Source organism: Pseudoalteromonas sp. NZS37 (assembly GCF_015864265.1).
Taxonomy (GTDB): domain Bacteria; phylum Pseudomonadota; class Gammaproteobacteria; order Enterobacterales; family Alteromonadaceae; genus Pseudoalteromonas; species Pseudoalteromonas arctica.
Genome location: NZ_JADYXL010000009.1, coordinates 1 through 57671 on the forward strand (window position 1 = coordinate 1; position 57671 = coordinate 57671).

53 protein-coding genes and 1 other RNA gene (1 of these 54 running past the window's edge) are annotated in these 57671 nt (G+C 40.7%); 37 read left to right on the forward strand and 17 right to left on the reverse strand.

Annotated features, from left to right (window positions below):
- Positions 1–669, forward strand: a 669-nt coding sequence (locus I6F47_RS15765; RefSeq protein ID WP_197184167.1) for an IS4 family transposase, incomplete at its 5' end; no start/stop codon positions are given.
- A gap of 52 nt (positions 670–721) precedes the next feature.
- On the opposite strand, the gene I6F47_RS15770 is transcribed toward I6F47_RS15765, so the two are convergent.
- The 7 genes from I6F47_RS15770 to pspF form a co-directional block, all read right to left on the reverse strand.
- Entirely contained in the window at positions 722–1213 is a 492-nt protein-coding gene (locus tag I6F47_RS15770; protein WP_197184168.1) for a VOC family protein, read from the reverse strand.
- Positions 1214–1298: 85 nt separating this feature from the next.
- A complete protein-coding gene (locus tag I6F47_RS15775; RefSeq protein WP_010553756.1) occupies positions 1299–2060 on the reverse strand; it encodes an ATP-binding cassette domain-containing protein in 762 nt (253 codons plus the stop codon).
- Positions 2060–3052, reverse strand: coding sequence for a peptide ABC transporter ATP-binding protein (locus I6F47_RS15780; protein ID WP_007580952.1), 993 nt, complete (start codon positions 3050–3052; stop codon positions 2060–2062). The genes I6F47_RS15775 and I6F47_RS15780 overlap by 1 nt, the downstream gene beginning before the upstream one ends.
- A complete protein-coding gene (locus I6F47_RS15785; protein WP_007580954.1) occupies positions 3053–3946 on the reverse strand; it encodes an ABC transporter permease subunit in 894 nt (297 codons plus the stop codon).
- Positions 3933–4967, reverse strand: coding sequence for an ABC transporter permease (locus I6F47_RS15790; protein ID WP_197184169.1), 1035 nt, complete (start codon positions 4965–4967; stop codon positions 3933–3935). Before I6F47_RS15790 ends, I6F47_RS15785 begins: the two co-directional genes overlap by 14 nt.
- Positions 4967–6574: an ABC transporter substrate-binding protein gene (locus I6F47_RS15795; RefSeq protein WP_024607851.1), complete on the reverse strand. Its 1608-nt coding sequence runs from the start codon at positions 6572–6574 to the stop codon at positions 4967–4969. The genes I6F47_RS15790 and I6F47_RS15795 overlap by 1 nt, the downstream gene beginning before the upstream one ends.
- Positions 6575–6589: 15 nt before the next feature.
- Entirely contained in the window at positions 6590–7654 is a 1065-nt protein-coding gene (gene pspF, locus I6F47_RS15800) for a phage shock protein operon transcriptional activator (protein WP_197184170.1), read from the reverse strand.
- Positions 7655–7840: 186 nt separating this feature from the next.
- Here pspF and pspA point away from each other — a divergent pair, with 186 nt between their 5' ends.
- The 9 genes from pspA to I6F47_RS15845 all read left to right on the forward strand — a co-directional run bounded on the left by pspA (position 7841) and on the right by I6F47_RS15845 (position 15696).
- A complete protein-coding gene (pspA, locus tag I6F47_RS15805) occupies positions 7841–8500 on the forward strand; it encodes a phage shock protein PspA (protein WP_197184171.1) in 660 nt (219 codons plus the stop codon).
- 67 nt (positions 8501–8567) lie between these two features.
- Complete coding sequence (gene pspB, locus I6F47_RS15810) at positions 8568–8801, forward strand: envelope stress response membrane protein PspB (RefSeq protein ID WP_002958332.1); 234 nt, start codon at positions 8568–8570, stop codon at positions 8799–8801.
- Entirely contained in the window at positions 8798–9199 is a 402-nt protein-coding gene (gene pspC, locus I6F47_RS15815; RefSeq protein ID WP_007580963.1) for an envelope stress response membrane protein PspC, read from the forward strand. Before pspB ends, pspC begins: the two co-directional genes overlap by 4 nt.
- Positions 9200–9262: 63 nt before the next feature.
- The gene (locus tag I6F47_RS15820; protein ID WP_197184172.1) at positions 9263–10681 is read left to right on the forward strand and encodes a YcjX family protein; all 1419 of its coding nucleotides are present in this window, start codon (positions 9263–9265) and stop codon (positions 10679–10681) included.
- On the forward strand, positions 10678–11703 hold the full coding sequence (locus I6F47_RS15825) for a TIGR01620 family protein (RefSeq protein ID WP_007580966.1): 1026 nt from the start codon (positions 10678–10680) through the stop codon (positions 11701–11703). Before I6F47_RS15820 ends, I6F47_RS15825 begins: the two co-directional genes overlap by 4 nt.
- A 149-nt stretch (positions 11704–11852) precedes the next feature.
- Positions 11853–13034 (forward strand): methionine gamma-lyase, encoded by a 1182-nt coding sequence (gene megL, locus I6F47_RS15830; protein ID WP_007580969.1) that lies wholly within the window; start codon positions 11853–11855, stop codon positions 13032–13034.
- Between the two features lie 237 nt (positions 13035–13271).
- Positions 13272–14069, forward strand: coding sequence for a phenylalanine 4-monooxygenase (gene phhA / locus I6F47_RS15835; protein WP_197102726.1), 798 nt, complete (start codon positions 13272–13274; stop codon positions 14067–14069).
- A gap of 37 nt (positions 14070–14106) precedes the next feature.
- Positions 14107–14451, forward strand: a complete 345-nt coding sequence (locus I6F47_RS15840) for a 4a-hydroxytetrahydrobiopterin dehydratase (RefSeq protein ID WP_197184173.1) — start codon at positions 14107–14109, stop codon at positions 14449–14451.
- Between the two features lie 225 nt (positions 14452–14676).
- Complete coding sequence (locus I6F47_RS15845; RefSeq protein WP_197102725.1) at positions 14677–15696, forward strand: DUF2971 domain-containing protein; 1020 nt, start codon at positions 14677–14679, stop codon at positions 15694–15696.
- Positions 15697–15808: 112 nt separating this feature from the next.
- Here I6F47_RS15845 and dapD read toward each other — a convergent pair whose 3' ends face one another.
- From dapD to map, 3 genes are all read right to left on the reverse strand, one after another.
- Positions 15809–16636 carry a 2,3,4,5-tetrahydropyridine-2,6-dicarboxylate N-succinyltransferase gene (gene dapD, locus I6F47_RS15850; RefSeq protein ID WP_165736407.1) on the reverse strand — a complete coding sequence of 276 codons (828 nt, stop codon included), beginning with the start codon at positions 16634–16636 and terminating at the stop codon, positions 15809–15811.
- 9 nt (positions 16637–16645) lie between these two features.
- Positions 16646–19264 (reverse strand): [protein-PII] uridylyltransferase, encoded by a 2619-nt coding sequence (gene glnD / locus I6F47_RS15855; protein WP_197184174.1) that lies wholly within the window; start codon positions 19262–19264, stop codon positions 16646–16648.
- A 66-nt stretch (positions 19265–19330) separates the two neighbouring features.
- Positions 19331–20116, reverse strand: a complete 786-nt coding sequence (map, locus tag I6F47_RS15860) for a type I methionyl aminopeptidase (protein WP_007580976.1) — start codon at positions 20114–20116, stop codon at positions 19331–19333.
- Positions 20117–20387: 271 nt separating this feature from the next.
- Here map and rpsB point away from each other — a divergent pair, with 271 nt between their 5' ends.
- From rpsB to I6F47_RS15930, 14 genes are all read left to right on the forward strand, one after another.
- The gene (gene rpsB / locus I6F47_RS15865) at positions 20388–21116 is read left to right on the forward strand and encodes a 30S ribosomal protein S2 (protein ID WP_007580978.1); all 729 of its coding nucleotides are present in this window, start codon (positions 20388–20390) and stop codon (positions 21114–21116) included.
- A 103-nt stretch (positions 21117–21219) separates the two neighbouring features.
- Positions 21220–22071 (forward strand): translation elongation factor Ts, encoded by an 852-nt coding sequence (gene tsf, locus I6F47_RS15870; RefSeq protein ID WP_007580981.1) that lies wholly within the window; start codon positions 21220–21222, stop codon positions 22069–22071.
- A gap of 157 nt (positions 22072–22228) precedes the next feature.
- The gene (gene pyrH, locus I6F47_RS15875; protein WP_007580982.1) at positions 22229–22978 is read left to right on the forward strand and encodes a UMP kinase; all 750 of its coding nucleotides are present in this window, start codon (positions 22229–22231) and stop codon (positions 22976–22978) included.
- A gap of 49 nt (positions 22979–23027) precedes the next feature.
- On the forward strand, positions 23028–23549 hold the full coding sequence (gene frr, locus I6F47_RS15880) for a ribosome recycling factor (protein WP_206008562.1): 522 nt from the start codon (positions 23028–23030) through the stop codon (positions 23547–23549).
- A gap of 58 nt (positions 23550–23607) precedes the next feature.
- On the forward strand, positions 23608–24387 hold the full coding sequence (locus tag I6F47_RS15885) for an isoprenyl transferase (protein ID WP_007580985.1): 780 nt from the start codon (positions 23608–23610) through the stop codon (positions 24385–24387).
- Between the two features lie 19 nt (positions 24388–24406).
- Entirely contained in the window at positions 24407–25273 is an 867-nt protein-coding gene (locus I6F47_RS15890; RefSeq protein ID WP_007580986.1) for a phosphatidate cytidylyltransferase, read from the forward strand.
- On the forward strand, positions 25270–26475 hold the full coding sequence (ispC, locus tag I6F47_RS15895; RefSeq protein ID WP_024590724.1) for a 1-deoxy-D-xylulose-5-phosphate reductoisomerase: 1206 nt from the start codon (positions 25270–25272) through the stop codon (positions 26473–26475). The genes I6F47_RS15890 and ispC overlap by 4 nt, the downstream gene beginning before the upstream one ends.
- 1 nt (position 26476) lies before the next feature.
- Entirely contained in the window at positions 26477–27829 is a 1353-nt protein-coding gene (gene rseP, locus I6F47_RS15900) for a sigma E protease regulator RseP (RefSeq protein ID WP_010553745.1), read from the forward strand.
- A 96-nt stretch (positions 27830–27925) separates the two neighbouring features.
- Positions 27926–30397 (forward strand): outer membrane protein assembly factor BamA, encoded by a 2472-nt coding sequence (gene bamA, locus I6F47_RS15905; protein WP_007580991.1) that lies wholly within the window; start codon positions 27926–27928, stop codon positions 30395–30397.
- A gap of 11 nt (positions 30398–30408) precedes the next feature.
- Positions 30409–30927: an OmpH family outer membrane protein gene (locus I6F47_RS15910; protein ID WP_007580993.1), complete on the forward strand. Its 519-nt coding sequence runs from the start codon at positions 30409–30411 to the stop codon at positions 30925–30927.
- A gap of 7 nt (positions 30928–30934) precedes the next feature.
- Positions 30935–31957: a UDP-3-O-(3-hydroxymyristoyl)glucosamine N-acyltransferase gene (lpxD, locus tag I6F47_RS15915; protein WP_007580995.1), complete on the forward strand. Its 1023-nt coding sequence runs from the start codon at positions 30935–30937 to the stop codon at positions 31955–31957.
- 26 nt (positions 31958–31983) lie between these two features.
- Entirely contained in the window at positions 31984–32436 is a 453-nt protein-coding gene (gene fabZ, locus I6F47_RS15920) for a 3-hydroxyacyl-ACP dehydratase FabZ (protein WP_007580997.1), read from the forward strand.
- A gap of 2 nt (positions 32437–32438) precedes the next feature.
- Positions 32439–33209: an acyl-ACP--UDP-N-acetylglucosamine O-acyltransferase gene (lpxA, locus tag I6F47_RS15925; protein ID WP_007580998.1), complete on the forward strand. Its 771-nt coding sequence runs from the start codon at positions 32439–32441 to the stop codon at positions 33207–33209.
- A 146-nt stretch (positions 33210–33355) separates the two neighbouring features.
- Positions 33356–33748 carry a septal ring lytic transglycosylase RlpA family protein gene (locus tag I6F47_RS15930; protein WP_197184175.1) on the forward strand — a complete coding sequence of 131 codons (393 nt, stop codon included), beginning with the start codon at positions 33356–33358 and terminating at the stop codon, positions 33746–33748.
- Here I6F47_RS15930 and cydC read toward each other — a convergent pair.
- Genes cydC through I6F47_RS15955 form a run of 5 tightly spaced genes read right to left on the reverse strand, consistent with a single transcriptional unit; the run spans position 33731 to position 40148 of the window.
- The gene (gene cydC / locus I6F47_RS15935; RefSeq protein ID WP_197184176.1) at positions 33731–35476 is read right to left on the reverse strand and encodes a thiol reductant ABC exporter subunit CydC; all 1746 of its coding nucleotides are present in this window, start codon (positions 35474–35476) and stop codon (positions 33731–33733) included. The two genes, I6F47_RS15930 and cydC, sit on opposite strands and share 18 nt — an antisense overlap.
- Complete coding sequence (gene cydD, locus I6F47_RS15940) at positions 35469–37262, reverse strand: thiol reductant ABC exporter subunit CydD (RefSeq protein WP_197184177.1); 1794 nt, start codon at positions 37260–37262, stop codon at positions 35469–35471. The genes cydC and cydD overlap by 8 nt, the downstream gene beginning before the upstream one ends.
- Positions 37252–37416: a cytochrome bd-I oxidase subunit CydX gene (cydX, locus tag I6F47_RS15945; RefSeq protein ID WP_002958303.1), complete on the reverse strand. Its 165-nt coding sequence runs from the start codon at positions 37414–37416 to the stop codon at positions 37252–37254. The genes cydD and cydX overlap by 11 nt, the downstream gene beginning before the upstream one ends.
- 12 nt (positions 37417–37428) lie before the next feature.
- A complete protein-coding gene (gene cydB, locus I6F47_RS15950) occupies positions 37429–38568 on the reverse strand; it encodes a cytochrome d ubiquinol oxidase subunit II (RefSeq protein ID WP_024592782.1) in 1140 nt (379 codons plus the stop codon).
- On the reverse strand, positions 38565–40148 hold the full coding sequence (locus I6F47_RS15955) for a cytochrome ubiquinol oxidase subunit I (RefSeq protein WP_010553739.1): 1584 nt from the start codon (positions 40146–40148) through the stop codon (positions 38565–38567). Before I6F47_RS15955 ends, cydB begins: the two co-directional genes overlap by 4 nt.
- Positions 40149–40449: 301 nt before the next feature.
- On the opposite strand from I6F47_RS15955, the gene lpxB reads away from it, so the two are divergent.
- From lpxB to I6F47_RS15985, 6 genes are all read left to right on the forward strand, one after another.
- Positions 40450–41607, forward strand: a complete 1158-nt coding sequence (lpxB, locus tag I6F47_RS15960; protein WP_165735657.1) for a lipid-A-disaccharide synthase — start codon at positions 40450–40452, stop codon at positions 41605–41607.
- Entirely contained in the window at positions 41597–42199 is a 603-nt protein-coding gene (gene rnhB / locus I6F47_RS15965) for a ribonuclease HII (protein WP_010553737.1), read from the forward strand. Before lpxB ends, rnhB begins: the two co-directional genes overlap by 11 nt.
- A 2-nt stretch (positions 42200–42201) precedes the next feature.
- The gene (dnaE, locus tag I6F47_RS15970; protein ID WP_007581014.1) at positions 42202–45693 is read left to right on the forward strand and encodes a DNA polymerase III subunit alpha; all 3492 of its coding nucleotides are present in this window, start codon (positions 42202–42204) and stop codon (positions 45691–45693) included.
- 16 nt (positions 45694–45709) lie between these two features.
- Positions 45710–46666, forward strand: a complete 957-nt coding sequence (gene accA, locus I6F47_RS15975) for an acetyl-CoA carboxylase carboxyl transferase subunit alpha (RefSeq protein WP_007581016.1) — start codon at positions 45710–45712, stop codon at positions 46664–46666.
- 82 nt (positions 46667–46748) lie between these two features.
- Positions 46749–48053: a tRNA lysidine(34) synthetase TilS gene (gene tilS / locus I6F47_RS15980; RefSeq protein ID WP_165735658.1), complete on the forward strand. Its 1305-nt coding sequence runs from the start codon at positions 46749–46751 to the stop codon at positions 48051–48053.
- The gene (locus I6F47_RS15985) at positions 48054–48407 is read left to right on the forward strand and encodes a hypothetical protein (protein ID WP_007581020.1); all 354 of its coding nucleotides are present in this window, start codon (positions 48054–48056) and stop codon (positions 48405–48407) included.
- A gap of 29 nt (positions 48408–48436) precedes the next feature.
- On the opposite strand, the gene I6F47_RS15990 is transcribed toward I6F47_RS15985, so the two are convergent.
- Positions 48437–49333, reverse strand: a complete 897-nt coding sequence (locus I6F47_RS15990; RefSeq protein ID WP_197184178.1) for a GGDEF domain-containing protein — start codon at positions 49331–49333, stop codon at positions 48437–48439.
- Positions 49334–49466: 133 nt separating this feature from the next.
- On the opposite strand from I6F47_RS15990, the gene I6F47_RS15995 reads away from it, so the two are divergent.
- Complete coding sequence (locus tag I6F47_RS15995; RefSeq protein ID WP_121954035.1) at positions 49467–51440, forward strand: monovalent cation:proton antiporter-2 (CPA2) family protein; 1974 nt, start codon at positions 49467–49469, stop codon at positions 51438–51440.
- 28 nt (positions 51441–51468) lie between these two features.
- On the opposite strand, the gene I6F47_RS16000 is transcribed toward I6F47_RS15995, so the two are convergent.
- Positions 51469–52614, reverse strand: coding sequence for a patatin-like phospholipase family protein (locus I6F47_RS16000; RefSeq protein WP_007584072.1), 1146 nt, complete (start codon positions 52612–52614; stop codon positions 51469–51471).
- Between the two features lie 239 nt (positions 52615–52853).
- On the opposite strand from I6F47_RS16000, the gene I6F47_RS16005 reads away from it, so the two are divergent.
- The 6 genes from I6F47_RS16005 to I6F47_RS16030 all read left to right on the forward strand — a co-directional run.
- Positions 52854–53729, forward strand: coding sequence for a DUF3014 domain-containing protein (locus I6F47_RS16005; RefSeq protein WP_101164364.1), 876 nt, complete (start codon positions 52854–52856; stop codon positions 53727–53729).
- Positions 53730–53868: 139 nt separating this feature from the next.
- Positions 53869–53965, forward strand: an RNA gene (gene ffs, locus I6F47_RS16010) — signal recognition particle sRNA small type.
- Positions 53966–54262: 297 nt separating this feature from the next.
- Positions 54263–55789, forward strand: coding sequence for an acetyl-CoA hydrolase/transferase family protein (locus I6F47_RS16015; RefSeq protein WP_197184179.1), 1527 nt, complete (start codon positions 54263–54265; stop codon positions 55787–55789).
- A gap of 237 nt (positions 55790–56026) precedes the next feature.
- Entirely contained in the window at positions 56027–56206 is a 180-nt protein-coding gene (locus tag I6F47_RS16020; RefSeq protein ID WP_231609242.1) for a hypothetical protein, read from the forward strand.
- A gap of 211 nt (positions 56207–56417) precedes the next feature.
- A complete protein-coding gene (locus tag I6F47_RS16025; RefSeq protein ID WP_007584064.1) occupies positions 56418–56729 on the forward strand; it encodes an EthD family reductase in 312 nt (103 codons plus the stop codon).
- 219 nt (positions 56730–56948) lie between these two features.
- A protein-coding gene (locus I6F47_RS16030; RefSeq protein ID WP_197184180.1) for a TonB-dependent siderophore receptor crosses the window boundary here: on the forward strand, positions 56949–57671 show its 5' portion. Its footprint extends 1413 nt past the window's final position; 723 of the gene's 2136 nt are visible here — the first part of the coding sequence; the start codon lies at positions 56949–56951; its stop codon lies beyond the right edge, outside the window.

Below are 57671 nucleotides of genomic sequence, written 5' to 3' on the forward strand. Positions count from 1 at the left end.
ATGAGTGCAGGCACCAAACACATCCACATTGCACAAAAAGGAGGAAGAAAAGCCCGAAGCGCAACACTGGATATCACCTATGCGCCAGTGACACTCAAAGCGCCTTACAATAAGAAAGGACGCTCCCTCCCAGTTTACTATGTCGGCTGTGCAGAGAGAGGAAACGCTGAGAACGGCTTAAGCTGGCACCTATTAACCAGTGAACCAGTCACCAGCAAAGAAGACGCCTTAGCTATCATCACCTACTATGAGCACCGTTGGCTTGTAGAGGAATACCATAAAGTCTGGAAAAGTGATGGCACGGATATCGAAAGTTTACGCCTTCAAAGCCAAGATAACATGGAAAGATTGGTGACGATTAATGGCTTTATTGCGACGCGAATATTGCAACTAAAGTTCACCAATGAGCAGCCTGATTCTCCAAGTTGTGAACAACTGTTATCTCCCAAAGCATGGAAGTTATTGTGGTTAAAGAGAATAAAAACACCATTGCCTGAAACTGCTCCAAATATGTCATGGGCGTATCAGGAACTGGCAAAGTTAGGAGGCTGGAAAGATACCAAGCGCACAGGGCGTGCATCTGTGAAAGTGTTATGGCAAGGATGGCTTAAGTTACAAGCCATCCTGGAAGGCTACGATTTAGCAAAATCTCTTGAGTCAAACTTGTGATCAAGAGACAGCTTTTAAAGCGCCTTTTTTATTGTCTTAAATAAAGTTGGTATTAATTACCTCTGGCAATAAACTCAATCCGATTGCCGCTAGGCTCTCTTATCATCATATGTTGGGTTGGGCCGCTACCTAAGTTTTCTGGTGCAAACTCTATAGTAATATTATTTTGCATTTTTAAGTGTGTATGTAGCTCGCTTAACTTTTTGATACTTTCAACACTGAGTGCTAAATGATGTAAGCCCACATTTTCTGCCCGATTAAACTCCACACGTTTTTCATCATTTTTTACGCGCCATAATGTAATGGTTATTTTATTGTTTGATAAAAAATAAGCGGGGTAGGTTGGATCACTTCCTAGCGTTTTAAAACCAAGTACATCAATAAAAAATGCTTTGGATGCATTTAAGTTTGATACAGTTAAACCTAAGTGGTCAACGCCACCAACCCAACTTTTAGAGGTAGAGTTTTCGTCAGCTATTGAGGTTGTTGATAGCAGTAGTAACGCTAATGATGAGATGCCTGTGAGTAATGTTTTTTTTAGCATAGATCCTCTTTATGGTTTTAGTTGTTAAATTGCGCATTTAACAAAGACCTTCATAAAGGAGATTACATTACACGCTAGGCTGCGTTTAGCAGCTAAGTAATCGCTGCGTTACTTTTGATTGGGGGTTTTGAAAAACATCTTCAGTAGGGCCGTATTCAACTACTTCGCCTTTATCGAGTACAACCACATAATCACTGATGTGGCGCACTAGACTTAAATGATGGGTGATCATCACATATGTAAGGCCTGTGTCACGCTGCAGCTTAAGTAATAAATTCACTATTTGCGCGCGTATAGAAGGGTCTAAAGACGAAACGGCTTCATCAAGCACAATCACCTTAGGATCTAAAATTAATGCACGAGCAAACGCAACACGCTGTAGTTGCCCCACACTAAACATATGCGGGTAGTAGTGTTTATGATCGATTAACAAACCCACCTTTGAAAGCGTTGCATCAATCTTTTCAGTGCGTTCACTAGCATCAAGTTCAGTATTATATTGCAGGCAATCATCAAGCATTTCGCCAATGGTTAACCCCGGGTTGAGCGATGCAGCTGAATCTTGAAAAATCATACGAATATGGCGACATTGATTATCGCGTACGCCATTATCTTCGATAATATTATTCTCGAGCAAAATTTGCCCGCTATCAGCAGTATCAGCTCCAGAAAGTAGTTTTGCTAATGTACTTTTACCTGCACCTGTTTCACCAATTATGGCAATACTTTCGCCTTTACCGACACAAAACGAAATATTTTTAAGTACTTCAAACTTTTTACGTGAAAAAAGCCCAGCTCGCACATTGAATGTTTTTGATAGTGCTTGTACTTTTAGTAGCGGCTGCATTATTTCATGTCCTTAATTAACGGAAAATGGCACGCATAACTATGACCATGATGCTTAGTAAGGGTGGGAGTTACCACGCAGGCTTTTTGTGCTTGCGGACAACGCGGCCCGAGGCGGCAGCCAATAGGCAAGTGTTGCAGGGTAGGGATAGTCCCTTTAAGTGCATAAAAAGGTTCTTTATGGGCTAAACCTTGTTCGTAGTCAGGCAAGCTTTTTAGTAATGCTTGCGTGTATGGATGGCGAGGCTGTTTAAATATTTCATGGGTTGGGCCTGCTTCAACCATTTGCCCGCAATATAAAACATGAATGCCATGCGACCAATGTGCAATCTCTTCAAGTTCATGAGAGATCATCAAAATAGACATGTTTTTAAGTTGGTTTAAGCTTTTTAGTAGTCTAAATACTTGTGCGCGAGTTGTGCTCTCAAGTGCTGTAGTTGGCTCATCAGCGATTAATAACTTAGGCGTGCGAGCAATGGCCATCGCAATCATTACTTTTTGACATACGCCCTCTGAGAGCTCATGTGGGTAACTACTTAGTACCGCTTCGTGGTTTTTAATGCCCACCTTATGAATAAGCGCTTTTACTCTGTCTTTTCTCTCGCGGTTGCGCTTTAAAAAGAAACCTTTAGTTGCGATCTCTGGGAGTGTTTCGGCAATTTGGTCAAATATTTTAGCAGTTGGGTCAAGGCAGCGACTTGGATCTTGGTAGATCATCGCTATATCTTGGCTTACTATTTTACGGCGTTTCTCTGGGCTTAAACGCATTAAGTCTACGCCGCGCCAATGAATACGGTCGGCAGTAATGTCCCAGCGTTCGTTCAATACACCAATAATCGCTTTTGCTATTAGGCTTTTACCAGAGCCAGACTCGCCCACAAGCGCATGTACTTCGCCCTCTTTTAAGCTAAAGCTCACTCTGTCTACGGCTCTAATTACAGTTTCAGAGGTACGTAGTTCAATTGTTAAGTTACGAACATCGAGTAATTGCATTTAATCAGCCTTACGTGCTTTTAGCACTTGTCGCAGGCCATCGCCTACTAAATTAGTAGATAACACGGCTAAAAATAATAGTATACCAGGTAGCGCTACAGTCCACGGTGCTAAATAAATAAGGCCTAAGTTTTCGGCTAATATTGCGCCCCATTCGGTCGTTGGTGGCTGAGCCCCTAATTTTAAAAATCCCAGTGCTGAAATATCTAATATAGCGGTAGAAAGCGCCATCGTGAATATAACCACAATATGCTCATAAATATTAGGAAAAATACCACGCGATATAATATGCCAATTAGACGCACCATCTAGTCTAAACGCAGTAATGTAATCTTTACTTAATTCATCAACAATCAGGTTACGTACTGAGTGAATAAACTGCGGCAGTAATGCTAAAATAATTGCCCATACGGTATTCATTAAACCCGGGCCGAGTATGGCGATTATTATTATTGCCAGTAACAAAGAAGGAATAGAAAGGGTTATATCAAGCAAGTGATTTAAAAAGCTTGAACGCAGCCCTTTACTAATCCCTGCAAAAGTACCCACTAATACACCAAAAATAGTCGTGATTAGGGCGGCTACAACAGAGAGGCCAAACGTATACGTAGCACCATTCATTAAGCGTGAGAGTACATCACGGCCTAAATCATCGGTACCTAAAAGAAAGCGTACATCGCCCATTTCTCGCCACGATGGCGGAATAAGCAGTGCATCAGTGTGTTGTTGGTTTACACCATACGGGGCTAAAAAAGGAGCGGTGGCGGCTAATAGTGCAAACGCCATAAATATCCATAAACCAACCAAAGCAGGGTGGTTATTTTTAAACTTTCGCCAAAATCGCGCCAGTGGCGATTTATTCGACTCTTCAGAAAATAAATTAAACTTTGCCATGGGCCTGATTCCGCGAGAGTGGATCGAATAACGTGTAAGTAAGCTCAGCTGTAATAGAAGCTAAAATAACAAATAAAGACACTGCCATTAACCCGCCTTGAATTGCAGGAAAGTCACGCTGATAAATACTATCGATTAACCATCGGCCAATACCCGGCCACGAAAAAATAACTTCGGTAATCATCGCAAGCGTTATTAGCGTACTAAATTGCAAACCAATTTGCTTAATTACCGGCAGTAATGCATTGCGCAGTGCATGGTGCATGATAAGTTGGCGGCGGTTAAGGCCTTTTGCCCTAGCTGTTTTAATAAAGTTTTGATCCATTACTTTAAGCATAGACTCGCGAGTAAAGCGCACTAATACAGTGGTTGGATACATAGCCAGTACAATAGTTGGAAGTGTTAAATGGCGCAGCGCATCAACAAAGGCCATTCCTTTATATGGAAAGCCAGCCAGTGCAATATCAATTAAAATAAACCCAGTACTGGCGGGTATTTCGTAAAGGAGCCCCATTCTGCCCGACATAGGAAACCAGCCAAGCTTTAATGAAAAAACCATTATTAATAACAATGCGAGCCAAAATACAGGCATTGAATAACCCACAATAGTGGTAGAGTTTATAAGCTTGTCGGGCCAACGTTTATGATACCCAGAGCCTAAAATGCCAGTCGGTACACCAATAACAACCGATACAATTAATGCGTATACGCTTAGCTCTAAAGTAGCCGGTAGCAAATCAACAATATGGCTAAACACACTATTACCAGAGGCAAACGAAAGGCCCCAATCACCCTGAAATATTCGCCCTAAAAAGGCAATGTATTGCATAAAGTAATTGCTGTTATATAAATATTTGTCTTCAAGCTCACTATGCTGTGCAAAGTTACTACTTGGTATGCCGCTTAAATTACTTAGCGGATCACCGGGAAATAAATACGCCAGTGAAAACGTAAATACGCTGAGCATCAGTATCATAAAAAAGAACAAACCAAGGCGACGTAAAATATAATCTAAGATCATTATTTCTTCCTCGCATTGGCAAGCGAAATAGCGCCAAATGGGCCAAGTGTTATGCCTTCCACGTCGGCGCTACTCGCTTGAAAGCGCAGGCCATGAGCAATCGGTAATAACGGCAGCTCTTGAATAATTAAGCTTTGTGCGTCTTCGTAGTATTTTTTACGTTTGTTTAAATCAGTAGTGTCTAGTGCTTGAGTAAGCAATAAGTCAAATTGGGGATTACACCAGTTTGCTGGGTTTTTACCACTAAAAGTAGCGGTACAACTCAGCAGTGGGCTAAAAAAGTTATCAGGATCGGGTGTATCTGCGGCCCAACCAAGTAATACACTGTCGTGCCTATGCTCGCCAATACGTTGAATAAACGTGTTCCACTCATATTCTACAATGCTTACATTAACGCCCACTTTGCGTAAATCACTTTGCATAAGCTCAGCCATTTTTCGCGCGTTAGGGTTATAAATACGACTCACAGGCATAGCCCATATCGTCATATCAAAGCCATCAGGTAAGCCTGCTTCAATTAGTAACTTTTTAGCAAGTTCTGGATCAAACGTAGGTATATCTTCTTGTGGCTCAAATGCCCAAGAGGTTGGCGGCAAAATAGATTGTGCGCGAGTACCATTACCGTAATAAACCGCCTGCATTATTTTATCTACATCTATTGCATGTGCGAGTGCTTGGCGTACGCGCAAGTCGTCAAACGGGGCACGTTCTGTATTAAACGCCCAATAACCTATATTTAAGTTCGTTTCTTTTTCAACGTTTATATCATCACGTTGCGCTAAAATACTCAATTGCGCACTACTTGGATGAGCCGTTACATCGCACTCTTTAGTCAGCATTTTTGCTATACGCGTAGTGCCGTTAGGGGTTATGTCGTAAACCAATTGTTCAAGTGCAACGTCGTGCTTCCAATAAAGTGGATTACGGTAAAAGCGTACAAGGTGATCTCGGCGGTATTCTTTGTAAATATACGGACCAGTGCCAATAGGGTACTGATCAAATAAGTTTTCTTGGTTTTTTTTCTTAAGTTCCATGGCGTATTCTTCTGAAAGTACCACGGCAAAGTCGGTGGCCATATTAGCTAAAAAGCTACTTTCAGGATTAAACAATTCAAAACGGACTTGGTAATCAGACACACGCACAATTTTACGAATGAGTTGATCAATCCCCACACTTTGAAAATACGGGTAATTGGCATCGCCCACAAAGTGATATGGATTGTATACATCGAATAATCGGCTAAAAGTGAATATAACGTCGTCGGCGTTAAAATCCCGCGATGGGGTAAAATAAGAAGTTGTATGAAACTTTACATCTTTACGCAAGGTAAAGGTAACCGATTTACCATCTTTACTAATTTTCCAATCGGTTGCTAACTCACTTTGAAATTCTGCCGTAACAGGGTCAATGCTAATTAAACGGTCGTATAATTGGTTAGCAATTATATCAATAGTTGAACCGGTGGTCGTGACTTGCGGATTAAACGACACAGGGTTAGCTTCAGCGCAATAAACTAAGCCTTGGTTTTTTTCTTCTATGATTTCTTCTTTGCTATCAAGGCAACCAACTAAAGTGGTGGCAAGCAAAACAAGTAATAATTTATGCACCCGCATAACCTCTGACTATTGTTGATCCAACAAGTTGTATTTTTTAAGATAACCACGTAATTGATGATACGTTAAACCAAGTACTTCTGCAGTTTTCTTTTGATTAAATTGGCTATGTTCGAGCGCTTTATTAATCATGTTTATTTCAAAGTCGTTAGAACGCTCTTTTAAGCTGCACGGAAATTGAATATCAACGGATGAATCATTGCTTGTTTGAGTAATCGGCGGCGCAACAACAATAGGCTCGGCATTAACAGTTTGAGCCGCTATAGGTGCTTTAATGCGCGCTTTTGGTCTAAATGGGCTATCGAATGGGTCTAAAATAATCTGGTGAACGGGGATATGTTCACTACCGTGGCGATACAAACTGCGTTCAACCACATTTTTAAGTTCACGAATATTACCAGGCCAATCATAACTAAGCAGTGTTTCTGTTGCGCTTCGGGTAAAACCGCTAAAGAGTTCCCACTCTAAATCGCGTGCCATATTCATCGCAAACTGCTCAGCAAGAAGCATAATATCGTCTTGGCGTTCGCGCAGTGGCGGCAGGGTAATTACATCAAAGGCAAGGCGATCGAGTAAGTCACTTCTAAATTCACCTTGCTCAGCTAAATAAGGAAGATCTTCGTTTGTAGCACACACTAAGCGTGTATCTACTTTTACAGTTTGTTTGCCGCCAACACGTTCAAACTCACCGTATTCTATAACTCGCAGCAGTTTTTCTTGTACCATAGCTGAGGTATTAGCTAATTCATCTAAAAACAGTGTGCCGCTGTTAGCGCGTTCAAAACGACCTTCGTGGCGTTTGCTTGCCCCCGTAAAAGCACCGCTTTCGTGGCCAAACAATTCACTTTCGAGTAAGTTTTCGTTAAGCGCTGCACAGTTAAGTTTTACGTAGTTTTGATCCCAACGCTTAGATAAAAAGTGTAAGCGTGCTGCTATTAGCTCTTTACCTGTGCCGCGTTCACCAATAATAAGTACCGGTTTATCTAAATTAGCCAGTTGCGATACCTGATCTAATACAGACAGAAAGCTATCTGATTGGCCGAGTAAATTATCCTGTTGGCGATATTGGCTCATATTTCCTAACTCTTGGTCATTTTTACTAACAGTTAGTGTATTTCATAAGTAGGGATAACTAAAGAAATTTGTATATTTAGTTTAACGTAATGAAAATAAAGTGTATTTTAACTTTTAAAAAGTTGGCAAGCATATTGATACTAGTTATAGCAGACTAACTAAGTTTTAATTACAGAGGTAAATGTTATGGGAATTTTTTCACGTTTTGCAGATATTGTTAATTCTAATATCAACGCCATTTTAGATAAAGCAGAAGACCCAGAAAAAATGGTTCGTCTGATTATTCAAGAAATGGAAGACACGCTTGTTGAAGTACGTTCTACATCAGCTAAAACATTGGCTGAGAAAAAAGAAATTGTACGCCGCTTAGATACGCTTAAGGCACAGGTAAGCGATTGGCAAGGTAAAGCCGAACTGGCTTTAAGTAAAGACCGCGACGATTTAGCGCGCTCAGCCCTGCTTGAAAAGCAAAAGTCGGCAGATGCCGTTGCTTCAGTCGCTAGTGAACTTGAACATGTAGAGTCTCATATTGAGAAACTACAGCAAGAAGTAACGACACTACAAGAAAAGCTAGCAGATGCGAAATCTCGTCAAAAAGCAATTATACTTCGCCAACGTTCGGCTGAGTCGCGTCTTGAAGTGAAAAAGACACTTGATAGTTCAAAAGTAGAAGACGCACTTAACCGCTTTGAACGTTACGAAACCAAAATTGATGGACTAGAATCTCAAATTGAGTCTTACGATTTAGGTAAAAAGACGTTAGCGGACGAAATTGCTAATCTACAAAAAAATGAAAAGATAGATGATGAGCTAGCCGAACTTAAAAAGAAGCTAGCTGATAAATAATTTATAAAGGGGCACTTAAAGTGCCCCACTGCTTAAAAACATCAAAACGGATTGTCAGGAGAGGATTATGTTTGATTCAGACGTAATAATTGTACCATTTGTTATATTTATGATTTTTGTTGCACCGCTGTGGTTAATTTTACATTACCGTAGCAAAAAACAAGTAAGCCAAGGTTTAAGTGAACACGAACATCGCCAGTTACTTGAGCTTGCACATAAAGCCGAAAAAATGGCAGACAGGGTTGAAACACTTGAAGCATTACTTGATCAAGAGTCACCACAATGGAGACGCAAAGTATGAGTGCCAAACGCGAATTATTAAGAGACCCACAACGCGGTAAAATAGCCGGAGTATGTGCGGGATTAAGTGACTACTTTAATATGGAGTTATGGTTAGTTCGCATTATATTTGTTAGTGCGGTACTGCTAACGGGTGGCCCATTATTTGTGGTAGCGTATATTGCAGCCTGGTTCATTTTAGATAAAAAAGAGCCCGCAACAGTGCAAACTAAAAGCTCAACTAAAACTGACGATCCGCTAGAAGTAAAATTTAAAGTATGGCAAAAGGGCGAGCCACCGCGCCGCGCATTGCAAGATTTAAAAGAGCGTTTAACGCGTGTAGATACTCGCCTTCAAGATATGGAGCGCCATGTAACTTCAAGCGAGTTTACGGTGAGCCGTGAAATTAACAAACTTTAAAGGATTTAATAGCACCTTATTTGCAGCGTGATAAATTACGGCAAATTAGGTGCAAGACACTTTATGAGCCAATCATTTGCAAAAAAGACCTTTAAAAGTATTAAAGGCAAAGCACAAAAAGCCCTTCATCGCAGTTTAGACCAACACGTAAAACTTGCCGTAACTGGCCTAAGTGGTAGTGGTAAAACAGCCTTTATTACCGCACTTGTTAAACACTTAACAACCCAAGCGGACGATAAAAACTTACCTTTTTTTGATGTAATGCGCGAGCACCGCCATGTGGCCACTAAAGTTGTGCCGCAAGAGGCGTTAAGAGTTCCTACGTTTAACTATACGCGCGCGCTAAATTCATTATTACCAAGCGATGGGATGCCTACATGGCCTGCATCAACCGAGCGGATTAATACGCTGCGCTTGGCAATAAAGTATCAGAGTAATGCAGGGCTGCGCGGCCACTTTTCGCCGCAATCAACGCTTTATTTAGATATTATTGACTACCCCGGTGAATGGCTCCTTGATTTACCTATGCTTGAGCAAAGCTATTCTCAATGGTGCGAGCAGCAATACCCGTTATTAACTCAGCCTTCGCGCGTAAACACATCAAGTGATTTCTTAATGGCCGTTGAGCAACTTGACTTAAACGCTCCCGTTGATGAAAACGCACTTGCTCATATTGCTCAGCTTTATCAAAGCATGTTAGTAGGGCTTAAAAAAGACACCAAACTTGCCATGTTGCAACCTGGGCGCATGCTAATGCCTGGCGACTTACAAGGCGCGCCATTGTTATTGTTTTTTCCGGTATCGGGTAAAGTAAATAGTGACGATGTCGTTGCGGGTTCTAATTTAGCGCATTTAATTAAGCGCTTTAACGCTTATATAAAAGAAGTTGTAAAACCATTTTATAATGAGCATTTTAGACACTTCGATCGCCAAATTGTACTTGTAGATGTACTTAGTGCATTAAACGAAGGGCACGAAACACTCCAAGAGCAAAGCAGTGTAATAAACCAATTACTCGCACACTTTAACTATGGTGAATCGGGCTTTTTTAAACGTTTATTTAAGCCCAACATAGACAAAATATTATTTGCAGCTAATAAGTCAGATCATATAAGTGCTAAGCACCATAAAGATTTAGCACTGCTACTTGATTCGCTCGTGCATGAGCAAAGCAATCATTTAAAGTTTGATGGTGTGCAAATAGAAACCATGGCAATGTCGTCAATTACAGCAACGCAGCCGCGCCAAATTGCCGACAAAGGCCAAACGCTTGACTGCATTTACGGTAAACCATTACACGAGCCTGATTGGCTTACGTATTTACCGCCGCAACCTCCCTCGCGGATGCTTAATAAAAGTGAGTGGCCAGCACAGGGATTTGAGTTTTTATCGTTCTCTCCAATGCCGAGCCCCGATAAACAACTAAAACATATTCGATTAGATCATGTCATGCAGTACCTGCTAGGAGACAAATTAACATGAGTGAGTCAAACCAACCATTTCAAGCAGGGCGTCGTATAGATACGCAAAGCATTGAGCAAAACGAACCCGTTTTAGCACCTGCAAAAATTATTCAGCACGGACAAAGTGATTACGAAGAACTTGAAGATGAAGCACTAGAGCCAGAAATAGATCTAGAGCCTGTATATAAAAAGTCAAAGTGGCAAACACTTAAAGGTGTTTTTGCTATTAGTTTTATAGTGCTGGTGCTTTTAGAGTTTGCGTACTCGTTATTATTTGCTTTCGAGCAGTCAATTATCTTAGGCAGCGTTTATTTAACTGCGGTTGTAAGTGGCGTGCTGCTAATAGGGCGCTTATTGTGGCGAGAGTACCGAATGCTGCGCAGTTTAAAGCGTAACCAACTGCACCGAGTTGAAGCCGACAGGCTTTTAAACAGCGAGCAAGTAGGCGGTGCATTACCTTGGCTCGAAAAGCTTAATAAACACCAAGAGCTTGATAACTTTGAAACCTTTAAAAACCAAGTAGCGACGCATCACAGCGACAAAGAAATAATGACGCTGTACGCCAATAGTTTATTAATAACCCAAGACACCAAAGCTAAAAAGCTTATAAATCGTTTTGCGACTGAATCCGCACTGCTAGTTGCCCTAAGCCCACTTGCGCTGGTGGATATGATGGCTGTGCTTTGGCGCGGTACTAAGTTAATAGAACAAATTGGTAAAATTTACGGCATTGGTTTTGGCTACGCGAGCCGTATAAAGTTATACCGTATGCTGATAAAACAAGTAATGTTTGTAGGCAGTGCTGAGCTTGTATCTGACCTTGCTGCAACTGCACTAAGTGCTGAGCTTTTAGGTAAGCTTTCGGGGCGGGCAGCGCAAGGTGTCAGCGCCGGTATTTTTACAGCGCGTATTGGTTACAAAGCAATGGAGCTTAGTCGCCCATTACCACGGCTTGAAAACAAACGCAGCTTACTAAAAGGCACTGTGCAAAGCATCGCAGGTAAAATTATGAGCCGTAAAAAGGCTGAACCAACACACTAGATTAGCAGTGGCAATATTTGTGTACAAACATGAGCTGCATGGTTTTTACACAAATAGCCATCTGAGCATCCGGCATGCTTGCTGTTTGTAAGCGCATACGTTTTGATTGTTGAATCGCAAAAACATAATAATCAAAAAATGAGCCTACAATGAGCAAGCATCATATAAACACCCAGTGTATTCACGGACCACAAAAAGCAAACGACCCGCACGGCGCACTCACTTCTCCTTTGTATCAAACCTCTACCTTTCATTTTGAAAATGCCGCACAAGGTGCTGCGCGTTTTGCAGGCGACGAACCTGGCTATATTTATACGCGTTTAGGAAACCCTACAACCACAGAACTTGAACAAAAAGTTGCTCAACTCGAGAGTTGTGAAGCAGCAGCTGCAACCGCAACGGGTATGGGGGCTGTATCTGCCTCAGTACTGAGCTTTTTATCGCAAGGAGATCACCTTGTTGCTTCAAGTGCTTTGTATGGTTGTACCTTTGCGTTTTTCTCGCATATGTTGCCGCGCTGGGGAATCGAAGTCACTTTTGTTGATATGACCAACGAGGACGAACTACGCGCTGCCATCAAACCTAATTCAAAAATGATATTTGTAGAAACGCCAATCAACCCCACTATGGCGGTGATTGATTTGGCACTCATTGGCGCAGTTGCTAAAGAGCACAACTTAATTAGTGTGGTCGACAACACCTTTTTAACGCCGCTACTGCAATCGCCCAAAAAATACGGTATCGACATAATAATGCACAGTGCGACCAAGTACTTAAACGGCCACGGAGACGTAGTCGCCGGTATTGTATGTGGATCGCTTGAGCACATAACACACATTAAAATGACCGTACTAAAAGACATTGGTGCAACCATAAGCCCGCACGACGCATGGCTAATTAATCGAGGCCTAAAAACACTCGCTATTAGAATAGAGCGCCATTGTCAAAGCGCACAAACAATAGCCGAATATCTAGAAGCGCATCCACAAGTAAGCACCGTATATTACCCGGGGCTTAAATCGCACCCAGGTTATAAGTTTATTGGTAATCAAATGAAAGCCGCTGGTGGTGTTATTGCGTTTGAAATAAAAGGCACGCTACAAGATGGCGCACAATTTATTGATAGTATGAAACTTTGTACACTTGCAGTAAGCCTTGGCGACGCTGAAACACTGATTCAGCATCCTGCATCTATGACTCACTCGCCTTATACGCCAGAGGAGCGAGCCGCCGCTGGAATAAGTGATGGGCTGATCAGACTCTCGGTTGGGCTTGAAGATGTTAACGACATTATTAGTGATTTAAACCAAGCTTTTACTAAAATTGGTTAGGTGTAATTAATTGTATACACATAAAAACAAGCTACAGGCCTTTATTTAAAGGTCTGTATTTTTGGTGTGCCACAGGTGTAATTTTAACTTTACGATTGAGGTGATCGCGCCAAATACTGATGTTAGCCTGTCTATTAAACTTTTCTTCACTTTTGCATAGTATGGGGTCATTCGATATTCAATAGGTTTGAGTATCACACTGACACCGATTTAGGGCTCACACCCAAGAAGGTACTTATGGCTAAAGCAAGTAAATACACATCCAAAACACCAGACGAAAATGGTGTTATACACTGGAGTGATGAAGAAAATAAAATTTGGTCTGAGCTTGTAGCGCGCCAACTTGCATGCATTGAAGGCAAAGCCTGCAACGAGTACATGCAAGGGTTAAAAAAGATTAACCTGCCGCACGATCGTATCCCGCAGTTAAGCGAACTAAACGAAGTGTTACTAGCCACTACCGGTTGGCAAGTTGCACCAGTACCTGCGCTTATCGACTTTGATGAGTTTTTTAGATTACTGGCAAACAAGCAGTTTCCGGTAGCTACATTTATTCGTAGCCGCGAAGAGTTTGACTACCTACAAGAGCCAGATATTTTTCATGAAATATTTGGCCATTGCGCCATGCTAACTAACCCTGACTTTGCCGAGTTTACACACAAGTACGGGCAATTAGGTTACGCAGCGCAGAAAAAAGACCGTGTATACCTTGCGCGTATATACTGGTTTACGGTTGAATTTGGTTTAATGCAAACCGAAGACGGTCTGCGTATTTACGGCGGCGGCATTTTATCAAGCCCAGGGGAGACTCAGTACGTATACTCAAATACGCCAGAAATCACCCCAATGAATGTGCTTGATGTACTGCGTACGCCGTACCGTATTGATATTATGCAACCACAGTACTACACCATAAATTCGATTCATGATCTGTTTGATATATCGCAAATGGATATTATGACTTTGGTTGAGCGAGCTAAAGAGCTTGGTTTGCACGACCCAAAATTTCCACCAAAAGAAAAATTAGCCAGTTAAATATTAATGCTAAAAAAGCTAAAAGTAAGGATTTAGAATGTCTTCATTAAGTGCACAAAAATGCGAAGCCTGTCATGTAGATGCGCCAAAAGTATCTGACGAAGAGTTAGCGCAATTAATTACTAAAATCCCAGACTGGGTACCAGAAGTACGTGACGGCATTATGCAGCTTGAGCGTGTTTATAAATTTAAAAACTTTAAACAGGCTATCGCGTTTACTAACAAAGTAGGCGACATGGCAGAAGACGAAGGCCATCACCCAGGTTTATTAACCGAGTGGGGCAAAGTAACGGTTACATGGTGGAGCCATTCAATTAAAGGCCTACACAAAAACGATTTTATTTGCGCAGCTAAAACAGACGACGTATTTAACACGCTGTAAAGAAAACTAATTGGGCAAACCAACAAAAGCACTTATTTTATAAGTGCTTTTTTGGTTTTGGGAGGTCATTGCTAACAATGAGCAGCTCGGTATTGTTTTTATCGGCGTAGGTTGGGTTGAGTGAAACGAAACCCAACTTTTTACGTCTTAGAATATTCAATTTTATTGTTTTCTCTAAAGAGTTAGACTCAGAATGAAGAAGGTTAATCATTTAAGGCTTTTTATATGGAATATGTTTATCACTACACTTCTGCAGATGGTTTAAAGGGAATTTTAGAGAGTAAAAGTTTATGGGCTACTAATACAGAGTATTTAAATGATTTTAGAGAAATTAAGGAAGGTATTGATACGATAAAATCGCTTAGACAGAACTTGTATGAATTTTCACAAAGAAAACTCGAAAAAATCTATGCCAAGCATAAAAATATGCCTTTAGAGATTATCCAAGAAGCAATGCAAAATAAAAAAGTGCATCTCGCAAATCATTTTTTAAAGTTTCTGTGGGATATAATTGATAATAATAGCATTGATGAAATTTACACGACTTCATTTACAACTAAGCATGATAGTTTAAATCATTGGCTTACCTACGGGTCAGAGCAAACCTCATACTGTATAAAGTTTAACAAAGAAAAGCTATTTGATGATATGTATTTCAGACAACGAAAATTTTTGAGTGGCTATGATAATGTTGACTACGAACCGGCTACGAATATTTTTCACTCTTTGCTCGAGGAACATTACCTTCCAGAGGTTTTAGGTTACATCTTAAATTCAAATTTAGATTTAGATTTAGATAAGAAAGAACTTGATAAAAAATGTGCTATAGCTGCAATTGAAATTTTTAATGAAGTTATTTTTAAGATTGCCAGTATTAAAGATAGAGCATTTAAGTATGAGGAAGAGTATCGTTTTACCCTATTTCATCCTGGTTCGGTAATGCTAAATGACGATGACCAAATTGATTACTTTGATTTCATAGATTCTTCTGATATCGACTTTTTAGAGCAAGGAGAGCAAGGAGATAAAGATGGAAAGCACTTTCCTTTATGCTATCGCACTCTTAAATCTGGCATTATAGCCCCATATAGAGCGATACCTTTTCCTAAAAATTCAATTGAAGAAATTATAATAGGACCATCAGAAAATAATGAGTTGGCTGTTAAAGGCTTAAAGTCCCTTTTGAGTTCATTAAATTTTGATGTAGAAGTGTCTAGTACTAAAACTTCATTTAGAAGAATTTAAAAAAGCTCTAAACCCAAAGGGCTTAGAGCTTTTCTATGTACAATTAAAGTTTAGCTAAAATACTTAACTTTAAAGTACTGTTGGGTTTCGTTTCACTCAACCCAACCTACTATTACTCATCAATTGAGCGGAGTAGGGCGTTTATGCCTACTTTTTCACGTGTTTGCTTATCTACTTTTTTCACGATGATTGCAGCGTAAAGGCTGTGGGTGCCATCTTTTGACGGTAATGCGCCTGGTACAACTACTGCGCCTGCTGGTACGCGGCCGTAGTGAATTTCGCCAGTTTCGCGGTCATAAATACGGGTGCTTTGGCTGATGTAAACGCCCATTGAAATTACCGCGCCTTCTTCAACAATTACGCCTTCCACAATTTCAGAACGTGCGCCAATAAAGCAGTTGTCTTCAATGATGGTTGGGTTAGCTTGTAGAGGCTCTAAAACGCCGCCTATGCCTACGCCACCTGATAAATGTACGTTCTTACCAATTTGTGCACATGAGCCTACAGTCGCCCATGTATCAACCATAGTGCCGTCGTCAACGTATGCGCCAATATTTACGTACGATGGCATAAGTACGACGTTTTTACCTACAAAGCTGCCTTTACGGGCTACTGCGTTTGGCACTACGCGCATACCGCCTTGTTGAAATTGCTCTGGCGTATAGTCGCTAAATTTAAGTGGTACTTTGTCGTAAAACTGGTTTACGCCGTCGTTCATTGGTTGGTTGTCGCGAATACGAAACGACAGTAATACTGCTTTTTTAAGCCACTGGTGTACAACCCATTCACCTGATATTTTTTCGGCAACGCGTGCTGCGCCGCTATCAAGTAAATCAAGTGCGTCGATAATAGCTTGTTTTACGTCGCTTGATACTGTGTTTGGGCTAATGCTATCGCGGTTGTCCCATGCGTTTTCGATCATCGTTTTTAAATCTGACATGTGTGTCCTCTATTCTGTTTCGGCGTTGAATTTTTTACGTAATGCCTGATGAATTTTTGCTTGCTCTTCATCAGTCAGCGCTTGGTATTCGTTATTAGATACGACAAAGAAATCCTCGGCACGTTCACCTACCGTTGTAATGCGGGCAGCGTGAATGTGTAGTAAATGCGCTTGGAAAACTTCGGCTATTTTGGTTAGTAAACCTTGTATATCGACGGCTTGAATTTCTATTAAGCTACGGTCTTTGCGTGCATGTGGGCGCAACACAATTTTAGGTTTAATATTAAAATCTTTAAAGCGTTGAGAGCGGCTCTTTTTAAAGCGAATCTTTTTACGCGGATCGCTCAGAGCTTGCTCAAGCCCGCGTTTAATTGATTGCGCTCGACCACTTGCAATAGGGTCGCCACTTACTTCTAGTATTACAAAGCTAAACAAGACGTAGCCGTCTTTTGTGGTCAGTACTTGCGCGTGTTGTATTTGCGCTTTTTTAGAGCCAATCACACTTACTAATCGGGCAAACAGTGGGCCAGAGTAGGGGCTGTATACAAATACTTGTGTGCCACCATGCATAGCTTTGTTAGATACAACAACACTTGGCTGGCTTAAGTCTGTGCTACTTAATAAATGTTCACTTTGCCATGATATTTGTTGTTCGCTAAAGGCGGTAAAGTAGTTGGCTTTAAAGCGGCTCCAAATTAAATCAATTTTTTCCTCTTGATAACCCAGATTTATTAAGCGTTGTTTAGCTTGGTGCTTTTTATCGCGAATTTGGTCGCGTTGATCCATTGGGTTTTCGAGTCCTAGGCGCAAAGCGCGCTGCGTGTGTAAGTAGAGCTCACGCAGTAGGGTGTTTTTCCAATCGTTCCATAAGTTGTCGTTGGTTGCACGTATGTCGGCAACGGTTAAACAATATAAGTAGTCGAGTTGGCGCTCTGTTTTAACACGTGTAGCGAAGTCTTTTATTACAGCAGGATCGTTAATGTCTTTACGCTGTGCGGTAACAGACATAAGTAAATGATTACTTACAAGCCATGCTATTAGTTTTCCATCTGATGACGCAAAACCATGTAACTTAGCGAATGCAATGGCGTCAACAGCGCCAAGTTCTGAGTGGTCGCCACCTCGCCCTTTAGCAATGTCGTGAAATATACCGGCTAAATAAAGTAGCTCTGGTTTGTCCATTCGAGTGACTATTTCACTGCAAATAGGAAACTCGCTAATGCCTGTTTTATCAAAATATTCGTAAATGTTTTTGATTAATTTGTGAGTGTGCTCATCTACGGTGTAGGCGTGAAACAAATCAAACTGCATTTGCCCAAATATATTACGCCACTGCGGTAAGTAGGCGGCAAGCATGCCGTGCTTGTGCATGAGCGTAAATGCGCGGCCCATGCCGTTAGGATGTTTAACTAAGCGTAAAAAGGCTTCGCGACAGGCTGCGTAATCTTGCAAATCGCCCAATAAACGACGGCGCACTTGGCGAATAGTACGAATAGTACTTGGGTAAATATGCGTTATTGCTGGGTTATCGGCTATGTGCTCAAACAATACAAAGAGTTGGTCGCGTCTAAAAAATACCGACGGATCTTTTACGCGTATTTGATGACCTACTTGCTCAAAGTTTCTGTCGAGTTCTATTGCTGCCACAGCACTACTTTCGGGCATTATACTTTGTTCAAAGTATGAAAGTAGCATTTGGTTAAGCTCGCGCACGCGGCTCATTATTCTAAATAAGCGTTTCATCATACGCTCAACAGAGGCTTTACCGTCGCTACCAAAACCTAAAATTTCGGCGGCTTGCGGTTGATGATCAAACAATAAGCGGTTTTCAGCTCGACCTGCAGCTAAATGCAGTGCAAAGCGAATGTTCCATAGGTTTTCTAGGCACTCAGAAAGCTCTTGAAACTCTTCGTGAGTTAAGTATCCGTGGCTTATTAACTCTTGCAGGGTTTCGGTTCTAAAATGCTTTTTTGCCACCCAAATAATGGTTTGTAAGTCGCGCAGACCACCGGGGTTTTCTTTAATGTTTGGCTCAAGATTATACGCGGTGCCGTGGCACTTTCTGTGGCGTAAGTTTTGTTCTTGAACTTTGGCAGTAAAAAATTCACCTGAGCGCCATACTGGCGTTTCAAGAATATGCATTTTGAGTTTTTCAAACTCAATGTGGTTACCAAAAATAAGGCGGCTTTCGAGCAAGCTGGTGGCAAAAGTAACGTCTTCACGTTTTTGCTCAATGGCTTGTTCTATCGTACGCACGCTGTGACCAATCTCTAAGTTGAGATCCCATAGCATGGTGACAAACTGGCCTATTTTTTCGCATATTTCTTCGCTTGGCGGTTTAGTTACAAGCAATAAAAAGTCGATGTCGGAGTAGGGATGTAGCTCACCACGTCCGTATCCGCCTACCGCTATTAATGCTAAATCAGGTTCGCGCGCTAAGTCGTAAACATGAAAAAGCTTAATGAGTAGGCGGTCAATAAACTCAGCCCGGGCATTAATTAAATTCCCAACCGGTTGTTTAGAAAATTCGTTATGTAACCATTTATAAAAATAGCTAGAACAATCGCGATAATCACTAAGTTGCTCTGCATCGCTAAGCAACTTTTTTACTTTGTTGGGTAATGCCACGTGGGCTGGCTCCTTGTTGGACCTTTCACACGGATAAGAATTTTCTTATCAAGTGTTTCGGTTTTATTAGTGTTCTATGATCCGCTCGATAGTATCATCTGATCGTAGCGTTAAAATTTCAACACCATTTTCAGTCACTAATAAAGTATGTTCCCACTGTGCAGACAAACTACGGTCGCGTGTTACTACTGTCCAATCATCTTTAAGAAGCTTACATTGGCGTTTACCCGCATTAACCATAGGTTCAATAGTTAAACACATACCTGCTTTTAAGGCCTCGCCGGTACCGGCTTTACCGTAATGCATTATTTGTGGTTCTTCATGAAATCCTGCGCCGATACCGTGGCCGCAATATTCGCGTACAATTGAGTAGTTAAAGCTCTCTGCATATTTTTGAATTGCTGAGCCAATATCACCCAAGCGCACACCTGGTTTTACCATTTTAATAGCAAGGTATAAGCTTTCTTGTGTTACTTCTGCAAGACGCTTAGCTTGAATGTTTGGTGTACCAACGTGGAACATTTTAGATGTGTCGCCGTGGTAACCATCTTTAATGACAGTTACGTCGATATTTACACTGTCGCCTTCTTTTAATGCTTTGTCATTTGGAATTCCGTGACAAATAACATGATTAACTGACGTACAAACTGATTTTGGAAAGCCATGATAATTTAACGGAGCAGGGATTGCTTGTTGCACATTAACAATATAATCATGACAAAGTGTATTTAGCTCATCGGTGGTAACACCTGGCACTACATGAGGGCCGATCATTTCAAGTACATCGGCCGCTAAGCGCCCAGCTACGCGCATTTTCTCTATTTCTTCAGGGGTCTTGATAATAGCGCTCATTGAGGCTCCAAAGTTGAGTTTTTAACATTTATCGTCGAACAAATTTTGCACGCGACGTTGAGTATTTAATTTTAATATGGTATAAAGCGCGCCGTCTTTTTACAAATAAATTCTTAAATGATTTTTTGTATTTAAGGCAAACACAATTTTATTTTAACACACACACGTATCGTCACATACACTTGGGTGCATTTGAAGTTTAATTACTTCGGTGTTGGTGCTATGGGATATGTGGAGGCCTAACCCTAAACAACTATAGAGGATCTATAAAATGGCAAACGTTTCAATGCGCGATATGCTTCAAGCTGGTGTTCACTTTGGTCACCAAGCACGTTACTGGAACCCTAAGATGAAGCCTTTCATCTTCGGCACACGTAACCGTGTACATATCATCAACCTTGAGCAAACTGTACCAATGTTCAACGACGCACTTAAGTTTTTATCAAGTGCTGCAGCAAACAAAGGTAAAGTTCTTTTCGTTGGTACTAAGCGCGCAGCAAGCGACGCAGTTAAATCAGCTGCTTTAGAAAGCGACCAGTTCTTCGTAAATCACCGTTGGTTAGGTGGTATGTTGACTAACTGGAAAACTGTACGTCAATCAATCAAGCGTCTTAAAGACCTTGAAGCACAAAGCCAAGACGGAACTTTCGAGAAATTAACTAAGAAAGAAACGTTAACGCTTAACCGCGAAATGGAAAAGCTTGAAAAGAGCCTTGGTGGTATCAAAAACATGGGCGGTCTTCCAGACGCGCTTTTCGTTATCGATGCTGACCACGAGCACATTGCTATCCGTGAAGCAAACAACCTAGGTATTCCAGTTGTTGCAATCGTAGATACTAACTCTAACCCAGACGGTGTTGATTACATCGTACCTGGTAACGATGATGCTATCCGTGCTGTAAGCCTTTACACTAGCGCTGTTGCAGCTGCTATTACTGAAGGTCGCGAGAATAACATCGTTGCTCAAGCTGAGAAAGACGATTTCGTTGAAGCTGAGTAATTAGCTGTCATCAAGTCTTCATCTTTTTAAGGTGAAGACTTGCTATTCTTGTCGAGCGGGTAACCCGCTTATCTAACCTGATTTCAGATTTGAGGATTTACTAATGGCTGTAACTACTGCCCTAGTTAAAGAATTACGCGAGCGCACAGGCGCTGGCATGATGGATTGTAAAAAAGCGTTAACTGAGACTGATGGCGACATCGAGTTAGCGATTGAAAACATGCGTAAAAGTGGCGCTGCTAAAGCTGCTAAAAAAGCAGGTAACATTGCTGCTGAAGGTACTATCATCATCAAGCAAAACGCTGGTGTTGCAGTACTAGTAGAAGTTAACTGTCAAACAGATTTCGTTGCAAAAGACGTAAGCTTCTTAGCATTTGCTAACAAAGTTGCTGACGCTGCAATTGCTGACACTATCTCTATCGAAGACTTACAAGCTAAGTTTGAAGAAGACCGTGTTGAGCTAGTTACTAAAATTGGCGAAAACATCAATGTACGTCGTCTGCAGTACGTAACTGGTGAAAACCTAGTTGAGTACCGTCATGGCGATCGTATCGGTGTTGTTGTTGCGGGTGTTGCTGATGAAGAAACACTTAAGCACGTTGCAATGCACGTTGCTGCATCTAGCCCTGAATATTTAACACCTTCAGATGTACCAGCCGATGTTGTTGCTAAAGAAAAGCAAGTACAAATCGAAATCGCGATGAATGAAGGCAAGCCTGCCGAAATCGCTGAGAAGATGGTTGTTGGCCGCATGAAAAAATTCACTGGTGAGGTTTCTCTTACTGGTCAAGCTTTCATCATGGAGCCTAAGAAAACTGTTGGCGATATTCTTAAAGAGAAAAACGCAACAGTTACTAGCTTCGTACGTGTAGAAGTTGGTGAAGGTATCGAGAAGAAAGAAGAAGATTTTGCTGCTGAAGTTGCTGCTCAAATTGCTGCTGCTAAAGCTAAGTAAGATTACTATTTGTGAAGGATAATGAAATTAGATGCAATTAAAGTACTATTTGGTTTTGCTTCACAGCTAGAAATTCTTTAAAATAACCGCGCTTTTATGTTTAACATAAGCGCGGTTATTTTTTATCCATAATTCAATAAAAGTTGGCCCCAATACTATGACTATCAATCGCAAACCTATTTTTAGACGTGTTCTTCTCAAATTAAGTGGTGAAGCTTTAATGGGAGACGAAGGCTTCGGCATCGATCCTAAAGTTTTAGACCGTATGGCACAAGAAATTAAAGAGCTAGTAGAGCTCGACGTAGAAGTGGGTTTAGTTATTGGTGGAGGTAACTTTTTACGCGGTGGATCACTTGCAGAAGCAGGTATGAATCGCGTAGTAGGCGATCACATGGGTATGCTTGCAACGGTTATGAACGGCCTTGCAATGCGTGATGCGCTACACCGTGCATTTGTAAATTGTCGTCTTATGTCGGCTATTCCGCTTAATGGTGTATGTGACGCTTATAACTGGGCTGAAGCAATTAGTTTATTGAAAACTGGCCGCGTAGTTATTTTTGCAGCGGGTACTGGTAACCCATTTTTTACTACCGATTCTGCAGCATGTTTACGCGGTATCGAAATTGAAGCGGATACAGTAATTAAAGCGACTAAGGTTGATGGCGTATACAGTGATGACCCTGTTAAAAACCCAGATGCGACGCTTTATACCCACTTAAGCTACAATGAAATCATTGAAAAAGAATTAAAAGTTATGGATTTAGCGGCATTTACTCTAGCCCGCGATCACAATATGCCATTGAGCGTATTTAACATGAATAAATCAGGCGCGCTAAAACGCGTAATTATGGGTGAAGAAGAAGGTACACTTATTTCTTCACAAGCCTCAGATGAAATAATCAAATAATTAGGATTAAACCGTGATTAACGATATTCAAAAAGACGCGCAAGCGCGCATGCAAAAAAGTGTAACTGCACTAGGTAGCCAATTATCTAAAATTCGTACTGGCCGTGCACATCCTGCAATCCTAGATGGCATTATGGTGTCGTACTACGGTGCACCAACGCCTTTAAACCAAGTTGCTAACGTAACAATTGAAGATTCTCGTACACTTGCTATTGGTGTATTTGATAAGTCTTTAGCGCAAGCTGTTGAAAAAGCAATTATGGCATCTGATTTAGGTTTAAACCCTATGTCGGCAGGTACTGTTATTCGCGTACCACTTCCTCCACTTACAGAAGAGCGTCGTAAAGACCTAATCAAAATTGTACGTGGCGAAGTTGAAGGCGGTCGTGTTGCTATTCGTAACATTCGTCGTGATGCTAATGGCGATGTAAAGGGTTTATTAAAAGATAAAGACATATCTGAAGATGAAGCGCGTCAATCGGATGATGCGATTCAAAAGCTTACTGATAAGTTTATTAAAGAAATGGATACTTTATTAGCTGCTAAAGAAACAGAATTGATGGAAATCTAAGCAACTAAAATTATTAGTTTTGAAACGCCGTCTAGGGTATACTAGGCGGCGTTTTTTTATGGAATACTCGATATTTATGGTTCTAGATGCTGACACAATTTCACAGCAATGTTTACCCAAACATGTTGCTATCATCATGGATGGGAACGGACGTTGGGCGCAAGCTAGAAATAGACCTCGTGTGTATGGGCATAAAAAAGGCGTAGACGCAGTTCGTCAATCTGTTCAGTTTTGTACTAAATTAGGGATACAATCGTTAACCTTATTTGCTTTTAGTAGTGAAAACTGGCGCCGCCCTGAAGACGAAGTAAACACTTTAATGGAGCTTTTCTTATTTGTTTTAACAAAGGAAGTTAAAAAGCTTCATAAAAACAATGTAAAACTGACCATTATTGGAGACTTATCACGATTTTCTGAAGGATTACGTAGCAAGGTAGACGCTGCGCATAAGCTGACTGAAAATAACACCGGGTTGCGTTTAAATGTTGCAGCTAATTACGGTGGTCGTTGGGATGTTGCCAATGCGGCAAAACAACTTGCTTTGCAAGTTGCGCAGGGCACACTAAACGCAGAAGATATTACAGAAGAGCGCTTAGCACAGCATATGAGCATGGCAGATCAGGCAGAACCTGATTTACTTATTCGCACTGGTGGCGATGTTCGTATTAGTAATTTTTTACTATGGCAAGTTGCTTATGCAGAACTTTACTTTACCGAGACACTTTGGCCAGATTTTAATGAAGCAGCATTTGCTGAGGCCATTGCGTGTTACGTTGCCAGAGAGCGACGTTTTGGTTGTACGGGCGAACAAATAAAACAATTACTCGCTCAAACCTAAATAGAATAAGGGTCACATTTTGTTAAAACAACGAATTTTAACCTCTCTAGTGCTAGCTCCATTAGCATTGGCTTTGGTTTTTTATACACCGCTTACGTTATTTAGTTACTTTGCTGGTGCAATTGTATTATTAGGCGCATGGGAATGGTCTGCATTTATGGGCCTTTGCGACAAGCTTAAACGTGCTGCCTTTGTTGTGTTTATTGGCGCTTTACTTGCCTTGCTTAATTTACATTGGCCTATTGAATCATTATGGGAAAATGGCAAGCTAGTCGGTGATGCAAATTACGTATTTACGCTTTCGTTTGCTTGGTGGATTGTTGCTAGCTATTTAATTTGGCGCTACCCAGAAATGGCTAAAGCGTGGAATGAAGGCCTAGTTATGCGCGGCATTGCAGGATTATTAACGCTTGTGCCGTTATGGCTTGCACTAAATACACTACGTAGCGCGCAATATGCTGAATCAACTCATTTTGGTTCGGTGCTAATTTTAGTGGTACTCGGTATTGTATGGAGCGCAGATGTGGGTGCTTACTTTACGGGTAAAAGTTTTGGTAAACATAAGTTAATGCCTAAAGTAAGCCCTAATAAAACAATTGAAGGGTTAGCAGGCGGTGTAGTCGCTTCTATTATTTTTGTATTAGCATTTTGTCACTTTACCGATGTTGATTTAGTTGTATGGCCTGTGTACGCGATAATGACAGCATTTATTGCGTTGTTTTCTGCGGTAGGTGATTTACTGGAAAGCATGTTTAAACGTGAAGCTGGTTTAAAAGATAGCGGTCGATGTTTACCAGGACACGGCGGTATTTTAGATAGAATTGACAGCTTAACGGCTGCTGCTCCAATGTTTGTTATGTGCTATGCGTGGACTCTTAGTTTATGAGCCAAAAGCAATTGCTGGTTATTTTAGGCGCAACGGGCTCAATTGGTTTAAGTACACTTGATGTTGTGTCGCGCAATAAAGAGTTATTTGATGTTTTTGTTTTGGCTGCAGGACAAAATGCAAAGAAAATGGCGGAGTTGTGTATTGAACATGAACCGCTTTATGCGATTATGGCTAACCAGCAGGCCGCAGAGCAATTATCTGCGTATTTAGCTAATACTCAGTGCCAAACTCTTGTTATGCACGGTGAGCAAGCAATGAGTGACTTATGTGCTCATCCTGATGTTGACATTGTAATGTCGGCAATTGTAGGTGCAGCTGGTTTACTACCCACATTAAGTGCTGTTGAAGCGGGTAAAAAAGTACTACTAGCTAATAAAGAATCTTTAGTTATGTCAGGTCAGTTGTTTATTGATAAAGTTAAACAACATAAAGCCACTTTGCTGCCAATAGATAGCGAACATAATGCAATTTTTCAATGCCTACCTTCTTCGTTACAAAATGCCAAAGGCGATCAAAAACTACAGCAACATGGCGTAAGTAAAATTTTGCTTACCGGCTCTGGTGGCCCGTTTTTAACGCGTGATATAAATACGTTAAAAGATGTAACCGTAAGTGAAGCCGTTGCACACCCTAACTGGTCGATGGGACAAAAAATATCAGTAGATTCCGCAACTATGATGAACAAAGGCTTAGAGTTTATTGAAGCTAAGTGGTTATTCAATTGTGATGCTAGTGATATTGATGTAGTTATTCATCCGCAAAGTATTATTCATTCAATGGTGCAGTACCACGATGGTTCTATTTTAGCGCAAATGGGTAACCCCGATATGCGCACGCCAATTGCCCATGCACTTGCGTATCCTGAGCGAATTAATGCGGGTGTTAAACCGTTAAACTTCTCTGACATTTGTGATTTTTCGTTTACTAAACCTGATTTTTCTCGTTATCCAAATTTACAATTAGCGATTGATGCGTGTAGTGCAGGGCAGGGCGCGACAACAACGGTTAATGCAGCAAATGAAATAGCTGTGGGCGCATTCTTAAACGGTAAAATTGGTTTTACCGATATATACAAAATAAATGCACAGACGCTAGAAGCTGCAACTTACACCAATGTGCAAAGCCTAGATGAAATTTTAGAGTGTGATAAATTAGCGCGTATTAGCGCTTCAGAATTTATAACAAAAGTGGCGCATTAATATGTTTGATTTTTTTTGGAATCTTGGCTCATTTATTTTAGCGCTTGGTATTTTAGTGGCCATACATGAATATGGCCATTTTTGGGTTGCACGAAAAATGGGCGTTAAAGTGCTGCGTTTTTCAATTGGTTTTGGTAAGCCACTGTTAAAATGGCATGACAAATATAATACCGAATACGTGATTGCCGCTATTCCATTAGGTGGTTATGTAAAAATGCTTGATGAGCGAGTTGATGACGTACCAGCAAATCAACGCCACTTGTCGTTTAACTCTAAATCTGTACAAGCGCGTATTGCTATTGTTGCTGCGGGACCAATGGCTAACTTTTTGTTTGCCATTTTTGCTCTTGCGGTGATGTATATGGTAGGTGTGCAATCGGTTAAGCCAGTTGTTGGCAGCATAACCGAAGGCAGTCGCGCAGAGCAGGCGGGCATTATGCCTTCTCAACATATTATAAAAATTGGTGATGATGACATAACGACATGGCAAGATGCCACGTTTGCGCTTATGTCTAACTTAGGCGAAGAAAGCGTTGAAGTTATTGTTCGTGATAAAAACCTTCAACCACGCGTTAAAACGCTTAATTTAGAGGGTTGGAAGCTTGACCAGCGAGACGTACCACCATTAAGTTCGTTAGGTATTGTGCCATTTAGACCTCAAGCAACTTTAACAATTGCCGCCGTAACTAAAGACTCAGCCGCAGAACACGCTAATTTACAAGTTAACGACACAATTTTGGCTGTAAACGGTGAAACAATAAGCAATTGGCAGCAATTAGTTAATCTTATTACGCAATCAGCTAACAAATCTTTACAATTTAGTGTAAAAAGACAAGATACTATACAAGCCATTACAGTTACCCCTAAAGGGCGCATTGATAATAACGGTATTGAGCAAGGCTTTTTAGGTGTTGCTCCTGTTGTACAGCAATGGCCTGATGGCTATGTAGAGACAAGGCATTACGGCCCGCTCGATAGTATTGTGCGAGGCACAAAAGAAACTTGGCGCTTAATTACACTCAGTTTTGACATGATTGGTAATTTAATTACAGGCCAGGTTTCGGTTAAAAATTTAAGTGGTCCTGTGGGCATTGCAGTAGGCGCTGGAACTAGCGTAAGCTATGGGTTAGTGGCCTTTTTAAGCTTTTTAGCCTTAATAAGCGTTAACTTGGGTGTATTTAATTTATTACCCTTACCAGTGCTTGATGGCGGACACTTAATGTATTACATAATTGAACTTTTTCGTAAAAAGCCGGTCTCTGAAAAGACACAAGAGTTTGGTTTTAAAGTGGGTGCCTTGTTGCTCATTTTTCTAACATGTTTCGCTTTGTTCAATGATGTATCGCGTTTGTAGTTACAGCGTGGCAAATTACTAATTAGAACACGATTGTAAAGCACCACTAGTAAGGTGTTATGCGGTAATACAGTTGTAAAGGATAAAGATAATAAAATGGCTATAAAAAAACATTTGGCAATAACAAGTTTATTGGGTGCAAGTTTTGCAGCCCTAGGCCAAAACTCCTTTATTGTTGAAGACCTGAAAGTTGAAGGTTTGCAGCGCGTAGCACTTGGTGCAGCGCTAACACATATTCCTATTAACGTAGGCGATAATGTTGATGACTATACGATTTCAAAAACAATAAAGTCACTTTATCGTTCTGGGCACTTTGATAACATAAAAGCACTTCGTGATGGCAACAACGTTATTTTTAAAGTAACGGAACGTCCTACCATCAGCTTTATTGAGTTTGAAGGCAATAAAGACATTAAAGACGAGCAGCTTAATGAGTCTCTTGATCAGCAAGATATTCGCCAAGGTGAACCACTTGATAAAACCGTTATCGATAGTATCGAAAAAGGCTTAGTTGAGTTTTTCCACAGCATTGGTAAATACAACGCTAAAGTAGATATCAGTATTACTAAGCTGCCACGTAACCGCGTTAAACTTAAGTTAGAGTTTGATGAAGGTGATGCTGCTTCTATCCGCCAAATTAACTTAGTGGGTAATGAACTTTTTTCTAATGAAGAGCTTCTTAAACTTGCTGAATCGCAGCAAGATTTACCTTGGTGGCAGTTTATGGGTAGCGACCGTTACCAAAAGCAAACCATTGAAGGCGATTTAGAAAAAATTCGTAGTTATTATTTAGACCGTGGTTACCTGCGTTTTAATATCGACTCAACACAAGTTTCAGTGAGCCCTGAACGTGAATCAGTTTACGTTACAGCTAACTTAACTGAAGGCGTAAAATATAAAGTTAAAGGTTTTGACTTTATTGGTGACTTGCTTGGCCGTGAAGACTTAATTAAAAGTGTTATCCCACTTAGAGCGGGTGAGCTTTATAACGGTTCTGTAGTTACTTCATCTGAAGAGTTTATTAAAAGCTACTTAGCACGTTTTGGTTACGCTAATGCTGAAGTGCGTACAATTCCAGAAATTGACGACGAAAAGCAAGAAGTACAATTAACACTATCGGTTAACCCAGGTAAGCGTGTATACGTTCGTCGTATTATTGTTGGTGGCAACCAAAATACGGCAGATGAAGTACTTCGTCGTGAAATGACACAACTTGAAGGCGCATGGTTATCTAATCAAAACCTTGAGCGTTCAAAACTGCAAATTCAACGCCTACCTTACATGGAAACTGTTGATTTTAACGTAGTGCCTGTACCCGGTGTGGATGACCAAGTAGATGTAGACTTTACTGTAAAAGAGCAATCTGCAGGTAGCTTTAATGCTGGTCTTGCTTATGGTTCTTACTTAGGTCTGCAGTTTAATATTGGTGTAACAGAATCTAACTTTTTAGGCACAGGTAACCAAATTGGTTTAAACCTTAATACGTCTACAGGTTCTGAAAGCTTAAGCTTATCGTACACAGACCCATACTTTACGCCAGATGGTGTATCGCAAGGCAGTAGCATCTTTTACAGAAACTACGATGCAAGTAAATTCAGTCTTGTTGAATATAAATCGAAAAGTTATGGTTTAGGCACAAATATTGGTTTTCCGATTGATGCTGTAAATCGTGTTAACTTTGGCGCCCGTTGGATTAAAGAAGAGCTTTCGGATATTGCAGAGTACGAGCAAACGCGTGTACTTCGTGAAACATTCTTAGATCCAGATAACCCAGATGCAGGCTTTGACTTTACTAAGTATGAGCTGAGTGTTGGCTGGTCGCGTATCACCGTTAACCGTGGTTTATTCCCAACAGCGGGTTCGCGTCAAACTCTAAACTTAACAGCAACAACGCCTAACTCAGATCTTCAGTACTTTAAACTGAACTACGATTCGCGTTTTTACTGGCCTATATCAAATGACCACCGTTGGGTATTCTCGACGCGTGCAGCACTTGGTTATGGTAATGGTTATGGTTCTACAAACGGGTATGAGCAAACACTTCCATTCCAAGAGTACTTCCGTATAACGGAAATGGAACTACGTGGCTTTGACCGTAATACAATATTACCACGTGCTGTGTCGCGTATACCGCAGTCTATTCCGGGTACGCCAGGTGCAGACGGTACTACAACCGGTAGCATTGGTGGTGCATCAGAATTTGATATTCTAGTGCCACAAGGTCGTATTGGTGGTAATGCTAAAGCAGTGGCAGGTATGGAGCTAATTGTTCCTACACCATTCTTAGATGAAGAAAATACCAGCTCTGTACGTACTAGCTTCTTTGTTGATGCTGCAAACGTATGGGATACTGAGTTTAACGTAGACCGCTATCAAAACTTAGGCGTTGATGAACGTGCTAAATTAGATGACTATTCAGACCCAATGCGTTTTAGGGTTTCAACCGGTCTTTCATTACAATGGATCTCTCCAATGGGTCCAATGCTGATCAGTTTTGCGTATCCATTGCAAAAAGAAGAAGATGACGATACGAAAACCATCAGCTTTAACATTAGTAACACTTTCTAAAGGAGTTTTTTGTGAAAAAATTATTTAAATCAACAGCTGTAGCAGTTTTAGCAACGTTAATGATGGGTACTTCTGTGAATGCATTTGCACACAAAGTAGGTATTGTTGATATGCAGGAAATCTACAAGCAAATTCCTCAAATGGCTAAAATTGAACAGTCTTTACAAACTGAGTTTGCTGAACGTCGTCAAGAGCTTGAAAAGTTACAAGGCGATATTCGTTTTGAAGCTGAAAAATTTAAACGTGAAAGTACAACGATGAGCCAAGCTCAAAAAGATACTCTGCGTGAAAAAATTCAAGGCATGCAAAAAAATCTTGCTGAACAAGGTCGCCCTTTAGAGCAAGAGATTAAAGCGCGTCAAAACCAAGAGCTTGCTAAAGTTCAAGGTGTAATCATCAAAACAATTGAAGAGATTGCTAAAGACGGCGACTTCGACGAAGTTAAAGTAAAAGACACTACTATTTACTTTAACCCTAAAGAAGTGACTGATCTTTCATCTAAAGTTGTAGCCGCTGTTAGTAAGAAATAATCACTCTATGCAAAATTATACGCTTTCGCAAATTGCGGAACTTCTAGGCGCCGAACTTCAGGGTGATGGCGCTTTAGAAATAAAAAAAATAGCGACACTTGCAAATGCCCATTCTGGGCATATTGCATTTTTAGCGAACTCAAAATATCGATCGCAACTTGAAACTACTCAAGCGAGTGCTGTAATAGTAAGCCAAGCCGATGCAGAGTACTTTAGTGGCAGCAAAATTATTGTTGCTAATCCGTATGTAAGTTACGCAAAATTAGCGCAATTTATGGATACAACACCACGCTCAGCCTCGACGGGTATTCATCCAAGTGCAACTGTTCATTCAACAGCGATTGTTAGTGATAGCGCCGCTATTGGTGCTAACGCAGTCATTGAAGCTCATGCAGTGATAGGTGACAACGCGCAAATTGGTCCGAACAGTTTTATCGGGGAACGTGTTAAAATAGGTTCTGGCACTAAGCTTTGGCCTAGTGTGACTATTTATCACGATGTTGAAATTGGTTCAGATTGTTTGTTTCAAGCAAATAGTGTTGTAGGTAGTGATGGGTTTGGCTATGCAAATGAGCGCGGGCAGTGGGTTAAGATACCTCAGCTTGGTTCAGTGATCATAGGCAACAAAGTTGAAATTGGTGCAAGTACGACAATTGATCGTGGTGCACTGGACAATACCATCATTCATAGCAATGTTATTATCGATAATCAGTGTCAAATAGCGCACAACGTTGAAGTTAATTCAGGCACCGCAATAGCGGGCTGCACTGTACTTGCAGGAAGCGTTACCATTGGCAAGAACTGTCAAATTGGTGGCATGGTTGCAATTAATGGTCACATGTCTGTATGTGATGGTGTTATAATTACCGGCATGAGTATGGTGACAAAATCAATCACCGAACCAGGTATTTACTCATCTGGTATGCCCCATACAACAAACAAAGAATGGCGTAAATCAATAGCTCACTTGCGTAACCTTTCAGACATGAAATCTCGTCTTAAAGCGCTTGAAGCATTGGCTAAGTCATAACGTTGAACACTAATAAGGATGCTATTTTGGCAAACGAATTAAATAGCCTTGATATTCAAGAAATTTTAAGTTTATTACCGCACCGTTACCCGATGCTATTAATTGATCGTGTTATTGATTTTACACCTGGCAAGTCTTTACATGCTATTAAAAATGTTTCTATAAATGAACCAATTTTTACTGGGCACTTTCCAAATCAGCCAATTTTTCCTGGTGTGCTAATATTAGAATCAATGGCGCAAGCAACGGGTTTATTAGGTTTTAAAACAGTAGAAAATCGTAGCGAAAACGAATTGTATTTGTTTGCTGCTGTTGATAACGCACGTTTTAAACAACCTGTAATTCCTGGTGATACAATGCATCTTCATGTTGAGTTTTTAAAAGAACGTCGCAACATTTGGAAGTTTGCTGCAGAAGCTAGAGTCGACGGCAAAATAGTGTGTAGTGCCGAAATTATGTGTGCGAGAAGAGAGTTTTAATAGTGATCCATTCTACAGCAATAATCGAACCTGGCGCTAAACTAGGCAACAATGTCTCAGTTGGTCCGTATAGTTATATTGGCAATGATGTTGTTATCGGTGATAACTGTATTATTGAGTCTCACGTTGTTGTTAAAGGGCCGTCAACTATTGGCTCTGGCAATCATATTTTTCAGTTTGCGTCTGTGGGTGAAGCCTGCCAAGACAAAAAATACAACAACGAGCCAACCACTTTAATCATGGGTGATAACAACGTTATCCGTGAATGTGCCACTATTCACCGTGGTACGATTCAAGACCAAGGTGTTACTAAAATTGGTAGTAATAATTTGTTTATGGCTTATACACACGTTGCACATGACGCGGTAATTGGCGATAACGTAATTTTTGCTAACAACGCAAGTGTGGCCGGCCATGTACATGTAGGCGATTGGGTTATCCTTGGTGGTAATTCGGGTGTTCATCAGTTTTGTAAAATTGGTGCACATGCCTTTATTGGTATGTATTCAGGTGTTAACAAAGATGTACCACCATTTGTTACTACCATTGGTATGCCTGCAGGTCCTGCAGCTATCAATAAAGAAGGCATGAAGCGTCGTGGTTTCGAAAGTGATGAAATTATGGCTGTACGCCGTGCATACAAAGCATTTTATCGTAAAAGCTTAGGTGCTGAAGAAGCTATTGAGTCGCTTAGTGAAGATGCCGCAAAGTATCCTGCTGTGAAATTGATGGTCGACTTTGTTAAAAACTCAGAGCGCGGCATCGTAAGATAATTCGCGGGTTTGCTTTAAGCATTAAAAAAACCACCCTAGATGATAAATCGAAGGTGGTTTTTTATTGCCCTGCTTAAAGCTAATTCAGTTAATACTCAGGGTACTTGAGTTAGTATGCGGGTAATTTATATAATAAAAGCCGTCCTATGCGTTTACCTAAGTTAGTTCTCACTCTTTTTATTACTTCAGTTTTAGCCGCTTGTAGTAGCCAGCCTATTGTTAAATCATCTGCTGGAGAAATCACTCAAGTTGGGAAAGCATCTTTTTATGCTGATAAATACCACGGAAGAACAACCGCCAACGGAGAGCGCTTTAGTCAACAAGCCGCCACGGCAGCCCATTTAGAATTCGATTTTGGTACTACGGTGGTTGTTACTAATCTAGCCAATAACAAATCAGTCACGGTAAGAATTAACGATAGAGGCCCGTATGTGCGAGGTCGTATTATTGATTTATCAAAAAGTATGTTTAAAAAGATAGCCGACCCAAAAGTCGGCGTTATCGACGTGTCTATAAAGGTTTTAAAACCGGGTAGTTAGCGCAACATAAGCAGGATAAGCCCCACTGAGTTCTTTATGAGAGCCTTGTGCGACTACTTTTCCGCCTTCCAACCATACAACATTATCCATTTGAGCAAGTAGAGCGGGATCATGCGTAATTGTGAGCACGCTCGCGTTATTCATAACATGCATTATTGCTTGCATTACCCCTTGCTTAGACTGATTATCAAGACCTTCTGTTGGTTCATCAAGAACTAAAATAGCCGGACTTTTAAGTAATGCTTGTGCAATAGCTATACGTCTAGACTGACCTTGCGACACATTACGCCCGCCAGTGCCTAATCGTGTTTTTAAACCTACTTTTAGTTCATTAAACCATGGGCTTAATTGCGCTAATGAGAGCGCTTCAATCATTTGCTCTTTAGTTGCATTTGGCGCGGCATAACGTAAATTTTCACTCAGTGTGCCATCAAAAATATGGTGCTGCTGAGCTAATATATTTATCACACTTGCGCGTATATCATTATTTAACGAATGTAAGTCAACAACGCTATTTTGATTATTTAGCGTTATGCTGCCTTGTTGTAAAGGCCATAAACCAGTAAGTAGATTTACAAGCGTTGTTTTACCGCTGCCGCTTCTACCTACAATCGCTACTTTTTGCTGGGGCATTAGCTCAAAACTGATATTAGTAAGCGCTGTTTGCTCACCATATTGGTAGCTAATATTGTTAAGTGCTAACGTGTAGTTTTGCGCGCTAAAGCTTTTATCAACGTCTACATGTGTATCTTTAACTTGTGAGCTAGCGGCTTTATCTTCAAGTGTAAACAATCGCTCTGCTGCTTTTAATACACTAGGAAGCTCTATAAACGCATTGGGTAGTAGCAATACACTTTCAAAGCTTGCCAGTACAAATAAACTTAACATAGCAAGTTCTACATTTACCATACTGTTGGTGTAAACCAGTGGGACTATGGTTACTATGCTAGCAAGCATGGCTAATTGAACAACCAACAAGCTTAACCCATCTGAGTTTGCTAGTGCTTTGTGGCGAATAAATAATTGCTGATTGTACTGCTCGCTTAATTCGTCGCACTTATTAAGCTGCTGCGAACGGGCTTGATAAATACTAAGCTCTCTAAGGCCTGTGAGTGTATCTGAAAGCTCAGAGCGAAGTTGTGCACTAAGTTGTGTTTCTTTGTGGCTGTTTTTAGTGAGCTTTGCGCTGAGTAGGGCAGGTATAACCACACCAATAAGTATAATGCCAATAAAGCAAATAAGGGCGACGTTGCCATTATAGGCCGACATAAACAGCATGATGATTGGCACACTTAAAAGAGCGACTAGCATAGGAAGTAAAACGTTTAAATAAAACTTGTCGAGTGCGTCTACATCGTTTTGTAATCGGTTAACTAGATCAGCGCTGCGGCTCATTGCTAAATCAACATTGTTAAGCTTACTTAACGTTGCAAAGACATTGGTACGTATTTCACTTAGTAATAAAAATGTGGCGTTATGAGTAACTAGGCGTTCGCCATAGCGCGATGCAGTTCGTACAATTGCTAAAAACCGAATCGTTCCTGCTGGAGTAAAGTAGTTCATTTGCACGCCCGCAAGACCTGCAGCCGCCATTGACGCTAAAAACCAGCCAGAAATAGCCAACAAGCCCACATTAGCTAATACCGTAATCGTTGCTAAAAATGTACCCAATAGCATAGCTTTATAATGAGGAGCACAAAGCTTTAATAAGCGAATAAAATTATGCATGCGCAACCCCTTGTTTAGCCGTTTTTAATAAATCAGCAAATGCACCATTTTGCGCTGCAAGTGTTTCAAAGTGACCTTGCTCAGCTATTTTCCCATCGTGCATAACAATGATATTGCTGGCATGTTTAACGGTATTTAATCGATGAGCAATGACTAATACTAAGTTATTTTTAGCGTATTCATTAATAGCATCTTGAATAAGCAGCTCTGTTTGGCTATCAAGGTGTGCTGTAGGCTCATCAAGCACTAAAACTGGTGCTTGTTTTATGAATGCACGTGCGAGTGCGATGCGTTGCTTTTGTCCGCCAGAAAGCCCTTCCCCTTGCTCACCTATCAGTGTGTTAAAACCATCGGGTAGGGTATTTATAAATTCAAGCACACCAGCTTGCTTTGCAGCATGTTCAAGCTCTTGCTGTGTGGCAGTTGGTTTGGCCAATTTAATGTTGGCAGCAATGGTGTCGTAAAACAGCGTCGCTTTTTGTGGTATCCATGCAATGTTATTTTGCAGGTAAGTAATATCGGTTGTGCTTAAACTCTGCCCATTAATAGATAGGTGGTTAATCACCTCAGGGTGAAACCCTAATAGGCAATCAAACAACGTACTTTTACCTGAGCCACTACTGCCCACAACTGCAATTAAGCCTTTATTTGGCAGTGTTAAATTTATATTTTTAATGCCTTCGTTACTATCTGGGTATATAAAATTAAGGTCGGTAATACTTAAGGAGTTAATTGCATTGAAAGTTAATTTGTTTTCAGGCGTGTTTGTAGTCGCTGACGCATTTTCGTCACTTGGCAGTGGTGCATTTAAAATCGCAACCATATCGGCAGCTGCACTAATGCCTTGTAAACGTGCATGGTAATGGCTACCTAGCTGGCGCAGTGGTAAATAAAATTCAGGCGCTAAAAGTAGCACTACAAAGCCAGTAGCAAAATCAAGAGTGCCAAAAAACAGTCTAAAACCAATAATTACTGCGACTAATGCCACGCTAATGGTGGCTAAAAACTCAAGTGCAAATGATGATAAAAACGCGATTTTTAAAACATCGAGTGTAGCGTGTCTAAAATCATCTGAAATTTTAGCTATTTGTTTAAGCTCGGTACGTGTTGCATTAAATAGCTTGAGTTGAGTTAAACCTTGTACGCGGTCAAAAAAGTAATTGCCCAGTACAGCAAGTTGCTTCCAGCGTTTTTGGTTTAAAGCTTCGGCTTTAGAGCCTACTAAAATCATAAAAAAAGGAATGAGCGGGGCGGTTAATAAAAATATCAGCCCAGCTTTATAATCTGTCGGAAAAATAACAACCAATATTGCCAGCGGAATAAGCGCGCTGTAAGCAGCACCAGGTAGGTATTTAGCATAATAGTCGTGGAGTGCTTCTACGCCATTATGTAGGGTATTTAATGTAGCGCCTTGGCCGTGTTGTTCGATATAGCTTGGGCCAAGTAAGCTGAGCTTATTTAGAAGTGTTTGGCGCATAGCCGATTTTATTTTAAGTGCAGCATATGCACTCAAGCGTTCGCTTAATGCTAAAAACACCGCGCGCAATAAAATAATGCCTGCTAAGGGCCATAATAGATGAGTAACTTGGGCTAAATTATTACCTTCAAACATAACGTTGTGAATAGTTTGCGCAAGTAAATAAGCACCTGCAATCATCAGTAATGCGTTAAAAGTACCCAGTGCAATGCTTAACTTTAACCACACTGCAGCGGGTTTACTTTGACGCTTTAAAAAAGCGCGCAGTGATTGCTGCTGCGCGCGATCTGGTCGGGGGTTAGTCGTCATCTTTTGTGTTGTTAGCATCGTTTAATAAATCGTGCATGGCTTGTTCATCATCAGCAATGCTGTTTTTATTTTGATGAAATTCGTACCACATTACATTTATTACACCTAAGGTACAGGCCAAAAGTACACCTAAAATCCAAGCGAAATACCACATAGTTTAGTCTCCTTAGTAGCTACCGTGAGTGTTGTTTTCAATTTCTTCAACCGTTACTCTGCGCCACATTTTTACATAACACCAGGTGGTGTAAGTTAAAATAAGTGGGACAAAAATACACACTGCAACAAACATTACATTGAGCGTTTTATGGCTCGATACCGCATCCCAAATTGTTAAGCTAATATTTGGATTGTTGCTTGATGGCATAATAAATGGGAACAGTGAAACACCGGCCGTCATAATCACGCCAATTAACATTAAGCTTGTTGAAATAAGTCCAAGTGCTGGTTTGTTTAATTTAGAAAACAATAGCGCACTTAGTGCCATTACAAACGCTAAAATAGGAAAGGTCATAGTCCATGGGCGTTCACTGTAATTGCTAAGCCACGCGCCTTGGGCTGTTGTTACTACTTTAGCTAATGGATCTGCATGGCTTTGTGTATCAGGCATAGATACAATTTGGTAACCCGTTAAATTAGCAACCCAAAAACCAGCGCCTGCAAACAGTATAATAAACACAATCAGTGAATAACGACCATATTGCCCTGAGCGTTCTGCTACTGCATCAGCTGTACGAAGCTGCAACCACATCCCCGCATGAGCAACCAACATAGTAATACTGACTAAACCAGCAAGTAACCCAAACGGGTTAAGTAAACCAAAAAATGAACCTTGGTAGCTAACACGCATTAAGTTATCAATATTAAACGGTACGCCTAAAAATAAGTTACCAAAAGCAACACCAAAAACTAATGCTGGAATTGCGCTGCCTGCAAGCAAGCCCCAATCCCAGTTATTGCGCCAGCGTTTTGAGTCTACTTTACTGCGGTAATCAAACCCAAGTGGTCTAAAAAACAAAGCAAAGAGTACTAGCATCATGGCAAAGTAAAAGCCCGAAAATGCAGCTGCATAAACCATAGGCCACGCCGCAAATAACGCGCCGCCTGCAGTTATAAACCATACTTGGTTACCATCCCAATGCGGGCCAATTGTGTTTATTACTGTGCGGCGCTCTGAATCTGTTTTACCAACGAGGCGAAGCAACATAGCAACGCCCATATCCATGCCATCGGTAATAGCAAAGCCAATAAGCAGCACACCAATGATCAACCACCAAAGCATTTTTAATGTTTCATAATCAAAAATCATGATTGCTCTCCTTCAGTTTGATCAGTTTTATTTGGCAATTCAAAATGATATTTACCAGTATGTAGCGAGCTTGGTCCTTGCTTAACAAAGCGGATCATCAACCAACCTTCAACAATGGCTAAACCAGTATAGAAAACAATAAATCCAGTTAAGCTAATTAAAATATCGTTTACTGTTAGTGACGACGTGGCTAAAAAAGTCGGCAGTATTTCAGATATAGCCCAAGGTTGACGTCCATACTCAGCAACTATCCAGCCAAATTCAATCGCTATCCAAGGTAGTGGAATGCTCAATACGGCAGCCCATAACAACCAGCGTTTTTGCTCAATAACGCGATGTGCGTTGTAGTAAAATGCCAATATAAATACACCCAACATGGCTACACCACAGGCAACCATAATCCTAAATGACCAAAACATAGGGCCTACTTTAGGGAAAGAGTCTTTAACCGCTTTTTGAATGTGCTCCTCGGTAGCATCTACAACATCAGGTGTGTAGCGCTTAAGTAGCAAGCCATAACCTAAATCATCTTTTAGGGTATTAAACTTAGCAACATTTTCTGGCGTATCTTCACCGTTTCTAAGTTTTGTAAGGTATTCATAAGCAATCATACCGTTGCGAATACGTACTTCGTGTTGTTTTTCTAGGTCGTTAATACCCGTTACTTGTTCATCGAGCGAGCGCGTAGCAATTAACCCAAGTGCGTAAGGTATTTTAACCGCAGCATGTGTTACTTGCTCTTCTGAATCAGGAAAACCAAATGCGGTAAACGCAGCCGGAGCCTCTTCTGTATGCCATTCAGCTTCAATCGTGGCAAGTTTTACTTTTTGAACTTCACCTACCTCGTAGCCTGATTCGTCACCGAGTAAAATTACACATAAAATTGATGCTAAACCAAAGCCCGATGCGACCGAAAAAGAACGTTTAGCAAACGCTAAATCACGGCCTTTTAATATGTACCAACTACTTATGCCCAGTACAAACATAGATGCAGCTACATAACCTGCCGATACGGTATGAATAAACTTAACTTGTGCTACAGGGTTAAACACAAGCTCTGCAAAGCTGGTCATTTCCATGCGCATGGTTTGATAGTTAAATTCAGCACCTACTGGGTTTTGCATCCAGCCGTTGGCTATTAAAATCCACAGCGCCGACATGTTGGTACCAATGGCCATTAAAAAGGTTGCACCTAAATGTTGGCGTTTAGAGAGTCTGTCCCAGCCTAAAAAGAACATACCTACAAAGGTCGATTCTAAAAAGAATGCCATTAAACCTTCAATAGCAAGGGGAGCACCAAAAACATCACCTACGTAATGGGAGTAATAAGACCAGTTAGTACCAAACTCAAATTCCATGGTAAGGCCTGTCGCCACACCAATTGCAAAGTTAATACCAAACAATTTTCCCCAAAACTTAGTCATATCACGATAAATTTCGCGACCGGTCATAACATAAACCGATTCCATAATAACTAAAATCCAGGTCATACCTATCGTTAACGGTACGAATAAGAAATGAAAGAGAGCGGTAACAGCAAACTGTAATCGCGATAGATCCACAAAGGTTTCATCTATCATTATTGGCTCCTTGAGAGTGACGGATTAACAGGGCAACATTTAATTGGCAAAGTTAAGGTTTAATGAACTTTCAGTAATTACTGAAAGTTTGTAATAGTATTTACTTTTGTGCAATTTTTGTCAACATACATATTAGTAAAACTTAATATATATTTCCTATGCTACATCAGTATTAAAAACAAACAACATAAAGCCTTAACTTACGTGATAAAAAACCAGTTATTTAAAGCGTTTAACCAAACAGTAAAACACGGTAAACTAACAAGCATGAACGCCTGGTTTACTTGTGAAATAAAATCAAATGAATAAAGATAAAAAACAACTACGTATTGGTATTGTGGCAGGTGAACTGTCGGGCGATATTTTAGGTGAAGGTTTAATTAAAGCCCTTAAAAAACATTTTCCGGACGCTATTTTTGAAGGAATAGCAGGACCTAAAATGCAAGCGCAGGGCTGTAAAACACTTTACGACATGGATGAGCTTTCGGTAATGGGGCTTGTTGAGGTGCTAGGGCGTTTGCCGCGTTTGCTTAAAATACGTAAACAACTCGTGCAGCATTTTGTAGATAACCCACCTGATGTATTTATTGGTATTGATGCACCCGATTTTAACTTACGCGTTGAAAAGCCACTTAAAGATGCGGGCATTAAAACAGTACAGTATGTAAGTCCATCTGTTTGGGCGTGGCGCGAAAAGCGTATACATACAATAAGTGCAGCCACTAACTTAGTGCTTGCGTTACTGCCATTTGAAAAAGAGTTTTACGATAAACACCAAGTGCCATGTACATTTGTAGGACATACCTTGGCTGACGATATAGCGCTTGAGCACGACGATACTAAAGCACGTGCAGAACTCGGCTTAAGCCTTGATGACAAAGTACTGGCGCTGCTACCTGGTAGTCGAGGCTCAGAAGTTGGTTTACTAAGCGAAACTTACATTAAAACAGCTGCAGAGTTGCAAGCTAAAAATCCCAATCTTAAAGTTGTGGTGCCATTGGTTAACGAAAAACGCAAAGCGCAGTTTACTGCTATTTTAAACGCTACCGCGCCAAACCTTAATGTTAACCTGCTGGATGGACAATCAAAATTAGCGATGCAAGCTGCTGATGCTATTTTATTAGCGTCGGGCACTGCAACACTCGAAGGCATGCTTTATAAAAAGCCAATGGTAGTCGGTTATAAAATAAAGCCGTTGAGCTATTGGATATTTAAAACTTTATTTACGTTTAATATTAAGTATTTTTCGTTGCCTAACTTATTAGCAGACGAAGAGCTAGTGCCTGAGTTTTTACAAAGTGAGTGTAATGTGGCTAATTTAACCAATGCGCTTACCCCGATGCTTAATACAGATAACAAAGAGCTAAAAGCACGCTTTTTAGCTATTCACGAAAAAATTAGATTAAATGCCAGCGAACAAGCAGCGAATGCTGTGGCGGAGTTAATAAATGCAAATTGATAGACCTAATGTATCCTTAATTGCCGGTGTAGACGAAGTAGGGCGCGGCCCGCTTGTTGGTGATGTAGTTACTGCTGCCGTCATTTTAGATCCCACTAAACCAATTGCTGGCTTAGCGGATTCTAAAAAATTAACAGATAAAAAACGCCAAGCGCTTGCGATTGAAATAAAAGAAAAAGCATTGTGTTATGCCTATGGGCGCTGCAATCCAACAGAAATTGATGAGTTAAATATTCTGCACGCGACTATGCTTGCCATGACCCGTGCAGTAGAGGCATTAAGTACGCAACCTGAATTTGTATTTATAGATGGTAACCGCTTACCTAAACTCACTATGCCCGCGCAAGCTATTGTTAAAGGCGATAGCTTAGTGGCAGAAATTTCAGCGGCGTCTATTTTAGCTAAAGTAGCACGCGATGACGAAATGATTGAGCTTGATAAACGCCACCCTGAATATGGCTTTGCAGGGCACAAAGGGTATCCAACAAAAGCACATTTTGCAGCGCTTGAGCAGTACGGCGCGATTGATGAGCATCGTAAAAGCTTTAAACCTGTGCAGCGTGTATTGGCGCAAGCCAATGGTGAGGGTTAAGCATGGCTGCTCCTGATTTTGTTCATTTAAGAGTTCATTCAGATTTTTCGATGGTTGACGGCCTCGCTAAAACAAAGCCGATAGTCGCTAAAGCACAAGAGCTGCAAATGCCCGCTATTGCGATTACCGATCAAATGAACTTTTGTGGCTTAGTGCGTTTTTATGGCGCAACACATAACGCCGGTATTAAGCCTATTGTGGGTGCTGACTTTTGGGTTCGTAGCCCAGAATTTCCTGACGAGCCAAGCCGCTTAACCATATTAGCCAAAGACAACGACGGCTATAAAAATATTACCTTATTAATATCTAAAGCGTATCAACGTGGGCATGTGTTTCATCGCCCAGTGATTGACCGAGAATGGCTGGTGGAGCATAAAACGGGCTTAATTATTCTCTCGGGCGCTAAAGATGGTGACTTAGGTAAAGCGTTACTAAAAAATAATCCAAGTGTTATTGAGTCGGTAATTAGCTTTTATAAGCAACATTTCAGCGATAACTACTACCTTGAGCTTGTTCGCACTAACCGACCGCTTGAAGAAGACTACTTACACATGGCGGTAGAGCTTGCTACCAAAGAGCAGTTACCTGTTGTAGCGACCAACGAAGTAGTGTTTTTAAAGCCTGAAAACTTTGAAGCGCACGAAATTCGCGTTGCTATTTTTGACGGCTACACGCTTGACGATAAACGCAGACCTAAACGGTTCTCTGAAGAACAATACCTAAAAACATCAGAGCAAATGGCTGAGCTGTTTAGCGATATACCAGAGGCGCTACAAAACACCGTAGAAATAGCTAAACGTTGTAATGTAACGGTTCAGCTAGGGACTTACTTTTTACCTGATTACCCAACTGGCTCACTTAAGATTGATGAGTTTTTAGTTAAAGTATCAGAAGACGGTCTTGAAGAGCGATTACAGTTTTTATTCCCCGACGAAGAAGAGCGAAAAGTAAAACGCGTTGAATACGATGAGCGACTTGATATAGAGCTTGGCGTAATTAACCAAATGGGATTCCCAGGTTACTTCTTAATCGTAATGGAGTTTATTCAGTGGAGTAAAGATAACAATATTCCGGTTGGGCCTGGTCGTGGTTCAGGTGCAGGTTCGTTAGTTGCATACGCACTTAAAATTACCGATTTGGATCCACTTGAATTCGATTTGCTTTTTGAACGATTTTTGAATCCAGAACGTGTATCAATGCCCGATTTCGACGTCGATTTTTGTATGGATAGACGAGACGAAGTAATTGATCACGTGTCGGCTTTGTATGGGCGAAATGCGGTATCGCAAATTATTACCTTTGGTACCATGGCTGCAAAAGCGGTAATACGCGATGTAGGGCGAGTGCTTGGGCACCCTTACGGGTTTGTTGATCGTATTTCAAAAATGATTCCAGGCGATCCTGGGATGACACTTGCTAAAGCGTTTGATATAGAGCCGCGCTTGCAAGAAGCCTACGATGGCGATAACGAAGTAAAAGATTTAATCGACATGTGTCGCATCCTAGAAGGGTGTACACGTAACGCCGGTAAACATGCGGGTGGCGTAGTAATATCGCCAACCACTATTACCGACTTTGCCGCGCTTTATTGCGATGACGAAGGTAAGTTTCCGGTAACGCAATTTGATAAAAACGACGTAGAAACTGCAGGCTTAGTTAAGTTCGATTTCTTGGGTTTACGTACACTGACTATATTGCAGTGGGCGGTCGAAATGACCAATGTGCGCATGGAGCGCCAAGGTAAAGACCTCGTTGATATAAATACCATCCCACTGGATGATAAAAAAAGTATTGAGTTGCTACTTCGCGCTGAAACGACTGCTGTATTCCAGCTAGAGTCGCGCGGTATGAAAGACTTAGTACGCCGACTTAAGCCCGACTGCTTTGAAGATATGATTGCACTCGTGGCCTTGTTCCGACCAGGTCCGCTGCAATCAGGCATGGTAGATAACTTTATCGACCGAAAACTGGGCCGCGAAGAAATCTCATACCCAGATGCGCAGTATCAGCACGAAAGCTTAAAACCAATACTTGATCCAACGTACGGCATTATTTTGTATCAAGAACAAGTAATGCAAATTGCGCAAGTACTAGCAGGTTACACGCTAGGTGGTGCCGACATGCTGCGTCGTGCAATGGGTAAGAAAAAACCCGAAGAAATGGCAAAGCAGCGTTCAACGTTTGAAGATGGCGCAAGAAATAACGGCATTGACGGCGAACTCGCAATAAAAATCTTCGACTTGGTAGAAAAGTTCGCAGGTTACGGTTTTAATAAATCTCACTCGGCGGCGTATGCACTTGTTTCGTATCAAACGCTGTGGATGAAAACGCATCATCCTGCAGAGTTTATGGCTGCGGTAATGTCGGCTGATATGGATAACACCGACAAAATCGTTATTTTGGTGGATGAATGTGAAAACATGAAGCTCACCTTATTGCCGCCAGATGTGAATGCAGGTGAGTTTAAGTTTACAGTAAACTTGCAAGGCGAGATTGTTTACGGCATTGGCGCGATAAAAGGCGTAGGTGAAGCACCGGTTGATGCAATATTAGAAGCGCGTGCAAAAGGGGGCCCATTTAAAGATTTATTTGATTTTTGTGCCCGAGTTGATTTAAAACGCTTAAATAAACGCGTGACCGAAAAATTAATTTATTCAGGTGCACTAGATAATTTAGGGCCAGAAAAAACCCAAGCTGGCCGTGCTACATTACTAGCGAGTTTAAAAAGTGCAATGCGGGCAGCCGACCAACACAACAAAGCTGAGCTATTAGGGCAAAGTGATTTGTTTGGTTTATTAGCCACTGAGCCTGATGAAGTAGAACAAGCCTTTATTAAAGCCACAGGCCTAACTGATAACGAATGGTTAGATGGTGAAAAAGAAACCCTAGGCCTTTATTTAACTGGGCATCCGATAAATCAGTACCGCCGCGAACTTAGGCATTATACCAGCGGAAAAATAGTTGATTTACAGCCAACGAACCGCGATGTATTTGCAACAGCCGCAGGTTTGGTGATTGCTTCTAGGGTATTAATTAACAAAAAAGGAAATCGTTGGGCCTTAGTAACTTTAGATGACAAGAGTGCACGGATTGATGTACGCTTGTATTCAGACGAGTTTGAAAAGTACCAAGATATGCTCCAAGTTAACAATATCTTGGTAATATCTGGACAGGTCAGCTTTGATAACTTCTCCGGTGGTATTACAATGACCGCCAGAGAAATAAACACCATTGCTCAAGCGCGTGAAAAGCGTATTAAAGCGATTAAAATGACGCTGAACATGGTGCAAGTCGAGGCAGGTTTCTTCGATAAATTACAAAAAGTACTCGAACCCTATAAAATGGGAACGTGTCCGATCAAGGTTTATTACCAACGTCCAGATGCGTTGGCGCAATTAACTCTTGGGATCGAATGGTGTGTTACGCCAAGTGACGACTTAATTCATAAGTTATCACTAATGGCTGCGCAAGATGTAGAACTAGAATTTAACTGATTAGGTAGTTTAGAGCATGAGCCTCAATTATCTTGATTTTGAGCTTCCAATTGCAGAATTAGAAGCAAAAATTGAAGAATTACAAAATATAAGCCGCGCTGGCGAATTAGACCTTGAGTTAGAAGAGGAAGTCAGCAAATTAAAAGAAAAAAGTGCCAAACAAAAACAGGAGATTTTTTCTAATTTAGGCGCTTGGCAAGTATCACAGTTAGCACGTCATCCGTTGCGTCCTTACACTCGAGATTATATCGAGCGCATTTTCACGGAATTTGACGAGTTTGCTGGCGATCGTACTTTTGCTAACGATCCGGCTATTTTAGGAGGCGTTGCGCGTTTAGATGGCGAACCAGTCATGGTTATTGGCCAACAAAAAGGCCGTGACACTGCTGAAAAAATTAAACGCAACTTTGGTATGCCAAAGCCAGAAGGTTACCGTAAAGCATTACGCTTAATGGAAATGGCTGAGCGTTTTAAAATGCCAATTATGACTTTTATCGACACGCCGGGTGCATACCCAGGTGTTGGCGCTGAAGAACGTGGTCAATCTGAAGCAATCGCGCGTAACTTAAAAGTAATGGCGACACTTAAAGTGCCGACAATATGTACGGTTATCGGTGAAGGCGGTTCAGGTGGTGCATTAGCGATTGGTGTTGGCGACAGAGTTAACATGTTGCAATACAGCACTTACTCTGTAATTTCTCCTGAAGGTTGTGCGTCTATTCTTTGGAAAAGCGCCGACAAAGCACCACTTGCAGCAGAAGCAATGGGTGTAACCGCAGAGCGAGTTAAAGAACTAGATTTAATCAGTAACTTAATTGATGAACCTCTAGGTGGCGCGCACCGCAATTACGATGCTATGGCACGTAACTTAAAAGTTCGCCTTAAACGTGACTTAGCAGACCTACAAGCGCTTACGCTTGAAGAAATGCTTGATCAACGTTATAAACGTTTAATGTCGTTTGGTTATTGCTAAACACATTAAATGTTAAAAAAAGCCGCTTATGCGGCTTTTTTGCTTTAAAATGTTCAGAGTTTTTATATAAAAGTGCGCCCATATGTATACATCAGCAATTTATCAGCAATTAAAAAAATCATTAAATAGCTATATTGAGCAAGGTAACACCGCTTTTACAGTGGCGCTTTCTGGTGGCGTTGATTCTGTGGTGCTGTTGCATTTAATGCGCACTTTAAAAGAAGATAACCCTGCAATTAATGTATCGGCTATTTATGTTCACCATGGTTTGAGCCAGTATGCTGATGACTGGCAACACTTTTGCAAAAACGTATGCATTGAGCTTAATGTGCCTTTTGAAGCTGCGAAAGTTGTTATTGAGCCGCAGTCGCGCACAAGTCTTGAAGCCCAAGCACGCGACGCCCGTTATAAAGCACTTGATGAACTAAGCCCACAAGGCAGCATTATTTTACTGGGCCAACACTTAAGCGACCAAGTAGAAACGTTTTTATTGCGCTTAAAGCGTGGCTCAGGTTTAAAAGGGCTTGGTTCTATGTATAAAGAGCGCTTGCTGCAAAGTGGGCGTATATGTTTTAGACCATTACTAAATGTAGCTCGCAGCGATATAGAAGCGTTTGCAGCGCAGTTTAATATTAACCACATAACCGATGACTCTAATACAGATGAAAGCTTTGACCGTAATTTTTTACGATCAAAAATAGTACCCGTGTTAGCTGAGCGCTTTAATGGGTTTGAACAATGCACTGCACGAAGCATTGAACTACTACAGCAACAGCAAACTCTACTTGATGAATATACCCAGCTTGATTTAAATAAGTGTATTAACGAGCATCAAGCACTGTGCATTAGCAAAATAAGCGAGTACAGCGCAGCGCGCATTGCAAATATAGTACGTGCGTGGCTTGCACTATTTACACAAGTGATGCCATCGCAAAAGCAGCTTGAGCAAATTATTAATCAAGCAATGCGCGCAAAAAACGATGCACAAATGCGTATTGATTTGCTCGATGGGCAAATACGTCGTCATCAAGGTTATTTGTATTTTGTAACACCAAGTGAAGTATTAACAGATATTGAGCTGAATCATTCACAGCTAAAACTGGCAGACGGGCGCTTATTAATTAAAAGCACCGGTTGCGGAGTAAGACCTCCACACGCTAATGAGCAAGTAGTAGTGCGCTTTGATTGCAATAGCGCACGCATTAAACCACTTAAAAAGCCTGGTAGTAATACAGTTAAGCATTGGTTTAAAGATGCAAAAATAGCGCCCTGGCTTCGCGCCAGTGTGCCGCTTATTTTTTATAATGATGAATTAGTTCAAGTGGTTGGTTATTTTATAAGTGCTAAACATATTGATGAAAATGGTATTTTTTGGGAGTGTAAATAAATGAGTAAACAGCCGCATGTTGGTTTGTCGTTAGTTACTAAAGCGCCAATGGGTATGCTAATAACGGCCGTTATAGCTATTATTGCTAATATTTTACTTGAGCTAAATATAGTTACGCTAGGTTATGCAGTTGCGGGTGGAATTGTATCTGCAGTGCTTTTATTAGCTTATTGGTTAGGTAAAGGTGGATTGTTTTTTATTTTAGGCGTGAGCCTGCCACTGCTTTTAGTATTATTTACACCGCTTGCTACTATTACCGCATTACTTAATTTAATTAGCGGATTCTTTTTTGGTTTTTGTGCCGCGTTGTTTATTTATAAATTGGTAAGTGCAAAGCCTAGCGGGGGAAGCTAGGCTTTTTATTTAATGCAGTTAAGTAAAGACTAATAGGCTTTTGCGCAGTTTCTACCAGATGCTTTTGCTTTGTATAAACCTTTATCGGCGCGAGCAAATATTTCAGTTTCGCTGTCTTGGCTGTTAGCTAAAGTAAAACCAATACTGGTTGTTACTTTATACTTAGACATTAGAGGCGATTTTCTTACTAAGCACATTATCCGCTCAGCAATCACTTTATTCGTTGTAAACTCAGGGTCTTCAATAAGTAAAGCAAACTCATCACCACCAAATCTAAATACCGAATCGGTGCCGCGTATGCTGCTACACAGTACTTTTGAAAACTCTTTAAGTGTATCGTCACCAATTTTATGGCCAAAGTTGTCGTTAACTTGTTTAAAATTATCTAAATCAAGCAGCATTAAACTAAATGGACGCTGGTAACGACGGCAGTTTTCAAGCTTTTGCAGTAAAAAGTCATTAAACTGACTACGGTTATTTAAGCCGGTTAATGCATCCTTTGTGGCAAGCTTTAGTACTCGGCTATACATCATTGCATTACGAAGTGGATAAACCAGCGCAGTATGCAAAGTATGTAGCTTTTTCTCAATGGCTTGACCAAGCGGGAATTTACTAAAATAAATTAGCTGCCCTAAGTGTTCTTTACCAATCGTCAAATCAAAAATATAGGGTGTACTATTTGTATCACTCTGTGATGTTTGTGTAGTTCCTAGTGTTGACTGAAACTGTAAACCAGAGAAATTTAACAATTGTTTTGTAAATTTTGCGTATATAGCTAAAACATCCTCAATCACTAAGCTAGTTTGTAGCTCTGTAACGAGTTTATGTGTTTCTGTTATTTCATTTGTTGGCGAATGCTCAGCCGAAAACGGCAAAAAATCACCGCGACCAGACACACGCTGCGTCAAAATATGGACGTTTTCCATTAAATTCTCCCCCGAGGGTGTTACTTTGCAATTACTAAGCGATTTTTGTGCCATATTTTAAAACTGGCTGAAAAACAGAAGGTTGCTATATTTAAAGTAAGTCCCTTGGTTTAATTGACGCGTGAGGCCGAATTTGCAGAGTATTAACGTTCAAATTTTTGGCTTGCTAGTGGCAGCAGTTCTTTTTGTGTGGTTTTTTAAACGCATTGGCTTGCCGCCTATTTTGGCGTACCTAGCAACGGGGGTTTTAGCCGGTAGTCATGGTATTGGTTGGTTAGCGCAATCTCATGAAATAGAGTTTGTAGCAGAGCTTGGAATTGTGTTTTTGTTATTTAGTTTGGGGTTAGAATTTTCTATTTCGCGGCTAATGGCAATGCGAAGCCTAGTATTTGGGCTGGGCTCGTTACAAGTAGGTATAACCAGCTTACTCTTCATTATTATTTTATATTGTTTAGACTTTTCCCTACTCACCAGTTTTACCATTGGTACAATTATGGCGCTTTCTTCTACGGCTGTAGTGGTTAAGCTATTAAAGGAAACGGGTGAGCTTAATCAGCGCCGTGGGCAATTGGCCGTTGGTGTACTGCTTTTTCAAGATATTGCTGTTGTTCCTCTATTAATAATACTTCCTTTATTTGCATCAAGCGACTCTCAAAGTATTGGCTGGGCTTTAGCGTTTGCCCTAAGTAAGGGCGCATTTGTATGCGTGCTTCTTTGGGCAATTGGTAAATGGGTATTGCCCATTGTGTTTAAAGAAATAGCGCAAGTACGAACCGATGAGTTGTTTGTGCTTACCACTATATTAGTCGCCTTATTTGCGGGCTTTTTAACGTATATGTTTGGCTTGTCTATGGCATTGGGCGCTTTTTTAGCGGGAATGATGTTAGGTGAGAGCCATTACAGGCATCAGTTAGAGGCCGATATACGTCCATTTCGCGATATTTTAATGGGACTGTTTTTTGTAACTGTGGGTATGCAGTTGGATATTTTATTTGTACTGGCGCATATAGTAATAATTATTGGCGCATTGCTTGGGTTACTCGTATTAAAAATTACAGTAGTAGCACTTAGTGCGCGGCTAATGCATGAGCGAAACCAAGATTCACTCGCCTGTGGCATTATGCTGTGGCAAATGGGGGAGTTTGGTTTTGTACTTATCGCACTTGCTGGCCAGCATCAGCTACTAAACTCAGAGCAAGCTTCATTTTTAATTGCCCTTGGTGTGTTATCAATGGCATTTACACCATTTTTGATTGATAAAACGCCATTTATTTTGAAGCGTTTGGGTATACTCGATCGCCCTAGTTTAGCGCTGGAGAGTGAGCCACAAAGTAGTACACTTTATAGTGACCATGTTGTTATTTGTGGTTTTTCGCGTGTTGGGCAAACTATAGCGCGTTTTTTAAAGCCCGAAGCAATAGACTACGTTGCCATTGAAAGTAACCCAATTTTAGTACAAGAAGGCAAAGCGGCAGGTGAGCCTGTTATATTTGGCTATGTTAAACAAAAAGATATTTTAAAGTGCGCAGGAGTAGAGCGAGCTCGCTTGGTTATTATTACTTTTACAGAGCTTGATCACGCACAAGTTGTTATTGATACCATAAAACAAATAGCGCCCAACGTTAAAATACTTATTCGTACTCGTGACGATAGCCAGTTAGATTATTTAAAAGGGCTAGGCGTAACCGAAGTAGTGCCTGAGTCGTTAGAGGCGAGCTTAATGCTCGTGTCGCATGTGTTGTCTATGTCGGGCGTACCGATGACGCGTATTGTGCGTAGAGTAAGTAAAGAACGTCGTAATCGTTATCCGTTAATGCAAAGCTTTTACGCAGGGTATTTTAAAGATAGCGAAGATGCCTCAAGTGAACGATTAGAATACTTACATGTTGTAGCGCTACCTCAGCAAGCTTATGCCGTGGGTAAAACAATTGAAGATCTTAATTTAGAAAAGCGGCGAGTACTCGTAAAAGCACTGCGCAGAGAAGGAGCCGAAATAGATACGCCATCAGCGCAAACAACATTATTGGCTAATGACGTTTTAGTATTACAAGGTAAACCAAGGCGTGTTGAGCGGGTAGAGCACTACCTGCTCGACGGAATCGAATAGTGACTTAGATTAATCTAACTCTGAAAGATTAATCTAACTCTAAAAATTCACGCATCTTAGGCAGCTGCGCCATACCATCTTCGTAGCCAATTTGCATTAAATGCTGGGTGTAGCGTTTTTCAAACAATAGGTAACTGGTTAAACTCGATTGCGAATGCTTTTTTACACCTATGGTACGTAGCAATACTTTAATGGCCCATGGCATATCGTCGTAATACTGCGCTGCAATTGCGTTAAAGTTTTGCGAAGGGTTAATGACAAAGGTATCTATTTGTTTAAGTTCTTGATGTTTGTCGCGAGCGGGTAATAGCCCTAATGTTCGGTTAACACGAGCCAAACGCTCTAAATCCGATTGCATAGTGTCGGTAAATACACTGTCGAGTAAATGCCCTGCAACAGCAGATAGACCCGGATAATGTGGCGAGTAACCCGGTGGGTGTAATTCTTTGGGTTGGTCGACCCCAATAATAAATATTTTTTCAGCGCCTAAATGAATCGACGGACTCAGCGGAGAAAGTTGATGTATAGAGCCATCCCCAAAGTAATGGTTATAAATATTTACACTTGGAAACACCATAGGGATGGCACTCGATGCCATTAAGTGCTCAACATTAATACGAGTTGCACGGCCTTCGCGTTTAGCACGCTGCCATGATGTTTGCGTATTAGATTGAAAAAATGCAACAGAGTCGCCCGTTGTATAACTTGAGGCCGTAATAGACAGCGCATCTAAATAATTACGATGTAAATTGCGCTCAATGCGGTGTAAATCTAAAATTTCGTTTAATAAACCACGCAGAGGGCGGTTGTTTAGCAAGCTCGCTGGTGGATGGTTAATATGTTCTGACTGAAAGCTCGTTAAAATATTACGCGCAATATGACCAAATACGCTTAAAAAATCACTTTTATAGACCATAGAGGTTGAAAAGTTTTTCCAAACTGATTCAAGCTTTCGTACAGCCAAATGCGCACAGGAGGCGTAACATGCTAACGCAGCTGAGTTAATAGCCCCAGCAGAGGTGCCATTTATTACTCTAAATGGCAATGGAGCGGTACGAGGCATACTATGAGCTAGCGCTTTAAGAACACCCACTTGATAAGCAGCACGTGCGCCACCACCTGTGAGTAATAAGGCAATTTTAGGTTTTTGTGGATCAACTTGCTTGATTTTCATATTGGTGGTTAAACTGTTCTACGTCTTTACTTTATTTATTAACTGTAAGTCTTTAAGCTAGAAGAATCAAAGGATAACTGCCCTAATACTTATTACATTGTTTAATCACCCAATTTAGTACTTAACTTACTTTGCTATAATTGCCGTATTATAAAATGTAATAGTATTTGTGTAAGAATGAATTTAATCCACTTAGCGTACTCTAAGTGATATCGCATTTTAATTTTTATGGAGTTCGTATGTCAGATAAACCAGAAGCATCAGATGTTCAAAAACGTCCACCTAATAACAATATTCTTTTCGCCGTTATTATTTTAATAGTCGTAGCATGTGCGGCCGCCTTCGTATTGCTAACACCCAGTGACGAGCAAGCAACACGCACTGAGGTAGAGCCCACAGTTAAAGAACAACCTATGATGGAGCTTAAACCCGAGAACGACCCCGTGGTAGATGCGCCGTCTGTAAATCCAGAAAAGCCAGCAGAGCTTGAAGTACCAGCACAAAGTCCAAGTGAGCCTGTGCCAGAAGTAGAGCCACTACCAACGCTTAACGAAAGTGATGCAGTTGTTGTTGCTAAAATGGACGAGTACCTAAGCGACTCAGTAATGAGCTTAATGGTGACCGACGATGTTATTCGTCGTGGTGTGGTATATGTAGATAACTTAGCAAAAGGAAAAATAGCTAAAAAACACATGCCTGTTGTACAGCCAGAAGAAAAATTTAGCGTGAATGAAGGTGATATCTTAACGATTAACCCTAACAGCTACGAGCGTTATACACCGTATGTGAAAATATTTACCAGTATGAGTGCAGCGCAAGCCGTTCGCATGTACGAAGAGTACAAGCCACTTATTAATAATGCATACAGTGAAATTGGTTACGGCGATGACGAATTTAATCAAACGCTAACCGATGCAATCGATTTATTACTTGATACGCCAGAGCCTGAAGGTGACTTGCCGTTACTTCGTGATTCAGTAACGTACCAGTATGCGTTTTCGGAGTGGGAGCAATTACCAGATGCACAAAAACAGCTTTTACGTATGGGTCCAGAAAACATGAAAAAAGTAAAAGCAGCATTACGTAATATAAAAGCGCAGTTAGAGAACAATTAATACGCACTAAAATAGCTAAATACGCCGCGATTGTATATGAAGTATGCAATCGCACTTTCTTTTTAGATTATCCCTTGAATAACAGAGCAAAAGTAGAGATAATCCCTCCCGCGCCAACCAAGGCCCTCAATGGTAGTCTTATTGGTCCTCTCGCAACACTAGCAGGCGAACCTGGTCAGGCCCGGAAGGGAGCAGCCACAGTTTGTGACGTGTGTGCCGAGATGTGGCTGGTAAGACTGCCACCCAAATTCCTCATTTGGGTGTTTGAACTAATAAACTTAATTCCTCAAAAATAATTCCTCTAATTAAATAATACTATTTATTTATAGATTACTTTATAAATTACTTTATAGATTGTTATGTCATTTTTGTTAAAAATATTACTAATAACTACATGATAGTATTAATTAAAAGTAAATTAACCTCCCTTTTAAACATGTTGCTCATCCTCGATTCGTAAATACGACTTAAGTCTAGATTGTGTAGTACGAAGTTAGGATTAGAATAATGTCAAATTTAGAGAGGAGCTCAGTATGCACTTGGAACGTATTCGCAATAGTAACCTGCATGACAAGGTGATGCCGGCAGAACAAGCAAGCCAATTTATTAAAGATGGAATGACTGTAGGGATGAGTGGTTTCACTCGCGCCGGAGAAGCTAAAGCAGTACCCAGAGCATTAATTGAGCAAGTCAAAAAAAATCCAATCAAAATAAATTTAATGACGGGTGCGTCATTAGGTAATGATCTCGACAAGCTATTAACAGAAGCGGGCATTTTAGCGCGTCGTATGCCTTTTCAAGTAGATAGCACTTTACGTAAAGCGATTAATAACGGCGAAGTTATGTTTATTGATCAGCATTTATCTGAAACGGTTGAGCATTTACGTAACCATCAATTAACCATGCCTGATGTGGCTGTTATTGAAGCCGTTGCCATTACCGAAGAAGGGCATATTGTGCCAACTACATCGGTAGGTAATTCAGCGAGTTTTGCTATTTTTGCCAAAGAAGTAATCGTTGAAATTAATATGCTGCATAACCCGAATCTTGAAGGTTTGCATGACATATACATTCCATCTTATCGTCCTACTCGCCAACCAATGCCGTTAGTTAAAGTGGATGACCGAATTGGTAGTACTGCAATTCCTATCGATCCTGCAAAAATTGTTGGTATTGTTTTTACTAACCAAAGCGACTCGTTTTCTACCGTTACCGACCCTGATGAAGACACCGCCGCTATTGCGCGCCATTTAGTTAACTTTTTTAAAGACGAAGTGGCTCAAAATAAATTGCCAGCTAATTTAGGTCCGCTACAAGCAGGCATTGGTAACATTGCTAATGCTGTAATGATGGGACTACTCGACTCTGACTTTAAAGACCTAACAATGTACTCTGAAGTACTACAAGATTCGACGTTTGACCTAATTGACGCAGGTAAGCTTAGTTTTGCATCGGGCAGCTCAATTGTGTTGTCTGAGCGTTGTAATGCGCAAGTATTTAATAACTTAGAGCAATACAAAGACAAGCTAGTGTTACGCCCTCAAGAAATTTCTAACCATCCTGAAATAGTGCGCCGTTTAGGGATTATTGCAATAAACACCGCGCTTGAGTTTGATATGTATGGCAACGTAAATTCAACACATGTGTGTGGCACACGAATGATGAATGGTATTGGTGGCTCTGGTGATTTTGCTCGTAATGCTCATTTAGCAATATTTGTGACTAAATCGATTGCTAAAAATGGCGCTATTTCAAGCGTAGTGCCTATGGCGAGCCACGTTGATCATAACGAGCATGATGTTGATATATTAGTAACTGAGCAAGGTTTAGCTGATTTACGCGGTTTAGCACCGCGTGAGCGTGCTGTACAAGTTATTAAGCATTGTGTGCACCCAGAATATCGCGAAGCGATGTTAGACTATTATGAGCGCGCTTGTGAGCGTGGTGGGCATACCCCTCATTTACTTGAAGAAGCGTTTAGTTGGCATATTCGCCTTGAACAACAAGGCAGCATGAAAAAAGTATCTGCAGCAGATGCTCCAGTGCAACTGTCAGCATAAGCATTTTAGTTTATTAATATTGAATTAGTTAGTTTTATACTTACTTTTGAACCGCACTAGTGTCAGCTCAATCAGCTTTGATTAGTGCGGTTTGATATAAACTGTAAGTCCAAAATAATTTTATACCTACTCTTTGCATACCTTTCCCAACCACCTTTTATTATTTTATTCACTTAGGTTTAAGTGCTATTACCGTTATTAAGTGTGTAATGTGCTTATTAAAAATATAGGTACTAAATGGCGTTTGATAGAGGATTAGAAGAGCGACCTACAGTAAAACCAGTTAAGGGCTTGGTTTATATTTTGCCTGAAGGTTTTGAGTCTGATTCTGATTTAGCATATTGGGTAAATACGTGCGTTAACTTTGTAGAGTCTTTACCGCCCAAACCTTTTAAAAAACGACCTGTACTTAAGTAAATTAGCGAAGTATCACCTTAATTAAAATAAGCACTGCAATCAAATTACTGGCGCTATGAGCATGAATACTACATAATTGAGCGACTGCTCACTTATGCGTTTTTTACTTAAGTATGATTCATACTATTTCAAAAGACGCTTTGAACACTAGTTTGTAAAGCTGTTTATTAGCACAGCTTTAAATTTTTTAGTAAATAAAAGAGAGAATGTAATGATTAAAGTAAGCGTATTATACCCAAATAATGAAAGTGCTACTTTCGATATGGACTACTACTGTAAAACACATTTACCCCTAGTTGCAGAGTTAGTTGGTAAAGCGCTTATATCAAGTAGTGCAGATGCAGGTTTAGCAGGTGGCGCACCGGGCGAAGCGCCAACTTATATTGCTATGGGGCATTTAGTGTTTGAATCGGTAGAATCTTTTCAGCAAGCCTTTGCACCTCATCAAGAGGCAATAGCCGCTGATTTAGTTAACTTTACTAACGTGTCTCCAGTAATTCAAATTAGCAATATTGCTGGGTAAATTACACGCTAAAACTAATTTAAGAATTACTTAATAACCCCTACTGTATTTAATACAGTAGGGGTTTTATTTTAACTGCAATAAAAGGGCTAGCGCTCTGTTTTAAGTAAAATTAGTTCTAATATTTAGATGTATTAAACCCGCCCTTGTGTTGATTATGAAAATGATAAAAGTTATCATTTAGGTTGTTGGCTATCTACACTTCTCCCAGGAATTATCATGTTTAACCCTAATTATTTGGCATTAAGTATTGCTGCGTCTTTATCTGTTTTTTCTAATATAGCTTTTTCACAACAAAACGACGACATTGAAACTATTGAAGTAACTGGCCGTGCCCAGCAATTTTACTTAGAGACCGAAAGTAAAATTGGGACTAAAACTAATTTAGATCTTATTAAGCTTCCGCAATCGGCTCAGGTTTTAACAGAGCAACTTATAATTGACCAAGCAGCGCGTGACATTACCGATTTGTACCGATCTATTGCGGGAGTGAGCGAATATAGCTACTCAGGCGTTACTTTTCGTGGTTTTAGAGATGACGCAAATGTATTTTACGATGGTGTGCGTGGCGACCCGTACTCAGGCTTTGGTGTACCGCAGTTATTTAATGTAGAACGTGTTGAAGTATTAAAAGGGCCAGCCTCTGCTTTGTATGGCGGTGGCGAACCTGGTGGGATGATTAATTACGTAACCAAAAAACCAAGCTACTTAGAAAAGCGCGAATTAAAGCTCACCTTGGGTAACTACAATACGCGTGGCGCATCACTCGATATGACCGGTGGTTTAAGCGATACAATGGCTTATAGGTTGGGTGGTTTTTATGAAGAGCAAGACAGCTTTCGTAACAATGCAGACTCAAAAAACACCGAGCTAACAGGTGGATTGTTATTTGATTTAAGTGATTCAACAACGCTTACAACAAGTGTTGATTACATAAAACAA

Excerpts from the sequence above, each read along its gene's own strand:
- I6F47_RS15770 (WP_197184168.1), bottom strand. The coding sequence starts at position 1,213 with ATGCTAAAAAAAACATTACTCACAGGCATCTCATCATTAGCGTTACTA.
- I6F47_RS15775 (WP_010553756.1), bottom strand. The coding sequence starts at position 2,060 with ATGCAGCCGCTACTAAAAGTACAAGCACTATCAAAAACATTCAATGTG.
- I6F47_RS15780 (WP_007580952.1), bottom strand. The coding sequence starts at position 3,052 with ATGCAATTACTCGATGTTCGTAACTTAACAATTGAACTACGTACCTCT.
- I6F47_RS15785 (WP_007580954.1), bottom strand. The coding sequence starts at position 3,946 with ATGGCAAAGTTTAATTTATTTTCTGAAGAGTCGAATAAATCGCCACTG.
- I6F47_RS15790 (WP_197184169.1), bottom strand. The coding sequence starts at position 4,967 with ATGATCTTAGATTATATTTTACGTCGCCTTGGTTTGTTCTTTTTTATG.
- pspF (WP_197184170.1), bottom strand. The coding sequence starts at position 7,654 with ATGAGCCAATATCGCCAACAGGATAATTTACTCGGCCAATCAGATAGC.
- pspA (WP_197184171.1), top strand. The coding sequence starts at position 7,841 with ATGGGAATTTTTTCACGTTTTGCAGATATTGTTAATTCTAATATCAAC.
- pspB (WP_002958332.1), top strand. The coding sequence starts at position 8,568 with ATGTTTGATTCAGACGTAATAATTGTACCATTTGTTATATTTATGATT.
- pspC (WP_007580963.1), top strand. The coding sequence starts at position 8,798 with ATGAGTGCCAAACGCGAATTATTAAGAGACCCACAACGCGGTAAAATA.
- I6F47_RS15820 (WP_197184172.1), top strand. The coding sequence starts at position 9,263 with ATGAGCCAATCATTTGCAAAAAAGACCTTTAAAAGTATTAAAGGCAAA.
- I6F47_RS15825 (WP_007580966.1), top strand. The coding sequence starts at position 10,678 with ATGAGTGAGTCAAACCAACCATTTCAAGCAGGGCGTCGTATAGATACG.
- megL (WP_007580969.1), top strand. The coding sequence starts at position 11,853 with ATGAGCAAGCATCATATAAACACCCAGTGTATTCACGGACCACAAAAA.
- phhA (WP_197102726.1), top strand. The coding sequence starts at position 13,272 with ATGGCTAAAGCAAGTAAATACACATCCAAAACACCAGACGAAAATGGT.
- I6F47_RS15840 (WP_197184173.1), top strand. The coding sequence starts at position 14,107 with ATGTCTTCATTAAGTGCACAAAAATGCGAAGCCTGTCATGTAGATGCG.
- I6F47_RS15845 (WP_197102725.1), top strand. The coding sequence starts at position 14,677 with ATGGAATATGTTTATCACTACACTTCTGCAGATGGTTTAAAGGGAATT.
- dapD (WP_165736407.1), bottom strand. The coding sequence starts at position 16,636 with ATGTCAGATTTAAAAACGATGATCGAAAACGCATGGGACAACCGCGAT.
- map (WP_007580976.1), bottom strand. The coding sequence starts at position 20,116 with ATGAGCGCTATTATCAAGACCCCTGAAGAAATAGAGAAAATGCGCGTA.
- rpsB (WP_007580978.1), top strand. The coding sequence starts at position 20,388 with ATGGCAAACGTTTCAATGCGCGATATGCTTCAAGCTGGTGTTCACTTT.
- tsf (WP_007580981.1), top strand. The coding sequence starts at position 21,220 with ATGGCTGTAACTACTGCCCTAGTTAAAGAATTACGCGAGCGCACAGGC.
- pyrH (WP_007580982.1), top strand. The coding sequence starts at position 22,229 with ATGACTATCAATCGCAAACCTATTTTTAGACGTGTTCTTCTCAAATTA.
- frr (WP_206008562.1), top strand. The coding sequence starts at position 23,028 with ATGCAAAAAAGTGTAACTGCACTAGGTAGCCAATTATCTAAAATTCGT.
- I6F47_RS15885 (WP_007580985.1), top strand. The coding sequence starts at position 23,608 with ATGGAATACTCGATATTTATGGTTCTAGATGCTGACACAATTTCACAG.
- ispC (WP_024590724.1), top strand. The coding sequence starts at position 25,270 with ATGAGCCAAAAGCAATTGCTGGTTATTTTAGGCGCAACGGGCTCAATT.
- rseP (WP_010553745.1), top strand. The coding sequence starts at position 26,477 with ATGTTTGATTTTTTTTGGAATCTTGGCTCATTTATTTTAGCGCTTGGT.
- bamA (WP_007580991.1), top strand. The coding sequence starts at position 27,926 with ATGGCTATAAAAAAACATTTGGCAATAACAAGTTTATTGGGTGCAAGT.
- lpxD (WP_007580995.1), top strand. The coding sequence starts at position 30,935 with ATGCAAAATTATACGCTTTCGCAAATTGCGGAACTTCTAGGCGCCGAA.
- I6F47_RS15930 (WP_197184175.1), top strand. The coding sequence starts at position 33,356 with ATGCGTTTACCTAAGTTAGTTCTCACTCTTTTTATTACTTCAGTTTTA.
- cydC (WP_197184176.1), bottom strand. The coding sequence starts at position 35,476 with ATGCATAATTTTATTCGCTTATTAAAGCTTTGTGCTCCTCATTATAAA.
- cydD (WP_197184177.1), bottom strand. The coding sequence starts at position 37,262 with ATGACGACTAACCCCCGACCAGATCGCGCGCAGCAGCAATCACTGCGC.
- cydX (WP_002958303.1), bottom strand. The coding sequence starts at position 37,416 with ATGTGGTATTTCGCTTGGATTTTAGGTGTACTTTTGGCCTGTACCTTA.
- cydB (WP_024592782.1), bottom strand. The coding sequence starts at position 38,568 with ATGATTTTTGATTATGAAACATTAAAAATGCTTTGGTGGTTGATCATT.
- I6F47_RS15955 (WP_010553739.1), bottom strand. The coding sequence starts at position 40,148 with ATGATAGATGAAACCTTTGTGGATCTATCGCGATTACAGTTTGCTGTT.
- lpxB (WP_165735657.1), top strand. The coding sequence starts at position 40,450 with ATGAATAAAGATAAAAAACAACTACGTATTGGTATTGTGGCAGGTGAA.
- rnhB (WP_010553737.1), top strand. The coding sequence starts at position 41,597 with ATGCAAATTGATAGACCTAATGTATCCTTAATTGCCGGTGTAGACGAA.
- dnaE (WP_007581014.1), top strand. The coding sequence starts at position 42,202 with ATGGCTGCTCCTGATTTTGTTCATTTAAGAGTTCATTCAGATTTTTCG.
- accA (WP_007581016.1), top strand. The coding sequence starts at position 45,710 with ATGAGCCTCAATTATCTTGATTTTGAGCTTCCAATTGCAGAATTAGAA.
- tilS (WP_165735658.1), top strand. The coding sequence starts at position 46,749 with ATGTATACATCAGCAATTTATCAGCAATTAAAAAAATCATTAAATAGC.
- I6F47_RS15985 (WP_007581020.1), top strand. The coding sequence starts at position 48,054 with ATGAGTAAACAGCCGCATGTTGGTTTGTCGTTAGTTACTAAAGCGCCA.
- I6F47_RS15990 (WP_197184178.1), bottom strand. The coding sequence starts at position 49,333 with ATGGAAAACGTCCATATTTTGACGCAGCGTGTGTCTGGTCGCGGTGAT.
- I6F47_RS16000 (WP_007584072.1), bottom strand. The coding sequence starts at position 52,614 with ATGAAAATCAAGCAAGTTGATCCACAAAAACCTAAAATTGCCTTATTA.
- I6F47_RS16005 (WP_101164364.1), top strand. The coding sequence starts at position 52,854 with ATGTCAGATAAACCAGAAGCATCAGATGTTCAAAAACGTCCACCTAAT.
- I6F47_RS16015 (WP_197184179.1), top strand. The coding sequence starts at position 54,263 with ATGCACTTGGAACGTATTCGCAATAGTAACCTGCATGACAAGGTGATG.
- I6F47_RS16020 (WP_231609242.1), top strand. The coding sequence starts at position 56,027 with ATGGCGTTTGATAGAGGATTAGAAGAGCGACCTACAGTAAAACCAGTT.
- I6F47_RS16025 (WP_007584064.1), top strand. The coding sequence starts at position 56,418 with ATGATTAAAGTAAGCGTATTATACCCAAATAATGAAAGTGCTACTTTC.